Here is a 56610-nt window from a genome sequence, read left to right on the forward strand (position 1 = left end):
TGTCCATATGGAAAAAATTAAAGGATTTCTCTTTGCCGTACGACACAGAGAAATCCTAATGACCGATTTGGGTTTAATACATGTTTTCAAGACCGTTAAGTCAATGTTTCAACTTGAAAAGTTATCTATTTTGACAAAATCAGCCCATTTTTGTATACCGTTTGCCTATTGATTTTTTCTATTTTGAAGATTTTCGATGGTCGTTTTTTGGTAAAATGATAGGACAAAAACAACGAGTGCCTTTACCAAAAATGAGACGAAGTGAAAGCGCTGTGAAATGTTATCTACTTTCTATTTATTGCTGTCCGCTAAAACTTACTTGAGCATAAAAAAAGTTTTAGCAGACAGCAATCATTTTTATCATTTAGTACGTAATGATGCCCAACCAGCGTAATACGTCGTTAAGGTTGGCAACAATCATTAACAACAACAAGATGGCGATGCCAACATATTCTGCGCGCACCATGAAAGTTTCACTGGGTTTGCGACGAGTGATCATCTCATAGAGCAAAAAAAGCACGTGACCACCGTCCAAGGCTGGTATTGGCAAGATGTTCATGAATGCTAAAATGATGCTAAGGAAGGCCGTCATGAGCCAAAACATGTGCCAATCCCATACGGGAGGGAACAGACTTCCAATAGCTCCGAAGCCACCTAACGACTTAGCACCATCAGCGGTGAACACATACTTCATATCACCAACATAGCCTGCCAAGACATTCCAGCCATATTTTGCACCTGCAGGAAAGCTCTCGAAGAAACCATATTCCTTTTTGGTAGGCGTGTAATACGAATACAAATTGGTCATACCCACCCCTAACATCAGACTGGAGTCCAGCACTACCTGAGCCGTATCTACCTTAGAAGTTGCAGGATTCATAAAGGCAATGCTTGCTGTACGAATTTTCAAACTATCCGCATGGGTCTTTGCTGCCATGAGTTCATCACTCAACACGCCCACCTCTTCTTGGTAAGCATTCCAAGAATCAATAGGTTTGCCGTTGATACCCACCAAACGGTCACCTTTCCGAATGCCAGCCTTAGCTGCTGCACCAGAAGGCATAACACTGTCTACATCTGCCAATACAAACGGTGTTACAAAGCGTGGTGTGCTCTTCAACATTTCCAAAAGGTTCAGGTCACCAGGCAGGTTGATGCTCATCGGTTTGCCATTGCGAATGATGTCTACTCGTTTGGCGGTGGACAAGTCGCGATACACATCTGCATTAAAATCCCTGAATGCGCCTTGGTCTGTCCCCACAAGAATGTCATGGTCTTGAAATCCATACGACTTGGCTTCTTGATTGAAACGCATTCCCATGCTCATATCTTTGACCATGACATACGATTCGCCCCAATAAAACAGCACCATGGAATAGATAAAAAGCGCCAAAAGAAAGTTGACGGTCACTCCACCAATCATGATGAGCAGCCGTTGCCATGCTGGTTTGGAACGAAACTCCCAGTCTTGAGCAGGTTGCTTCATTTGCTCTGTGTCAAAGCTCTCGTCAATCATTCCTGAAATCTTGCAATAACCGCCCAACGGAAGCCACCCCATACCATAAGTAGTATCACTATTTTTGGGTTTGAAACTAAAGAGATTTCCTTTCCATTTACCAATGCTGACATCAAAAAATACGAAGAATTTTTCGACTCTTACCCCAAAGAGTTTCGCAAAAAACATATGTCCTCCTTCGTGTAAGAGAACCAATAAAGAGATAGCCAGTACAAACTGAAGCAATCTGATTAAAAATATTTCCATTTTATCTTAAGTTTTTTTTAGTTTTTTGGTTGTTAAGTTTTTAAGTTTTTCTGCCATAAGGCATATTACTCGGAAACAACTAAATCATCAACAGTCAGCTCATGAACTTATCATCTCATAAACTCACTAACGCCCTAACTCGTGAACCATCTCTTCCGCTACGCGACGCGTTTCTGCATCGGTATCCACATAAATTTGATATTGGGAAGATTTGTCATAAGAAACCCGTTGCATCGTCTTCTCTATGATATTGCCCATGTCCAAGAACGAGCATTTGCCATGGCGGAAAGCTTCGTTCACCACCTCGTTGGCAGCATTTAGTACACAAGGCATATTGCCCCCCTGGCGCATCGCCTCATATGCCAATGCCAAACACTTGAATTTCCCCATATCGGGTTCAAAGAACTCCAAGGGTTGCTTAAACATGTCTAAACGCTGCCCATGAAGTGGCAAACGCTCTGGAAACGAAAAAGCATACTGTATGGGCAAGCGCATATCAGGAACCCCTAACTGTGCCTTTATGCCGCCATCGGCAAACTGCACGGCACTATGGACAATGCTTTGAGGATGTACGAGTACTTGTATTTTCTCGACTGGAACACCAAAGAGCCACTTCGCTTCAATCACCTCAAAACCCTTGTTCATCATTGAAGCCGAATCTATGGTTATCTTCGCCCCCATTTCCCAAGTAGGATGTTTCAAGGCATCAGCAGCTGTTACGTGCTGCATCTGTTCCAAGGTGTAGGTTCGGAAAGGACCGCCACTGGCTGTGAGGAGTATCTTTTCTATTTCGTTATCGCTTTCTCCAACGAGTGATTGAAAGATAGCACTGTGCTCAGAATCGACAGGTAGAATAGGTACATGATGTTGTTGAGCCAACTTACAAATCAGCTTACCTGCAACAACAAGCGTCTCTTTATTGGCTAAGCAGATTTTTTTACGAGCTTGTATGGCATGAATCGTGGGCGAAAGACCTGCAAATCCGACCATAGCTGTTAATACCATATCAATAGGAGTGGCTGACACGATTTCATCAAGCGCAGCCTTACCAGCATACACCTTAATATCTGGACAATCATTTAACAGTTGACAGAGGGGTTCATAATGCGCCTCGTTGGCAATAACGATAGCAGCTGGGCGAAACTTGCGTGCCTGTTCAGCCAATTCCTTATAACGATTATTAGCCGTAAGGCAATAAACTTCATATAAGTCGGCATGCTGTTCAATCACATCCAACGCCTGTGTTCCGATGCTCCCCGTAGAGCCTAATATGCAGATTTGCTTTTTCATGAGTTACATTTCCTCCTACCCTTTTTGCCTTGTTAGCTTATAAATCTAATAAACCTTCTGGCAATGTGATGAATATTTGACGCTTCTCTCCGTCGATGTCCGTAATGAGTTCTTCATTAGCTGGTATCAATTTACCATCTTCCAGCTCGAACAAGACATTAAGCGTCGTATTATCAATTGATTGAATCACTCCTATTTGATGCCCTGTCGTAGCATCAATGAGTGAAAAACCCAAGAGCTGCGCCCACGACCTGCATGCGCCGTTTTGATGTGCAACAGAACGTGGGAAGAATACTTCACTCCCTGTCAGTTCACGAGCTTGCACTTCTGTATCGACATCGCAAAACTTTATGTAAGCTGTCACATCGGTACGGAAGCGATATTCTTCAAAGAAAAAAGGCACCAAAATGCCATCTACCTCTAATATAAGGTAGTCAGCATCCGTACGATCAAACACGTCGTCCTCAAAATGAAAAGACAATTCGCCCTTTACCCCATGGGGCTTTCCTATTTGTCCAATACGGTAAACATCCTCTTTCTTAATCATCTACTCGTTTTATATGTGCCCCTAAAGCATTCAGGCGCATTTCAATATTCTCATACCCGCGGTCTATCTGGGCTATATTTTCTATTCTACTTGTTCCGTTAGCACTCAATGCAGCAATCAGCAAGGCAATACCTGCACGAATATCAGGACTGCTCATGCGTCCTGCACGCAGTCTTATCTTCCTATCATGCCCTACGACAACTGCACGGTGTGGGTCGCAAAGGATGATTTGTGCCCTCATATCGATGAGTTTATCCACAAAGAAAAGTCTACTTTCAAACATTTTTTGATGAAAGAGTACGCTCCCTCGTGCTTGAGTGGCAACAACTAAAAGGACTGACAGCAAGTCAGGAGTAAGTCCCGGCCATGGAGCATCGCTCAATGTCATGATGGTGCCGTCTATAAACGAATCTATTTGATAATGGGGTTGGTGCGGAATCACGATGTCGTCACCTTCAACTTGTATTTTTATCCCCAGTCGACGGAAAGAGTCCAAGATGATGCCAAGGTTTTTTACAGAAGCATCTTTTATTCTTACTCCATCACCTACCATGGCTGCCATGCCAATAAACGAGCCTACCTCTATCATGTCAGGCAATACTGTGTGTTCTGCTCCGTGCAGAGATGAAACACCCTCAATCGTCAAAAGGTTTGAGGCAATGCCACTAATCTTTGCTCCCATGTCATTTAGCAAACGACACAACTGTTGAATGTAAGGCTCACAAGCTGCATTGTAAATAGTCGTAGTACCCTTAGCCAAAACAGCTGTCATGATAATATTGGCAGTACCCGTGACGGAAGCCTCGTCCAAAAGCATGTATGTTCCATGCAAATGCTCGGCTTCAATATGATAGATGTTACGAGACTCTTCGTGCTTAAAGCTTGCACCCAACTTCTTAAAACCCAAGAAGTGTGTATCCAAACGGCGACGTCCAATCTTGTCTCCCCCCGGTTTGGCGATAGTTGCCCTACCTAAACGGCCTAACAGAGGACCTATCATCAACACCGAACCTCGCAAGGAAGAGCACTTCTGAACAAACTCGTCGCTATCCAAATAAGCCAAATCAATGGCATCGGCTTGAAAGATATATTCATTTTTATGAACACGAGTTACTTTGACGCCTACTTGCTGCAACAGGCGAATAAGATTGTTCACATCAAGAATGTCAGGAATATTCTTTATTCTAACAGGTGCTGACGTAAGAAGCGTTGCACAAATCACTTGCAAAGCTTCATTTTTGGCACCTTGGGGTTGAATTGTACCACTCAGTCTATGACCGCCTTCAATGACAAATGCCTCCATAGACTTATCGCTTCTTTCGTTTTTTATCTATATCTCGCATGTCGATGCGATCGAATTTGAATTGATTAAGGTCGAGTACGATTTTCCCATCTGTAAACCTTTCCAAATCAAAAGCCACTTTCTCATCATCCGAAGAGCCATGCCCCCACTGTACCAAGTCACGCTTCATCTGGTTAGCAGTGATACGAGTCAGTTCGTCACGTTCCTCCCCAGGCTCCATGTTCTTCAGTTTTTCAAACATTTCAAACATCATGTTGCCATAATGTCGCACAGGGATACGGTTCATGGGATACTGCACAGGCTCTGCTTTCGTATAAATCTTAGCTGCTTGAGATACATCGAAAGGATAATCGATGTCCAATTCAAAATTGCTCATAATAGCCAAATGATCCCACAGCTTGCGTAGGTATTCCTCGCTCTCCTTGTTTTGCGGAAACATACGAGCCATTGTGGAGACAATGGTCTCGGCACAATGCTGCCGCTCTTGTCTGTCGGTAATGGTCAACGCATAATCAACCATGTTTTGTACCTCACGGCCATATTCTGGCAATATGAGTTTCTCACGTTGGGTATTATAATCTAATCCTTCAATATCCATAGCTTCTTTTTTTTCAATAGACCGTAACTTACCGAATCAACAAGGCAACGTTAAAGCAATTTCTTAGGGGTTTTGGCAACAAAATCCTTCAAATAAAACGGAACAAAGTAGGCTACATCCTCAAATTGTTCATTCATCATCCGCTTCTCTGCCAAAGGGAACATGTTTTTTGCCAAAGGCTCTACATTCTTGATGAGATGCGCGTTGGGGTGATTGATTACCTCGATACACTTTTCGGCACCATTCCCAAAGAAATAAACTGGACGTTCGTCGAGATACGACTTATATGTATCCGCATCGACCACATCGGCTTGAATGGGACGAACCTCATTCAATGCTCTGTCAAACAATTGTGCATATACTTCCATGCGACGAGCATCCAACATCGGACACAACAGCGCATTCTCTTCTTGAATCTGTTCGCGGAGCAAGACAGGCACACACAAGAGATGGAGCGTTGGTACTGATAACAGTTTTACGGAGCGTCCGTAACAAATTCCTTTTGCCATGGACACACCAATTCGAAGTCCAGTATAAGACCCCGGACCACAACTCACAGCTACAGCATCTAACGGAATTAAATGACTATCTATGAACGATAAGGCCTCATCTACAAATACACCAAGCTTGACAGCATGATTGGGACCGCTACTATCTTCTTTCTCAAAAATACATGTTCCATCCTGACTTACAGCCACAGAACATACATCTGTACTCGTCTCTATGCTTAAAATACACGACATACGTCTATCTATATAATCCTAAATTAAAATGCAAATTTACGCTTTTTTCCTGCAAAATGATTACTTTTGCATAAATTTAACGTGTTGAAGCTATGATACAATCGATGACGGGTTACGGAAAAGCAATCGTAACCTACAAAGAAAAAAAAATAAATGTTGAAATTAAATCCCTTAACAGTAAGTCGCTCGACCTCTCTACTCGCATCGCACCGCTGTATCGAGAAAAGGAGATGGAGATTAGACAGCAAGTATCGAGTGCGCTGGATCGTGGGAAAATAGACTTTTCTATTTGGATAGAGAAGGATATTGCTAACGAAGTAAATCCGATTAACTCGGATATTGTTGCGCATTATTACCAACAGATAAAACAAATAGCAAAGACAACAGGCATTCCAGAACCCTTGGATTGGTTTCAAACGATTGTCAGATTGCCCGACATCACATTGAAAACAGAAATCGAAGTGCTGAAGGACGAAGAGTGGAATATGGCAAGACAGGCAATAGAGGAAGCTCTTCAGAATTTAATTAGCTTCCGCCAACAGGAGGGTGCGGCTCTACAAAATAAGTTCAATGAGAAGATTGATAACATTGCGCGACTACTTCAGGAGATAGAACCTTATGAGAAGATGCGCGTAGAAAAGATTAGAACTCGAATTGTAGATGGCCTCGAACAGATTCCAAATGCCGAATACGACAAGAATCGCTTGGAGCAAGAACTTATTTATTACATCGAGAAACTCGACATCAGCGAGGAGAAACAACGCCTTGCCAATCACTTGAAATATTTTCGTGACACCATGAACGAAACTACTCCCAACGGCAAGAAGCTCGGATTCATCGCACAAGAGATGGGACGTGAAATCAACACTACTGGTTCAAAAAGTAATTTGGCTGAAATGCAGAACATTGTGGTGCAGATGAAAGATGAGCTGGAACAGATCAAGGAGCAGGTACTCAATGCACTGTAAGCCTAAGGAAGGAGCCTCCCCCAACCCCTCCAAAGGAGGGGAGGTATAAGCTGTGGAGGATGGAGCGATTGGGAATTATAAAAATGACTCACACACAGGGGAGCTATACCATTTGCATTTTGGGATTAAGGGAAAGGGTATCTTCCTGGTGTTGGCTGACACGCAAAACGTACTTCAGAAAATACGACATATCATGAATCATCTAAACGAACAAAACAAGCCACAAACCGTACAAAACACCACGTCCACGGATAAGGCTCCCCTCCTTAGGAGGGGCGGGGGGAGGCCCCAATCTCGCCTCATCATCTTCTCTGCTCCCTCTGGAAGTGGAAAGAGTACCATCGTGAACTGGCTCATGCAAGAACATCCAGAACTAAAGTTGGCATTCTCTATCTCGTGTACCAGTCGCCAGCCAAGAGGCACAGAACGAGATGGTGTGGAATACTTCTTTGTCAGTCCACAAGAGTTTCGCGAACGTATTGACAACGACGAATTCTTGGAATACGAAGAGGTGTATGAAGATCGCTTTTATGGAACGTTGAAAACGCAAGTGGACAACCAGCTGAAAGCGGGTCAGAACGTTGTCTTTGATGTAGATGTTAAAGGTGGCGTAAACATCAAACGATTTTATGGCGACAGGGCATTGAGCATTTTTATCCAACCCCCTTCTATCGACGAACTGCGGAGACGTTTAGAGAGCCGTGCCACCGATGCGCCACAAGTGATAGAAGACCGCTTAAACAAGGCGGCTTACGAACTGACCTTCGCATCGCAGTTTGACAAAGTGGTGGTGAATGACGACTTGGACAAAGCAAAGACTGAAACACTGCAAATCATTCAAGAATTTCTAAGACATTGAAATCTATCGGCATCTTTGGCGGTTCTTTCAACCCCATTCATAATGGACACATCCAGTTGGCGAAGCACATTCTTAGGCTTTCTGCCTTGGATGAGATATGGTTCATGGTGTCTCCTCAAAATCCCTTGAAGCCACAAGGCAGCTTGCTCGATGACCATTTGCGCTTGGAAATGGCACAAGTTGCATTGCAAGACGAACCAAGACTCATTGCTAAAGATGATGAATTCCGACTCTCTAAACCGTCATATACCTGGCATACACTACAATGTTTGTCGAATGAGCATCCTGACACTTCGTTTACACTCATTATCGGTGCTGACAACTGGCACGTGTTCAATCAGTGGGCACACTATCAAGAAATCGTGCAAAAATACGAAATTATTATCTACCCCCGCCAGCACATCGCCATTGACACAGCGTCATTGCCCTCAAATGTTCATTTGGTAGATACGCCCCTATACAACATCAGTAGTACCGAAGTGCGCCAACGCATCCAGCAAGGCAAGTCGGTAGACCTTTTGATACCCTCTGCCATCGTACCACTTGTCACTCGGTATTATCCACATCCGTGAGTGTATGTAGGGTTGGCAATGCTCTCCATAGAAGAATTATAAATGCTGAATTTTCTTTACAAAGAGCCTCTCATAACTCGCATAAAAACAACCAACGGCAAAGTTGGTCGCAAATACGCGAATTTTGAGAAAGTTTCATAACTCGTTGTGATTAAACTTATTACGCTTAAGTCTTCTTTTTTCTTTCCTATTTTTACCACCTTTTGGCGACTGAAGCATTGAGATAAGCCTGCTATTTGCATGCTTTAATGCTGTTGTTGCATGCGAATAACACCTCTAATACATGTTTCCAAGACCGTAAAGTCAATGTTTCAGCTTGAAAAGACGCTTATTTTGTTCAAATCAGCACATTTTTGCATGTCGTTTGCCTATTAATTTTTTCTATTTTGAAGATTTTAGATGGTCGTTTTTTGGTAAAATAATAAGACAGAAACAATAAATTCTTTTGCCAAAAATGAGATAAAAAAAACGACGCTGCACCTTCACAAAAGTGGCATTGTTGTGATAACAAATGACGCATAATGAAGCGAATGAAAACAAGCAGTGCGATTCATTTCATTCATTAGTATTGTTGTTGAAACAATAGAACAAAGATTGTTTTCATCATCAACAACCTTTCTCTTCTATGAAAGAGCCGCGACCTTATTCACATTCGCTTCATTGATCGACAAGTTTATTTCAACTTAAAAGTGATGGGAAGATTGTATATAACCCGCACAGGCTTGCCTTTTTCATATCCAGGCTTCCATTTCTTTTGCAACTTTACCACTCTGAGAGCTTCCGCATCTAATAATGGGTCAATAGATCTGACAATCTTATAGTCTGACAGCGATCCATCTTTTTCTACAACAAAACTCACGATGACGCGCCCTTCTATTTTCTTTTTCTGCGCTTCTACGGGATATTTCATGTTTGTTGCCAAAAAGTCCATTAAAGCTGGTATGCCCCCTTCGTACTTGGGCATCACTGATGGTACTGTATACACTTTATCGGCATTATCTTTTGCTGTACCAACTTTCTTCTGTTTTTTGACCGGTGTCCGTTTCTTTTTGGGTTGCTGTGGTAGCGTGTACCGCAAAACTTTCACGGCATCTTTCTTCACAATAGTGGGTTGTCCACTGATAGAGCGTGCAATACTCTCTATGTTGCTCGCTGCGAGGAGTGCGGCTACGAGCGGAAGGAAAAACAAGTATTTAACCTTTCCTACGGGTTTTGTTCTGCGTTTGTTCATCATCTTGATTCTTTTTTTTAATGGTAAAACATTGAAGTTATTTGAAATTGTAGCTACATTCTTTTGATACGACAATCCTAATAGGTGGTATTGGTAGGTTTTAGAGTTGATTCCATTTGCCACCACTCGATGATCTGCCAAATATTCTATGTTCATTCTCACCTCTCGTCTCAACAACCATGCAAAAGGATTCATCCAACATACGATGGTAAAGAGTTCGGAACAAATGACATCTATCGAATGCCATTGTCTGGCATGTGTCTGCTCGTGCACCAATATTTCGTGCAGTTGAACAGGCGTTTGTGCATCGGGATTTACAAATATCCATTTGAAAAAGGAGAATGGACTGCCTTTGCCCTTGATGATATGCACCTTGCAACCGTCTATCTCGCACGTCTTGGTGCGGATAATCATGGCCACAATCATGCCTACTTGCACCAACATCCGAAGCAAGAGTACCGCTACCCCACCTATATATATCCACTGCACTGCGTTCATCCAAGTCTGCTTGGCATTCTCTGCTCCGACAGTGAGCTCAGGAAGCACTACTTGCCGGTACGTTATTGCCATTCCTTGAGAGGTTTCAGCGGTCATGAGCCAATTGGTTGTTGGCATCAATGGAACCAAGAAGGCGATGGCATAAATACCTAACAAAAGACCTCTTCTCCAACCAAAGAACGTGTCTTTGGCACAAAACATCTGATAAAAACCATACAACAGTATGAGGGCTATGTTTACTTTGACAAGATAGATAAGCATAATCTGTATTTTTTAAGTGTGCGTGTTCAAATCTATTATTTTCTAACCAGCGATAAGGAAAGGTACTTATTCGTTACCCTTCTCAATTTGGTCAATGATGTCTTGCAAGTCTTCAGAAGACAGTTTCTCTTCTTTTGCAAAGAAAGACACCATGTCCTTGAACGAGTTACTAAAGTAATCACGAACAAAACGCGACATACAGTGCTGTTTGTACTTCTCTTCTGGAATAGCAGGAGAGTAAACATAGGTGTTTCCTCGCTGCTCTTGATTTACAAAATCTTTGCGCTTGAGGTTGTTCACCACCGATGCAACTGTGGTGTATGGCGGTGGAGGCGTGCCCAGTTCACCCAATATTTGCTTTACCGTACAACTTCCTAATTGCCATATCCGTTGCATGACCTCTTCTTCTTGTACTGTCAATTTTTCCATATTCATCTTCTTGCGTATTATCAACTTAAACAGTAAGCAATTGTCTGATGTCAGTTCATTGATTGCTTCACATTCGCAAATCTACGAACTTTTCGTAATAACTGCAAGCATTTATTGGTTAATAAATCATAAATATTTTGCAAAAGTAATTGTTTGTAATGTTATTACGAATATCTCGTAATATATATTTATATATAAAATAGTACTCGTTAGGGGTACTATTGGGCTGATTGAATACATCAAAAAAAGATTCTATAACGTTTCATATGGACAAGTATAAGAGAGTATAAAAAATACTTATCCATACGATTCGTTATAGAATCGTGAATGCTTACAAGTCTGTTAACGCCTCAACGTACCATTAATAATTGGCATTTTCTGGATCAAACTCTGTCCAACCGTCAGCCCAGTTATCGTTTGCAGCAAAGGCTCCAATGTAAGAAACTGTCTTAAAGCCTTTCAATCCGGTGAAAGAAGCAGCGTTCAGCAACGGGCTTGATGCCAAAGGTTTGAAGGTCTGGGTATCTATCAGGTCTTCCCAAGACTCCTTCACGGTGTTACCCTGTGATAAGAAGAAGGTGGTAGAGAATGATTTCTTGCTGCTATCTGCCTTCTTTGCCTTATAATCAGTGACCAACTCGTCCTCATATTTCTTGTTCATATCCGAACCAACGACATCCATACCTGCAAACCAGATGTTCTTCAAACTAAGTTTTCCAGCTGTGGCAGCACCCTGTGTGTCGCCCTTTTCGTTATCCAGCATCAAACCGATAGGATAACCAATGGCCAACGTATTGTAACAACTCAAACGAGAGTTACGACGAATTTGCATGGCAGATTGGAACTTACCGAGTGCCGAACCATTATTGGGATTCATGCTTCCACCTGTAATATAATCGGGCTTGTTTTGGAAGTTCTTATCCAATTTAGGTCCTATAAACGTGATATTCGAGAATTGTGCAGTGGTATAAGGCTCAACAGCCGACCCCGAACCATTGTTATCGCTTTCAAATCCATTGCTTTGAGAGGCATCAGCAAGCTTCGAGTCACGTACGACAAGACCAAATTGTACTGTACCGCAATAGCCATTGTCAGTGTCAAAATCATCATCCCAACCTTTGTAAGCGATGAGATACTTAGCGTTTACCGCACCTCCAAACCACTCGTAAGAGTCGTCATTGGAGTAAGAAACCTGGATATGGTCGAGCTGTGTGCCACTTCCTACGGAGCCCAAGGTCAAGCCGTTGATTTCCTTATCCTGTCTGAATGGATAACCAGCAAACTCAATGCGCACATAACTCAGTACACCTGAGTTGTCTGCATTGTCATTGCCTCCATGCTTCGTGCGTGGTCCTCCTTCTATTTCCATTTCCTGCTGATTGTTTACAGCCTTTCCACAGAGGATGACACCACCCCAATCTCCAGGCTTACGATTGCCTTTGGCTTGTGCCGATGTAAACACAATGGGTGCTGTAGGCGTGCCTTTAGCAATGAGTTTTCCACCTCTTTCGGCAATTAAGGCAGCCTTTGTCGCCTTATCACCCTTGATGATAGTACCTGGTTCAATGGTCAGTTCCGAACCTTCGGCAATATACACCCAGCCCTTCAGCAGATAAGTACCTTTCTTTAACGTTTGTTTCCCCTTGAAGACAAACTCCTGATTGCCATTACCAATCTCCTTACCATTAGGGTCTTCCTTACCATTCGTAAACAGTAAGTGGTCGCAACTCTTTAACCCACCATCTGTTCCCCAAACGTATTGGGTTGTTGACTCCTTTTTATCAACTGGCTCATCATCATCTCCACAAGCAGTAAAACCGAGAGAGAGCGTTAGGATTGTCATCAATCCCCATAAATTCAAACTTTTTTTCATCTTTGTTTTGTTTTAATCAATGAACGAAATATGATATTTATATTCAACTTAGTTTTCAAAATTGATAGATAACCGACAACGATAAATTGCGTCCGGGTTGATAACAACGACTGATTTCGGTTACCTCTTTCTTAGCTCCATCTGCGTAGGTTACGTCAGCAAACTGCTTATAATACACTTTCTGTGCTAACAAGTCGCGCACTCCTAACTTAATTTCCCAGTGATTACCAAACTTTTTAGAAGCCGTCAAATCAATAACATCTCGTGGCATCTCATAGCTATCGGGCACGCGAGCATTGATATTGTCGCCCGAAGTGGTGCCTTCACTACGTCCCACACCTATGATACGTTTGCCTATGCGATTGTATAACAAGGCGATGTGCATTTGGTGCGCCTCGTTCTTGTAGAATATTCCTGTGTTAATCAGATAAGGTGACTGCCCTTGCATGGGTCTATCTTTTTCCTTAGATCCCTTTTCAAACTGCACACTACTCTTAATCAAAGCCCCGTTGAGTGACCAACTGAAATGAGGAAGTCCGATGAAATCAAGCGTTTTCTTGATGTCCAATTCCAGTCCATAATTGTTGGCAGCCAAGGCATTGATGTACGAATAATTCAAATCTGTACCTCCTGTCACCGTATAGGTCCACTCAATAGGATGCTTAAAGTGTTTGTAAAATGCTGCTACAGATATCTGTTCGCCTCGGCTTGGATAGTATTCGTATCGCAAATCGATGTTATCCACATACGCATTTTTTAAGTTAGGATTGCCTTTTACATCGGAAGCTAAGTCGAAATCATAATATACTGACGACGACACCTCACGAAACTCTGGTCGGTTGATGCTTCTTCCATACGACAAACGCAGTTGATGTTGATCATTAAACTTATAAGTGGTGTTGAGTGAGGGAAACAAGTCGTTGGTTTTATAAAATGTACTGACATGACTAACTTCTGTGTCACGTGTATTTGATACCAACTCCATGTTGTTATGTTCAAATCGGACACCGGCGTAGATACCTAACTTGCCAAAGGGGAGAGACATTGCCAAGTATCCTGCGCCTAATGTGTTGTGTCCGATATAGTCGTTGCGCATGTGCATCTGCTCCAGCAAGTGCAACTTGTCCACACCAAAGTAAGAGGCATCACTCAGCAGGGTTGGCATCTCCATGTACCTGAATCCGTCTGGCATGTTGTTGTTAGACGTGTTCCAATTGTATATCAATTCGCGAGTGGTGTAATCGCGAGTACGATATTCGCCATACGCACCATACTTCAAAAATGGCTCCCATTGTCCCCAATTAAAGGTAAACTTATCGTTCACACTCCCCGACACAATGTGCTCATCCAACTGTGTCCACTCACGTGACACATCGTTTCCTGTCAACAACCCTAACCGATTGGTCTCAATGGCATCGTTAACCAAATAGCGTCGGCGGTCGGGAATGTGCCGATTGGCGTATGCGTAGCCCACATTCCAGTCCAACTCGTGCGCCTTGAGCGTATGCTTTCCGGTAAGCTGTGCATTATAGGTGGTACGACTACGATAATAATATTCTGCCGATTGCTCATTGTTCGACTGTGCGCTGATGCCGTTACGCTCGGTATAGCGATTGTTGCCTAGTTGGTTAAAAATATTCTTCAATTGGTATTTGTTTTTCCCATTTTTCGACATGAGCGTAAGATTGAACATGCTACCCAAGCGCACATTATTGTTAAACTGGTTGTCAACCGATTGGCGCAGATAGTTCTCACGGTCGTTCTGAGCGTCATAAATGCCAAACAAGTTGTTCTCCATGTCCCGATAGGTTCTGTATTCGTTACTGTAATTCAACACGACAATCATCCCCAGCCTGTACCGATTTACATCCCATTGGTGATTCCAATTGGCAGAAAGTTTCAAATCTCCCAAAGGTTTCTTCGTCTTCTCGTGCCAGTCATTGTTCAATCCGTTATCCAATAAGCTAATCGCTTGGTCTGATAGGGTTTTAAGTTGACTGTGAATACCACCGTTTAACGAGCGCAAACCGCCATCAAATCCAAGAAAATCGGTATTTGAACCTTTGGCATAAGTAAAGTCTTGAAATGCCGACTGTGTGTTCCAATTGCCTCCTAAGGATAGCGAGAACGAGTTTTCTGACGGTATCTCCTTTGTGTTCAACACGATAAATCCACCACTATAATCAGATGGATATTCGGGCGATTGGGTTTTTACAATCAATAAATTGTCTATTTGTGAGCTGGGTACAATATCAAACGAGAAAGCCCTTGAATCGGCTTCACTGCTGGGAACGGCACCACCATTCACCCATACATTATTATAACGCTGAGACAGTCCGCGCACCATGACGAATTTATCTTCTATCAAACTCACGCCTGGTACACGCCTGATCACTTCACCAGCATTTGAGTCTTGCGTGCGACGAATCTCTTGTGAAGAGATGTTACTCATCACATACGGACTCTCCTTCGCCAACTGCACCATGGCAGTCTCGGTGGTTTGCTTGACGGCAGCCGTTATCTGCACTTCTTTCAGCGTCTGCTCGTCAGCGTTCATCTCTACCATTAAATCGGTTGTTCCAACCTTTACATCTCGAACTGTTTTAGGTTGATAAGCTACATAGCGTATCACTAATGTATAAGACAGTTCCTGTAAACCTGATAACTTGAAATGCCCATCAAAGTCGGTCACACCCATTGGCTTCTTCCCTTCAATCTCTATGGTGGCTCCAATGAGAGGTTCCTTTGACTTGGCATCAACAACAGTTCCCATAATTTCTTGAGCCGTTAAGTGTAGACTCATCATCAGTAGTAGCAAAATGACTACGATTCCCCTTTTTTCCAATTTCATTTATTTTCGAACTTATCATTAACGCTGCAAAAGTATCACACAGATATTGCATTCGTATTTCGTCACTATGAGAATGGTGTGACAACTCTGTGACGACTTTTATTACACTTATTTCGATTGTATGACAGTACTGCTATCCCAAGTTGTTTGCCCGCTCTTCTTCAAGCCTTATTCCTTTCATCCTCTAGCGTGTGATGCGCTTGAGAAGAAATTGTGGAGCATGAATTTTTGAATATTCAAAAATTGGACTAAATAATACTAAAATACTTGGTTCGTAAAAGATATTTAAGTAACTTCGAAAACAAAACACAAAATATTGCGCATGAAAATGTCAGATAACAACTATTGCGTCATTCTTGCTGGAGGAAAGGGAAAACGCCTTTGGCCCTGCAGCAGAGAGAAAAAGCCTAAACAATTTATCGACTTTTTCGGTACGGGTCGCACTCTGCTTCAACAAACCTACGACCGCCAATTAAAGATTGTTCCCACAGATCATATCTTTGTTTGTACCAATCAGGCTTATTTACCATGGATACGAGAACAGCTACCAGACTTGACGGAAGAGCAAATCTTGGCGGAGCCTATTCATCGAAATACGGCACCCAGTGTAGCATGGGCTGCACATCGCATCATGCGATATAATGAAAATGCCAACTTATTAGTAGTGCCGTCTGACCAAGTGATACAAAACGAAGAGGCTTTTGTGGATGATGTTCTGAAAGGGTTTGACTTTGTAGAACAACAGGCAGGACTTCTCACCTTGGGCATCAAGCCCACTCGCCCCGAACCAGGATATGGCTATATACAATTAGGTGAATCTGCTGGAAACAATGTGCATAAAGTGCAGTCGTTCACAGAAAAGCCAGAAAGAGAATTTGCCAAAATGTTTGTAGAAAGTGGCGAGTTTTACTGGAATACGGGTATGTTCATGTCGAACATTAAATTTTTGTCGGCATGTTTAGACCGTTTGCTCCCCTTTGTCTTAGGAAGTCTTGATCAGATGAATCCACAATGGACCATTGAAGAAGAAAACAAGTTTATTCACAAGAACTATCCACTCTACTCCAACTTATCCGTAGATTATGGTGTTTTGGAGAAATCGGAAGATGTTTACGTGATGAAATGTTCATTTGGTTGGGCAGATATTGGCACGTGGCACAGCATCTACGAATCCATGCAGAAAAGCGAATCGGACAATGTCATTATTGATAGCAATGTGATGCTTGAAGCCTGTCAGAACAATGTCATCAAACTGTCGAAGGGTAAGTTAGGCATCATTAACGGTTTAGACGGCTACATCATTGCCGAACACGACAATGTACTGCTCATATGCAAGAAAGAAGATTCCTCGGCATTGCTGCGGAAGTACGTTAATGAGGTGCAAATCAAAAAAGGCAACGAGTATCTTTGATAACTTTGCGCAACAAGTAGGCGTTGTAAATCTGTCTGCTCACCATGTCAAAAGTGTGCATAAATGGAGGGACTGAGATGCTTTATTTTTTATGAAAAATATTAACATCGGCTCAAAATACGAGCGTATTTGCAACCAACTCATTAGTTGGTCGCAAATACGCTAAAAATATAAAACTCTTATTGTCAGTGCGTTATGCGATTGACGCACTATGTCCCTTTTATTAACTCATTACTTTAACCTCGCTAAAGCATGTACTTTGTCTCCTTAGATGCATGATATTGCACTGTTATCTCATGTTTCAAAGCACATTAACCCAATGAGTTATTGGAAAAAGGCGAAGAAACGACGCATTTGAAGGGTTGTTTACCGCTTTCAAACGCCATTATTTTTTCTATTTTGCAAATACAAAATTTTGAAAAAATAGGACATTTCCCTCCTTTTACTCGCTACAAAAATAGGCACCGCAGCAGTCGTTCAATAGACAAAAAAGTTTGGCTTCCCGAAACAAAATTGCCTTTTTGAAGTCCTACAATCTCCTACTTTAGATATTCTTCACACAAGGCGACCCACAGTGAGGCACCTATGGGAAGGATTTCCTGATCGAAGATGTACTTAGGATTGTGTACCATAGGCGTTTCACCATTACCTAACATGATGTAGCTTCCTGGTCGTTCTTGCAACATAAAGGCAAAGTCTTCACTGCTCATCAACGGCTTGCAAGGGTACACTACATTTTCCTCTCCAAAGTATTTGCGTGCCACTTCGGCAGCAAAAGCTGTTTCTTCGTGCGAATTGACAAGTACTGCTCCAGGTTGTCCCTCTTTAATTTCATACTTGCAACCAAAGCATTCTGCTTGGGCAGCAGTGATCTCACGAATACGTTGCAACACTAACTTTCGTCCATCAGGCTGCATGTTGCGCATAGACAACTTGAGTACAGCTTCGTCTGGAATAACGTTTCCTGCATTACCTGCTTGGAATGAGCCGATGGTGACCACGCCATTATTCCAAGGAGAGAGGTTGCGTGCTACAATCGTCTGTAGTGCCATCACCAAAGAAGCACCAGCGACGACGGGGTCAATGCTTAGCTCGGGCATAGAACCATGCCCACCACGCCCCATTAGACGTATCTCCCAATTATCTACCGCCGACATCGTTTCTCCATCATGGAAATGCAGTACCCCCTTGGGTAGCCCAGGTATGTTGTGTATGGCATATATTCTATCGGCATTAAACTTCTTGAAAAGTCCATCATCAATCATTGAAGGACCGCCCTGCATGGTTTCTTCGGCAGGTTGAAAATAGAAGTAAACGGTACCATTGAAGTGCTTTGTGTCTGCCAGATACTTAGCTGCCCCAAGTGCCATAGCACTATGACCGTCGTGTCCGCAGAGATGAGAAATACCGTCATGCCTACTTTTATAAGGTAGGTTGTTGACCTCTTGAATAGGGAGCGCATCCATGTCGGCTCTAATACCTATTTTCTTCTTTCCATCGCCATGACTTAATACGCCTACCACGCCCTCAATGCCATGTTTTCCTACATGCTCATGAACCTCGTAGCCCATATTCTTTAGCAGGTCGGCAACATACTTGCCTGTATTTACCTCTTGGGTAGATAGTTCAGGCTCTTGGTGCATGGCTTCCATCCACTGTTTCATCAGTGGCAACATAGCAGCCAATTCCTTCATTGGTTTTACGTTCATTTTACTCATATCTTTGGAAGACGATTACTCGCTACGATCAATTACGAACTTGAATGTTTCTTTCTTGCCGTTTTCGTACTGCTGACTGGCGATATAGAGTCCGTTTTTGGAAGGGGAAGTAATCTGCGTTCCATTTGGAAGATAATAATGCGTTGCTACGATGCGTTGCCCCTTTCCTCCACGTTTTGCTACAGTTTTATCAATACCTGTGGGGTCTGTCGTCGTCAGGCGATAGGTCGCACCCTTGGAGGTATTGAATGTAATTTCGTCATCGCTTACCTTGGTCGCGGTTACTTTGTTGCCCTGTCCATCAATCAGAGTGAAGCCAGTGGCAATCTTAGGATATTTCACGGTAGCTTTCTTGCCAGCCTTGGATACAATGTCGATGGACACCGCCTTGTTGTTCTTCCACTCAATGGATACTTCAAAGTTGTCTACGGCGCAAAGCCCCTTTACACTTCCGTTTTTCCACATCGATGGTAGTGCTGGTAGGATATCAAGTTTTCCGAGATGACTCTGCAAGAGCATCTCCGCCATGCCTGCACATGCGCCAAAGTTTCCGTCAATCTGATAAGGTGTGTGAGCATCCCATAGGTTTTCGTACACGCCTCCTCCTTCACTGTTGCCAGTGTTGTCTTGGAAATGCAGCGCTGTCTTCAAGAGGCTTTGGCACACGTTGCCGTTGCGCGCTCTGGCATGTAGGTTCACTTTCCAACCCATAGACCAACCCGTACCTGCATACCCTCTCGTTTTGAGTGAGTTGATCGCAGCTTGATATATTTTCGCATCAATTTCCTGACCTATTTGGTTGCCCGGATACAGTCCCATGAGATGCGACATGTGTCGATGCGAATTATAGGAAGGAACAGTAGCCTGCGACGTGTACTTCCATTCGCGCAAGAGCGGCTTCCCGTTCATATTTTCTATCGCCAAACCAGTATCCAGTTTTTTAAACTTATTGTTCAAGTCCTTGAGGAAGGTGGCATCCTCGTTAATACCCAACTCTGCTATCGCCTGTAAGGTGTTGTTGAACAAGTCCCAAACCAATTGTTGTGAGTGCGCAGTAGCATTCTCGCTTGCAGGACCATGCTCGGGTGAATACTCTTTAGGACACTCGTAAGTGCCGTCGGCAGCTTTCACCAATCGTTGCAACCAATATTCAGCGCATGAGCGCATGGCTGGATAAGCAATATTTTTCAGATAGCCTTTGTCCAACGTGAAACGGTAGTGCTGCCACAAGTGCATGCAATACCAAGCGTTAGCAATGGTATAATTTTGCATCCAATTGGAGCCTGACCCATAAATGTTGTTTTCGGTTGTCAGCGTCCAACCTACTGTTTGTCCTGCAATCTGTTGAGCGTTAGCTCGCCATTGCGGACGCTCGCAAGCCTCGCGGTGTATGTACTTCAAGAAAGGAAGATGCAACTCACTGAGATTGGTGATTTCAGCAGGCCAGTAATTCATCTGTACATTGATATTTGAGTGAATGTCACTATTCCACGCAGGATTGTTGACGTTGTTCCAGATACCTTGCAAATTGCTTGGCAAGTCAACGCCTCGGCTGCTGCTAATCATCAGATATCGACCGTAGCAGAAATAAATTTCCTCTAACAGCAAATTGTCTGCCGGACTTATGGCAAAGTCGTCAATGAGCTGTCGTGTCGTTACGCTTGGCATCGCGTTCGTGATGTTGAGTTGACAACGGTCATACAAAGCCTTATAGTCTTCTACATGCGCATCACATATCGCCGCATAGCCTTTGCTCAAGGCTGCATCTACAACGCCTGTGACATGCGAAGGCAGCAAAGCTGCATCAGAGATATATTCGTCATTGGAAGCGTCAAAATTGGTAGTGCCATAGAGATAGATAAACATCTCATCAGCATTTTTCACGTCAATGCCACCATCTTTGTCGACGGCAATCGTTCCACCCTTTGCTGTAACGTATGCCTTGCAATAGTAGGATTCGCCTTTGGGCGTGCCCGTGCGTGGCACTTCGCCTTGGAAGGTGATGACGCCAGTGGTGCCATTCATGTTATAGGTAGGCGTTTTTCCGTTTTGGTTGAACAGAATGATATTGTTACTAATCTTTCCCTTCTCGCTGGCTTTGTAATGTATGGCTATCACCTTGTCGGGGTACGAACAAATGTACTCTCTTTGGTAATCAACACCGTTGGCAGTGTATGCTACCCCTGCCTTTGATTGGTCGATATCCAACCAACGACGATAATTGGTCGCTGCGTTGAGACGGCTGTCTGTTGACGTGATATATAGATTTCCAAAGTTCAGGTATGAGCCATAGTTAGGATTGCCCACAACTGCTCCTACATGACCTTTCCACAATGTCTTGTCGTTGAATTGCACTTCATCTCTCTTCACACCTCCCATGACACAGCCGCCAAACTGTCCGTTACCAATCGGTAAAGTGGAAGTCATCCATACGGTGGCAGGCTTTGTGTACCACAGCGTGTGTTTGCTTGCGGGCTTCCATGTCGCAGACCCCGTTAGGGACACTTCGTTGATGGAAGTAGGCTTGGCATCATTGATAACCATGTCGTTGATAGCGACAAATTGCAGAGGGTTGTTCGGATCGCCTTGAACCCATAAACCCAACTCGCGACCAACACCAGCTCCTCTCCATTGATTCAGGAAAGTTTGTCCGCTTCCTGCGGTGGAAATCTCGAAGCCTTGATATTCTCTGTTGGTGGTTTTCAGTATTTTCAGATCCTTGACACCATTGGGCTGCGTGCCAGCACAAAAGAAATTGAGCGAAGTATTATAATACAGCGTTTGTCCTGCTGCATTAACAATGTTATAGTTATCGCCTTTCTTTATTACTTTCCACGTTTGCTGTTTCTTCATGTTTGCCACAGGAGTGGCGGTTTGCACCTTACTGCCATCGCCCATAGAGGTGATGACGGCTTGACCTCGTTGCATCTGAATGTAATAGTACACTTCGTTGCCACCGGTGCTAACGGTTGGCATGGAGGGTTGTGCAAAGGCAAGCATGCTAACAAGCAATGCTGTTAGCGTTGTAAAAATCTTTGTCATATAGGTTGTAGTATTTGTAAAGAATGATACAAAGTTATACAAAAAATAGGATTTTTACGCTCAATCGTGCAAACAAATACAAAATCCTTTCTTTTTGATAAGGCGGAACTTTAGCTATTTCTCCAAAAGGGGAAAGGTGAGCAGCCATGATTTCAGTAGCATGGTTTGAATGCTCCCTTCCCTTTATGTTAAGCAGTTTTGATATTAAGAATACACGTTTTACACAGTGGACGTTGTTTCACAGAATTCGCAGAACCTGCAAATATCCTCATCTCACGAATGGGATATGCGCAGTTGGCACGTTCATTCCCTCCAGTTGCAACTGCACATCAACTCCTCGCGCATCTTCCTCTTCCCATGCAATGACAACTGTTTTGCGTTCATGTGGCATCAAATGGAAATAGTTGTCGGTATAGTCGACTGGCAAAATCTGTTCGCCATCGCTACCTTTTAATTGCAAACGAATGAGCATGGCAGGCGTATCAGTGGGATTGTACAGTTCTACCTTCACCTTATTTTTATCCTTGACAAATGTCACAGCAGGCTTAACAGCGGGCAAAGAGTGCAAGGCTTGGAAGTTGCCCTCATCGGTAGAGCAAACATAAAAATTGTCAGATAACAACCTGTTTTGTGCATCTAATAGCGACATCTTCAAGTAATAGACCGTACCACGGATAGCAGGCACATCGATAGCCATGCACTCTACGGTTGTATCGGGCTTGGTTTCTATCCGCTGTTGATATTTCACGATGGATTTTCCCCACATGTCCAGCACCTCACATTGCGCTGTCAAGCTGTCCTTCAGCATTTTATGAAGATTGACAACCTCCATTTTTCGAGTACTTGCATTCCATTGTATATGCAATGGTTCACATGCCTTTTTCACGCCAAAGTAAGCAGCTGTCGGCTCGAGGTAATAATCGTAGGTCTGCCATGTCATGCTGGGCCAGCAAGGATGACTCATCCAAATGAGCAGTCCTAAGCGGTGCTTGCTGCCCGATTCGAACATGGCACGATAACCATTATAATTCACCCATTGCGCAAGTTTGGTAAACTGATGTACGTCTCCAATCACGCCAAAAGCCTTTTCAATAATTCTATTAAACGATGCCCCACGCTGCGCACCCTCCAATGTATAGTCGTGCTTGCCCCATGCATCGTTTTGAGGCCACAGATGATGAGGAGAAAGTGTGCGGCAAAGACTCTCATAGTTCATCACGTTGGGCATTCCGCGCTCCGTGTGCAACTTGCCTGTTTGCTTTTCAAAATACTCTTTTTCTGGCAAAGCCCAATAAGGACCGTGCCCACTGACGCCCTCATCCGCCGAACTGGAGATGTATAACATGTCAGGGTGCATGGTATTTACGATTTGGCGAAGAGCAGTATCGAGCGTCTTAGGTGGAAATCCCTCGTTTCGTCCACAGTACAAAGCAATGCAGGGGTGATTGCGAATGCGATAAACATCGTCCTTCGCATTGTTTAAGAACATCCGCTCATCCTGTGGATCGGGACCGTCAGAGGGGTTTGCCAACCAGAAATCTTTCCATACCATGATGCCGTAGCGGTCGCAAGCCTCGTAAAACTCATCATTGCCTGTTTGTCCTACCCAATTGCGTATCATATTGCAATTCATGTTGCGATGGTATTTTACAGCCGCGTCGTATTCGCGTGCCCTGTAGTTAAGGTTGCTCTCGCTGAAGCCCCAGTTGCCCCCAAGTGGAATAAATCGTTTCCCATTAATATATAAGGTAAGGCGTGTGTCTGCGTCTTTATAGCTCATCTGGCGAATACCTGCCTTATAATGTAATGGTTGAGAGCCACCATCGTGGGCTTCGAAGGTGTAGCCCGCATCGTAAAGATATGGCTCTCCGTAACCATTAGGCCACCACAAACGGAAGCGTTGCCGCTGCAGTTGCGCATAATCCGTTGGTAAGAAAGTGGCTTCTATGGTGGTTGAGGCAGGAATGGTGACTGGCTTTTCAAACTTGACCGCTCCTATCCACCCTTTTAATACTCCATGAATGGGGTGTTGCTGGTTGTTGGTAAGGCGGACAGAGGGCGTCACCGTTGCCAACGTATCAGGCAAATGAAGACGAGTGGTGACCACGGCATCACTTAATGTAACACACCCCTCTGCAGTTAAATACACATGATTCCATATCCCAATGTTACGTCCACGGACTGTAGAAATCCAATCCCACCCAATTGTGGCATGAAAAGTAGGGTTGTCCGCCCCCAAGATTCCTCCATTAAAGTCGGTGTTGAGTTGGTTTTTCTCCTTCACTGCGCCAGGATGTTGGGTCTTGATAATCTCTACAGCCAACACATTTTTGCCCTCTCTGAGCAGGTGCGTAATCTCTGTTTTACTGCGTATGAATGCGCCTTCTATGCGATTGATGCGCTTTCCATTTAGATAGATGTTAGCTTTCCAGTTAATGCCATCAAAATTAAGAAATACAGCTTGCCCTACCATCTCTTTCGGCAAGATGAAAGTTCGGCGATACCAAAAGTTGGAATTGAAGAACGATTCAGATACCATAAACAACTGGTTGTCTCTATTGGGATGAGGTACAGCCTCTATATTGACATAGCTTGACAGCACCGTAGCGGGTACTGTAGCGGTTATCCAGCCACTATCATCGAAGTTTAGACTTGCTATTTGTTCACCCACAGCATGTACTTCTGAAGCTCGTTGCAACCGCCAGTTTCCACCATTCAGGCTCCATCTATTGTCTTGGTAAGTGCTTTCGGGATAAGGTTTAGCTGTAAGTCCGCCCCTACCCATCACCTCTATTTCGCTCAACACAAACGGCTTGCCATTCTTCGATGCAGTCATTTTCACTTTTATATAGCGTGCCGTAGCTTTACAAGCAATGGTTTCTTGTCTTTGTACCCGTTGCTGAAGAGTGGCAATGTGCTCCCAATGCTCATCATCTTTTGACACCAGCACCTCGCCACGTATGGCTTTGTTGAGCCAGTGCAACTTTATTTTGTCGAAAGAGGCTTGCGCTCCTAAATCCACTTTTACCCATTCATCGCTCGGAGTAGCACTCATCCAAGCACTACGAAAAGCTGCAGAAGGCAATACATCTGTGACGGGTGTGCCATTTTGGGCGAAGTTAAGTTGATTAAGCGTCCAATGTGCAGCGCCTGCCATTTGGAGTTCCAAGCGCAAACCGTATAGACGGGGCACTTTGCTATTTAATCTGAATGCCATTTTCAAATTACGTGTAGGCAGCAGTTCGGTGTCAGTTACCTTGTTAGGGTCGCTATGCGCCTTGTATCTGGACGCCACCCCTGGCAACGAGTCGGCTGCTTGCTGCGCCACGACCTGCCATTTTCCCCTCTCATCACAAGCCAACAATCTAATCTTATAACCGCTGGTTGCTTGTTGCTCGTGGTAAGCCACTCGAGCAACGATGCTTATTTCGTTGGCAGTAACATGCATATTGTCCCACTGGTATTGAATGAAAGCCTTACTTCCCAGCAGGATATTTCGCGTATATTCGCCTCGGTCGATAGCCCATTCGCGTTCTCTAAGGGGCAAAATGCCTTGATTGGTTGTAACTGTGAGCCGAGAAGGCATCGCACGAGTGATAATACCATCGGTAATGAGTTGTGCCGTGAGATTGTAATCATAGCTCGAAGAATGGTACGCCTTGCGATGCAAAGCTATGTTGCGGTACGTGTTGTCCTGCACTAACGTAGGCACATAAGCCTCTTGCACACGCCCCGGATAAATGCCAATGCCACGAGTATAGGTTTGTGCAAAAGCAAATTGTACCCAAAAAGTCATCGTTACCAAAAAGCCATAAAAATACCTTGAATGCCGTATCATATTGTATGTCGTTGAAAATTGATTGTTGATTGTTTGACAAAAATAAGCATAATGTACAAGAACACAAAAGGTTAACTCAAGAAAATAAGTTAACCTTTTACACTATATCGTTTTATTGAAAGTCAAACAGTATCCTTTTTGCAAAGGTAGATAGATTTACAAATCTATTTGCTTCAAAATCTTATGGGTAGCACCCGTCTTAGATTCCACATAACTACCAGCCGCATCGCCACTCAATCGCAAATACTCTTGCTGAGTCATGAACTGTTGCATCATACGTGCAAACGAAGAACTGTCCGTGATTTCAAACCCTCCCTTCGCCTTGATTAGTTCTTGCGCTTCTTGAAAACGCTGATGGTTAGGTCCAAAAAGAACGGGCATTTTCCATACGGCGGCTTCTAACACGTTGTGTATTCCTACCCCAAAGCCACCACCAACATATGCCACTTCACCATAATGATAAACACTCGATAGCAGTCCGAAGCAGTCGATTAACAAGCATTGAGCTTGTGCAGCTTCTTCGGGGGTTGTTGCGGTGTAACGAACCGTCTTTCCCTTGCATTTTTCTTCGATACGTTTCAAATGCTCTTCACTGATAACATGGGGGGCAATGATCATTTTCCAGTCCTTACATTCATTCATGAAAGGAATAAAAATATCCTCGTCTGGCGCCCAACTTGAGCCTGCAACAAACACTTTTTTATCTGCTTTGAAAGCCTCAACTATCGGGAGTTGCTGAGCTTTGTCTTTGATTTGCAACACTCTATCAAAGCGAGTATCGCCTACGACATCGACCGTATCTATCCCTATCGTGTGAAGCAAGTGCTTGCTCTTTTCGTTTTGAACAAAGAAATGCGTAAAACATCTCAACACTCCTGCATAACTTTTGCCATACCAACGGAAGAAAATTTGATGCTCTCGGAAGATACTACTCACACTATACACAGGCACATTGCGGTGCTTGAGGATGTGAAGATAATTGTACCAAAATTCATATTTAATGAAGAAAGCCATGCAAGGATGCACCGCTCGCAAAAACCTACGGGCGTTGCGAATGGTGTCTATGGGTAGATAGCACACGATATCGGCATACTCGTAGTTCTTTCTTACCTCGTAACCCGAAGGCGAGAAAAAGGTAAGTAGTATTTTGTATTCGGGATATTCGCTCCGTATACGTTCTATCAAAGGGCGACCTTGTTCAAATTCTCCCAACGATGCGGCATGAAACCAAATGTACTGATGATTGGGATTAACATTCTTTTTCAGAATGCCAATCGCTTCGTGTTCACCTTTCCACATGGTACGCACTTTCTTGCTGAAAGCACTGGCTACAGCAACACCAAGTAAATAGATATAGATAGCTACTTGGTAAACAACGGAAATTGGTTTTCTACTATCCACCTTCCTTATTCAGAAGTTGATTGAAGTGTAGGAATGACTTCAATGGCTTTATGTAACCGTTTTAACGTCTCTTCCTTTCCGAGGAACGCAGAGATGTCAAACATGCCAGGACCTTTGCCTATTCCTACCAATGTTAAACGAAAGGCGTTCATGACATCTCCCAATTTATACCCTTTGTCTTCAACCCATTTCATGACTTTCTCTTCCTGATTCTCCAACGAGAAGTCGTCTAAACTTTCCAGCAAAGCAGCCAATTCCGTCATTTGCTGAACAGAATAGTCTTTCCAACGCTTGCGAACTGTCTTGGGGTCGTATTCTAACGGAGCCACAAAGAAGAACGAACATAAGGGCCACAATTCCTTCACAAAGTCGACCCGGTCTTTCATCATGTGTACTACCTGTGTGATGCGTTCCAACGATTCATCAACCCCATTGTTGGCAACAATAGGCGCAAAGAGCTCAGCAATCTCATCATCACTCTTCGACAAGATGTACTCGTGATTGAACCAGATACCTTTTTGATAATCAAACTTAGCACCTGCCTTGGAACATCGTGTGATGTCAAAGGCGTCTACCAACTCATCAAGACTAAAAAGTTCTTGATCTGTACCTGGATTCCAACCCAATAACGCCAAGAAGTTAATGACTGCTTCGGGGAAATAACCACTTTCACGATAGCCAGACGATACCTCTCCCGACTTTGGGTCGTGCCATTCTAAAGGGAAGACAGGGAAACCAAGCCGATCACCGTCACGTTTCGACAACTTTCCTTTGCCTTCTGGCTTTAAGAGTAACGGCAGATGAGCAAACAGGGGCATGGTATCCGCCCAACCAAACGCTTGATACAACAAAACGTGTAACGGTGCGCTGGGCAACCATTCTTCGCCTCTAATGACATGAGTAATCTCCATCAGGTGGTCGTCTACAATGTTTGCCAAATGGTAAGTTGGCAATTCATCGGCACTCTTGTAAAGCACCTTATCATCAAGGATGTCGCTTTTAACCATCACTTCGCCACGTATCATATCTTGCACGTGCACTTCTACTCCGGGTTCTATCTTAAAGCGAACCACAAATTGTTCACCATCAGCAATGCGTTGGTCGCACTCTTCCTTACTCATTGTCAAAGAGTTGCGCATCTGTGTCCTCGTATGAGCATCATATTGGAAATTGTCTATTTCCTTTCTCTTTGCATCCAATTCTTCTGGTGTGTCAAAGGCAATGTAAGCCTTGCCTTCCTCTAACAACTGTTTGACATACTTTTTATAGATGTCTCTCCGCTCACTCTGACGGTAAGGACCATGCTCACCCCCAAAACTGACGCCCTCATCAAACTGAATACCCAGCCATTTGAAGGATTCCAAGATATATGCTTCGGCTCCTGGCACAAACCGATTGGTGTCGGTGTCTTCGATTCTAAACACAAAATCGCCGCCATGTTGACGCGCGAAGAGATAATTATACAATGCCGTTCGCACTCCGCCAATATGCAGAGGGCCCGTAGGACTTGGTGCAAAGCGCACACGTACTTTTCTTTCTGCCATTCTTAATAAATGAAGATAAGATATATAAATATGTGTAAAAACAAGCCACGCTTTAACAAGTAAAGTCTACCTGCTTATTTTTTGATTCACGTTATTTTTTGCAAAAGTAATCTTTTTTTTGCATTATAGCGTATTTTTTTTGTATTTTCGCATAATGATTATAGTAATCACATTTTTTTCTTACTTCAATGAAAGATAGAAACTTAAAGGAAATAACAAGCCTATTCTTATCATGAAGAAGTGACTTTATCAACTCAACCAAAGAATTTGCATCAGCATGAGCAACTTTAATTTTAAGGAATCCATACAGTGGCGTAACCTATTTACACGTAGTGCTTTAATTCTCATCACCGTAGCACTCATCGTTTGGTTGTTGCCAAGAAATGCAAGTCAGCAATTTCATTATGACATCGACAAGCCATGGATGTACAACTCGTTTATAGCAAGTTTTGATTTTCCTGTTTACAAGACAGATGAAGCCATTCAAGAGGAGAAAGATTCTTTGCTACAATATTTCCAACCCTACTTTAATTATCGCACACAAGTTGAGAAACAACAGATTGATCGCTTCAAGAACGATTTTAAGGTAGGCATTCCAGGTCTGCCCACAGTGTACCTGAACATTCTATTGGATCGTCTCCACCGCCTATACCAGCAGGGTATTATCAACACACCTGAGTACAATCGCTTTGGAAAAGACTCCACAAGTATGGTGAGAGTGGTGAGCGGAAAACAGGTGCAAAGTCTCCAAATTAACTGTATCAACTCTACACTCTCGGCTTATGAGCAACTCTTTAACGACGCAAAGTTGATGCCCTACCGACAATTACTACAACGCTGTAACCTCAACGAATATATCCAACCCAATATGGATTATGACAAAGAGCGCAGTGAGACCGAACTTAACGACCTTCTCAGTGGGATTGCGATTGCCAGTGGAATGGTAATTAGCGGACAAAAGATTATTGACCGCGGTGATATTGTCAACGAATACACCTATCGAGTACTCAATTCTTTTGAGCGGGAGATGCAACGTAGAAACGTTTCGGCTGATGAAATGAAGACTACTTTTTACGGGCAATTGCTCTATGTCACCATACTTGTGCTGCTATTTACGATTTATCTTTCTCTTTTCCGCAAAGACTATTTTAACAAGCCAAGCAGCATCACCATGCTCTATGTACTTGTGACGATATTTCCTATCATCGTATCGTTAATGATTAGGCACAATCTTTTTAGCATATACATTCTACCATTAACCACTGCAGCCATTTTTGTGCGCATGTTCATGGATTCCAGAACTGCATTCGTTACACATTGTACTATCGTTCTTATCTGTGCTGCGGCTGTGAAATATCAATATGAATTTATCATTATGCAAATTGTTGCGGGTATGGTAGCCATCTATTCGCTGCGCGAACTCACACAACGCTCACAGGTATTCAAAACAGCTATCTTGGTTGGGCTGTCTTATATCGCTGTTTATTTTTCGCTACAACTCATGCAAAACAGTTCGCTCAACAAGCTCGATGCAGACATGTATTACCACTTTGTCGTGAATGCCGTACTGCTACTATTGGCTTATCCTTTGATGTTCATCATTGAAAAAATGTTCGGCTTCACATCTAATGTTACCTTGTTCGAGCTGTCCAACACCAATAGAGGTATTCTACGCAACCTTAGTGAAATAGCCCCAGGCACTTTCCAACACTCCATCACGGTAGCAAACTTGGCTGCAGAGATTGCTAACAAAATCGAAGCCAACAGTTTGATGGTTCGTACAGGAGCGCTCTATCATGACATTGGCAAAATGACCAATCCTGCATATTTCACTGAAAACCAAGTAGGAGCCAACCCACATATAGGGTTGTCGCCTAAAGAGAGTGCACGAATTATTATCAGTCATGTTACAGAAGGAGTAAAACTCGCTGAACAAAATAACCTGCCGTCGTTTATCAAAGATTTTATCTTGACACACCATGGCACCAGTACGGCAAGTTATTTCTATATACAATATAAGAATGACCACCCTGATGAGGAAGTAGACCCCGCTCCTTTCAGTTATCCGGGTCCTAATCCCTTTACGCGTGAGCAGGCTATCCTCATGATGGCAGACTCGGTAGAGGCTGCTTCACGGTCGTTGCCAGAATACACCGAAGAGAGTATTACCGAACTTACCAATCGAATTATTGACGGACAATTGTCACGTGGGGCATTTGTCGATTGTCCTATTACCTTTAGAGACGTTTTACAAGCCAAACAAGTGCTCATAGAAAGATTAAAAGCTATATATCATACTCGTATTTCCTATCCTCAAGAAAAAAAGTGAGAAAGAAAAGTTTCCTTTGTACAAATGGGTAGGCGCATATGTCAACGAGAAGTAAATTGATGTAGTTATCTCACTCCATCAATATTTATGAAACATCACCTAATAATCAAATTTGTTGCACAAACCAAATATTTTGTGCAACAAAACTCTTTATTTGTGTTAATATATTTTAAGGAATAGAGGACTTTTAAGGAAATCCTGAACAAGTTAAATACTTTTGCAATCAAATTTATAATAAAAAAAATGAAAAAAGTAATTTACGTAATTTCAGGATTATTATCCATTTGTACAGCAGTGAATGCTGGTGGTCTTCTTACCAACACCAACCAAAATATTGCTTTTAATAGAAATTTTGCGAGAGATGGTGCCATTGGTATAGACGGTGTTTACGCTAACCCAGCTGGCGTAGCCTTTTTAAGTAAGGGGTGGCACTTATCATTCAATGCTCAAAATGTATATCAGTCGAGAACTATAAAAAGTGGCATGACAATTCCTTCAATGGAAAAGACTCCTTTTTATCAACCTTTCAAACTCAATGGAGGTAACGAGAATGGAATTAAAGAATATACAGGAAATGCTGCCGTACCAATACTCCCTTCTTTACAAGCAGCACTAAATTACGACAAATGGGGCATACAGATGGCATTTGGGCTCTTTGGTGGTGGAGGCAAAGCCACCTTTAATGATGGACTTGGCTCTTTTGAACGTCAAGTATCTGTTATCCCTGCATTATTAGCTTCGGCAGGGCTGACCAGTAAAACACCTCACTACTCAATGGATAGTTATTTAAGTGGTCAGCAATACATCTTTGGCGTTCAGTTAGGAAGTACTTATAAGATGAACAAACACCTATCCGCATACGCTGGTATGCGTATCAATTATGTCCTAAATAAGTACGAAGGAAACATTACTAACATAACAGCCGACATAGGAGGAGCTAATGTCAATCTTAACAACTATTTTGCAGAACAAGCGACAAAATTAAGAATGCAAGCAACAATGTTGAGTTCGAAAGCAACCAATCTGCCTGCTGGAGCCGAGAAAACAAAACTGGAAGCTACTGCTGCAAAACTGAATGCAGGTGCATCAGCAATGGATAGTTATAAAGAAAAAGTGCAAGATAAATACTTGGATTGCACACAAACAGGCTGGGGCGTTACTCCCATCATTGGACTAAACTTTAATTACAAGAAATGGAATGTAGGTACTCGTATGGAGTTCAATACATATCTCAACATCCAAAATGATACAAAACGAGATGATACTGGCATGTTCAAACATGGAGTGAACACACCCAACGACATTCCTGCCCTTTGGACCATTGGCGTACAATATGCTGTTCTTCCAAATCTGCGTACGATGGTATCTTATCATCACTTTTTTGACAAGAGCGCACGCATGGCAAACAACAAACAAGAACAGCTAAGTGGCAACACACAAGAATATTTGGCAGGTGCAGAATGGGATATAACAAAAGATGTAATGATTAGTGCGGGTATGCAACGTACCAAATATGGCTTAGGCGACGGAAGCTACCTTTCAGATATGAGTTTTGTCACCAGTAGCTACTCTTTTGGTTTTGGTGGTTCTGTACGTATCATGAAACGTGCACGCCTCAATGTAGCTTATTTTTGGACTAACTATGAACAATTTGATAAATCTTCATCAGAACCTTTACCCTTATTACAATCAACAAACAAAAAGATTGTAGCAAATAACACCGATAATTTTACACGCACCAATAAAGTTCTGGGTGTCGGTTTAGATATAGACTTTTAATCAGTTATAAATACCGCTTTTTATGACAAGGGAAGTACTCATTTCGAATACTTCCCTTTTTTCATTAAACTATTAAGAAACCTTTGCAATCAGAGTGTCGTTAGGCAATCCTAAATGAAAGAATTTCAGCTAATTCCCTACGTAAAGGAACAAATAACATATCACACTGACAAACAATTAGTTAGAAATTTAGAGAATGTCCCTTCATAAAAGAGCGTTTGCAGAACTGATACCACGTGGCATTAAAGGAAAATAAATGCTGAATTTTCTTTACAAAGTGCCTCTCATAACTCGCGTATAAATCACCAACGGCAAAGTTGGTCGCAAATACACGAATTATGAGCAACTTTCATAACTCGTTGTTGTTGAGTGTGTTATGCTTACATTGTCTCTTTTCTTTCGTGTTTTTACCACTTTTTGGCGATTGAAGCATTGAGATAAGCTCGCTATTTGCATGCTTTAATGCTGCTGATGCATGTGAATAACACCTCTAAAGAGTGTTTCCAAGACCGTAAAGTCAATGTTTCAGCTTAAAAAGACGTTTATTTTGTGAAAATCAGCCCTTTTTTGCAGGGCGTTTGCCTATTGATTTTTTCTATTTTGAAGATTTTAGATGACCGTTTTTTGGTAAAATAATAGGACAAAAGCAACGTATGCCGTGACCAAAAATGATTAGGATGTAATGCCTTATCTACTTGACATAGCCGCATGACTCACATAGGAGAACTGCCTTCGTTGACAACTCGCTCTGTTACTTGCTTATGCGTTGTGCCACTATCTGAATCAAGTGGAGTTAGTGGATGTATCGACTCACGAAATTGCGAACTAATTCGGAATATTCTTTGCGATGATCTTGATAGCTCTCTGCGTGCTTTGACCCTTTCCCTATCCATAGCTGTTTGGGGGCTGGCTTTGCCTTGTAAAGCGGATAAACCATCTTCGTTTGAACATAAGAATCCTTGTCGCCGTGGATAAAAAGCATCGGTTTGTGACACTTTGCAACTTGCCGAAGTGGTGAAGCCTCTTGGAACGACCACCCGTCTCTAAGTTTGTTCAGGGCACTGGCGGTGTACAATAAGGGAAAAGCAGGTAGTCCAAATTGTACCTTCAGTTCGTTCTCGAACTCGTCCCACACACTGGTATAACCACAATCTTCTACGAAACACTTAACATAGTCGGGTGTACGCTCCCCCGAGACACACATGGTAAGAGCCGCTCCCATGGAGATACCATGCACTACTTGCTCGCTATGCTCGAGCGAATCGCTGAACAAAGAGTCGGCAATCGCCATCCATCGCAGCACATCCTTCCGTTCCTTCCAGCCCATTTGGATGCGTTTTCCTTCGCTTTGTCCGTGGGCATGATGATCTGGAAGCAACACGTTGTAGCCCATCTTTGCATAGATGTGGGCTATCATCATCATATTGGCATGCGTATCTGTATAGCCATGCAACAAAATTGCCGTCTTGCGACTGGGTTGAGGGGCATAGGCAAACACGCCAAAATGCTGTTCTCCGTTTTGCATAGTCACCACTGTGTCATGAAGCAGATGATGTGTTAACAGACTATCCAACCATGGTTTGATTTCTGGATGGGTGTTCATCACATGCGCATACCGTGTTTTTTCATCCATTTGAAAGTGAGTCGGGCGTCCCAACGAATACTCCAGCATGTAAAAACTGCCGCCAACAAGCGCCAAAGGCACTATGATAGCGATAATAAGGAGACTAATTTTCAACCATTTCTTCATGTCTTTCCGTCTTGAATTGTTCATTTGAGGTGTTGATAGTGGAAAATCAAAGATAAGCAAAATAAACAAGATACACAACGATACCACTAACAGGAGACTCCGTTTTTGCATTTATTAGCACATGATAAGATGGCAAATTAAGGGTTTTCGTTTTGCCATACACCTGATTTACTGTAACTTTGCAAAAATTATGAGTACTAAAGCAATAAGAAATTTAGAGTACAATCCAGCTGGATTGACTGATGTACAAATTGCAGAGAGCAGACAACGACATGGCGAGAACGTATTAACGCCACCTCCAAGTACATCTCTTTGGAAATTGTACTTGGATAAATACCGCGACCCTATCATTCAAATTCTTTTGGTAGCAGCAGCCATTTCCTTAGTGTTATCTCTTATTGAACAAGACATTATCGAGACCTTCGGTATTTTTGTTGCTATCTTTTTTGCCACGACCGTAGGCTTTTATTTTGAGCGAGATGCAGCTAAAAAGTTCAATATCCTTAATGCATTAAATGAAGAGTCACCTGTGAAGGTGCGCCGCCATGGGCATGTGATAGAGATTCCACGACGAGATGTTGTGGCGGGAGATATTATGATTATCGAAGTGGGTGATGAGATTCCTGCCGACGGGCTGCTTCTGAAGGCTGTCGATCTTCACATCGATGAGTCTTCTCTCACGGGTGAGCCTATTTGCTCAAAGGTAGTTTTGCCAGAGGGAACGCACGATGAGGGCAACAAGACCTATCCACGAAACATGATTCTGCGTAGTTCAATGGTCATGAATGGGCGCGGAACAGCCGTTGTAACAGCCGTAGGAGATGAGACAGAGATAGGAAAAGTGGCTCGTAACTCCACAGAAACCACTGATACCAAGACGCCACTCAACAAGCAATTGGATAAGTTGGCTAAACTAATATCAAAAGTGGGTTCGACTGTAGCGATAATGGCATTCATCATTTTCCTTGTTCACGATATCATGGTGAATGATGTCGTTTGGCAAGGGCACGATTATTTCAGAATGGCAGAAGTGGTATTGAAATACTTCATGATGGCTGTCACGCTCATTGTGATGGCTGTTCCCGAAGGTTTACCAATGGCAGTAACTTTGAGTTTAGCGCTCAATATGCGTAGAATGCTCAAGAGTAACAATCTTGTAAGAAAGCTTCATGCTTGTGAAACGATGGGAGCTGTAACGGTGATATGTACGGACAAGACAGGAACGCTGACCGAAAACAAAATGACAGTCATGGAGATGAAAGGATTAACGCCACAGACTGTATCTCTCCATGATGAATTATTATGCCAAGCAATAGCACTTAATACCACGGCAGAGCTTACTGACGACAGTGGAATAGGAAATCCAACGGAAGTCGCACTGTTGATGTGGTTGAGCAAACAGGGCGTTTCTTATCAGACAATACGCGAACAAATAGAGGTCATAGCGCAGTTGCCTTTCTCGACAGAAAATAAGTATATGGCAACGGTTGCCAAGCTTAAAGGGCAGCCTTATCTGTTTGTAAAGGGAGCACCCGAAATCGTGATGAGCTTTTGTGCATTGAGTGCTGAAGAACAAGCGCAGTTACAAAGCATGCTGTTGAACTATCAACAGAAAGCAATGCGAACTTTGGCGTTTGCTTACAAACCCCTGAAAGCACCTGTACTCTCGAAAGACGTGCTAAAAGAGGAATTACATGGTCTTCTGTTTCAGACGGTGGCAGCGATTAGTGACCCAATACGTGAGGATGTTCCTCTGGCAGTGAAGCAATGCCAGAATGCAGGAATAGAGGTTAAAATTGTAACCGGTGATACCGAAGCCACTACTGTAGAAATCGCCCGTCAGATTGGAATTTGGAAAGATGAGACATCGCAAAAGGATTCCATCTCTGGTCCACAATGGAGCGCTATGTCTGATAAAGAGGCTTATGAATATGCCCCAAGATTGAAAGTAATGTCGAGAGCTCGTCCCAGTGACAAGCAACGATTGGTAGAAATGTTGCAGAAAAGAGGCGAAGTGGTTGCTGTTACCGGAGATGGCACCAACGATGCGCCAGCTTTGCATTATGCCCATGTTGGTCTTTCGTTAGGTTCGGGAACCAGTGTAGCAAAAGAAGCCAGTGACATGACGTTGTTAGATGATTCGTTTGGTTCTATTGCGCATGCCGTGATGTGGGGACGCTCGCTGTATAAGAACATTCAGCGTTTCTTATTCTTCCAACTGGTGGTCAATGTCACTGCTTTGTTATTGGTGCTTGGTGGCTCCTTTGTAGGAGTAGAAATGCCGCTTACGGTCACTCAAATTTTATGGGTCAACCTTCTTATGGATACCTTTGCTGCCATGGCTCTCGCCTCTTTGCCACCTTCGAGAGATGTGATGAAGGACAAACCTCGCAAGAACTCTGACTTCATTATTAACAAAGAGATGAGGAAAGGAATCTTATTTTGCGGTATAGTCTTCTTCGCTATTATGTTTGCGATGTTGATTTATTGTGAGCGTAGAGGTTCTGAAGGGGTAGATATTCGCGAGTTAACTATCTTCTTTACCACCTTCGTGATGATTCAACTATGGAACTTATTTAATGCAAAGACATTAGGAACGAATCATACCGCTTTTCGTTATCTTTGGAAAGACAGAGGTTTGCTCTTGGTTTTGTTCATGGTTATCTTTGGACAATGGCTTATCGTTACGTTTGGCGGAAAGATGTTCCGCACCGTTCCGCTGTCCTTTCATGAGTGGATTCTCGTTATTGGAGCTACTTCCATGGTTCTGTGGACTGGAGAGTTGTGGCGATGGATGCGACGAATAAAGACAAAAAAGGCATGAAACAGCAAATAAAGAATATCATATTTGATTTGGGCGGTGTGCTTGTGGGCTTGGACAAACATCGCTGTATCAGTGCCTTTGAACAAATAGGTGCGAAGGCTGTCGCCGAATATGTGCGAGATCATCGTACAGCAGACTTGTTCTATGATATAGAAGTGGGACAAATGACCACCGCAGACTTTTGTAAAGAGGTGCGTATCATGGCAGACTGCAACGCCAGTGATGAAGAGATTGTGTGGGCATGGAACCAATTATTAACGGGCATTCCACAAATGAAGAAGGAACGTCTCTTGGCACTGAAACCGTCCTATCGTTTATTTTTGCTCAGCAATACGAACGAAATGCATTGGAAGAAATGCGTGACAGACGATTTTACAGACGCACACATGACCGAAAACAGTTATTTTGAGCAAATCTTCTTGTCGTACAAAATGAACATAGCCAAACCGAATCGACAGATTTTTGAACGTGTATTGAACGCTGCAGGTATTCAGGCGACTGAGACATTATTTATAGACGACTCTTTGACGAATTGCCAGTCGGCTGCCCAATTAGGTATTCAAGTGTTTCATGAGACTACAGGCAATGACTGGCTAAATAAACAAGAATGGGATGAAGACAATCTTTTTGGATGAACATACACACTTAGATGAACCATGTGTAGCTACCATTGGCTTCTTTGATGGGGTGCATCGAGGACATCAATACTTGATACACAAGGTGGTGGAGAAAGCAAAACAAGCTGGCATGCCATCTGTGGTGGTGACCTTTGATCAGCATCCACGTGCGGTGTTGCAAAAAGATTATGTCCCAGAATTGTTGACAACCAATGAACAAAAGTTTGACCTTTTAGCTCGTACGGCGGTAGACTGTGTTGTTGTTCTTCATTTCACACCTACTATGGCTGCATTGACAGCACAGGAGTTTATGACTCATATTTTGCATCATCAATTGAAAGTCCGTGCTTTATTCATCGGTTACGATCATCAATTTGGATATCATCGCAGAGAGGGATTTGCAGATTATGTGCGCTATGGACAACAATTAGGCATGGAAGTGATTAGGAATGACGCCTATGTAGACGACGAAGAAGGGAAACAGGTGAGCTCTTCCATTATCCGAAAGTTGATACGCGAAGGTGAACTTCCATTGGCAAATCGATGCTTGGGTTATCCCTACACCCTGACGTCTAACGTGATAGGGGGCTTTCAAGAAGGACGAAAGTTGGGCTTTCCCACCGCAAATTTGGACATAGAGCAAATCACTCAACTCCTTCCTGCACAAGGGGTGTATGCGGTTCAAGCACAGATAGATAAGACAGGTGCATGGTATCGTGGGATGACAAGCATTGGGACACGCCCTACCTTTCATGGGACCTCTTTATCCATCGAAACAAATTTGTTGGATAACTACCATGCCAACATTTATCAACACCAGCTTTCAATTGCTTTTTATAAGCGTTTGCGTGAAGAAAAGTGTTTCAGCGGGGTGGACGATTTACGGCAGCAACTGGTGCAAGATGCCGAAAATGTGAATATGTTTTTTAATCAGTTGAACGAATAAATGAAAACAATTTTTAGAACAGTCCTCGATATTGTTTGGTACTTAGTGCTGTTTGTCTTGATACAGCTCATTGCGATGAAAATGGTGAATTTAGGGACACTGCTCGTTCATGGTATGGACTTTCAAGAAGCCTTGCGATATGCAGCTAAACATACGATGCTGAGTACAACAACTGTTATCTTGTCTTCGGGACTTTCAAGTGCATTGACCATGCTTATCTTTGGTGGATTTAAGTGGGTTCCTTTGTCTCGTTCATACGTTCAGAGTCGGCCATGGGGGACGCTATTGTGGGTGGTTTTGCTGTCTCTTGGCACGTTAATTCCCTCCACATGGATGAAAGAACAATTGGAAATAGATGTCCCTTCGGGTGTTGAACGCATGTTGATGGCTTTGTTGGGTAGTCCTTGGGGCTATCTTGTCGTAGGAGTACTTACCCCCATTGCAGAGGAAATGGTGTTTCGAGGAGCCATTTTAAGGACTTTGAGAAAATCGTTTCAGCAAACCACTCCATGGATTCCAATTGTCCTTTCAGCATTGATATTTGGATTGGCACATGGCAATCTCGCTCAATTTCCTCATGCTTTCCTCATGGGATTGTTGTTGGGATGGATGTATGTTCGCACCAATAGCATCATCCCTGGAGTCGTATTCCACTGGATTAATAATTCTTCAGTATTTATTTTGTATAACGTGATGCCACAAACAGCGAATCTTCGGCTGGTTGAAATCGTTGGCGGAAGCCAACGGGCAGTATGGTTGAGTTTGCTCTTCTCGTTATGTATCTTCCTGCCATCATTGTTTCAATTGCAAAGAAGACTGCATCCAGCTGAAGAAAAGCTAAAATAGCGAAACGCCACCCACTGGTGGCGTTTCTTTTCTTACATTAGTATGTTATGAAAAATTTGAGAGAATGTTGAAACTTCACAGTTTCGTTTTTGTTTTACTAAACATTATTTATTCTTGAGAAAGCATAGAAATTATCTTATTTTATCATGGGCGTTGGCTGAATCTCCGAAGGCAGTATGCTACTCTGTTGCATGGTGTCTGTTTTCGAAGAATCACCAATAGCGACAGAAACTCCTTGCTGCACTTGTTCTACTCCAGCTGTATTTGTACCCGTAGAGCCATTGCTTGTCATGAAAGGCACTTGTAACGCATTGCTTAGCGTCAGGATAATAGCTACTACAGCCGCTGCCTTAAAGAGAGGCATAAGCCGTTCGCTCAGTCTTATGGTGCGTGCCTTTACGGTCACTGGCTCGTCTATCATGGAAATAATCTTTGCATCAAAGTCGCTTCCCAAAACGTCTTGAGTGGCTTCTTGATGTGCATACACAAACAAGTTTCTGTACTTTTCGAGTTCGGCAGGAACCTCCTTTTGGCTAAAGAACGTGCGAAGAATCTCTTCCTCTTCAAGGGAAGTCTCGCAAACCCAATAGCGTTCTAAAAGTTGTTTGATATATTTATAATCCATAATTGTCGTATCTTTTGAATCGTTCTTTTACCGTTTGTCTGGCTCTGAAGATGTTTATTTTCACTTGTTCTTCGCTAATGTCCAGTATCTCGGCAATTTCTTTGTAGGCTTTTCCTTCAAAATCTCTGAGCTGCATACAGCTTCTTTGCTTCTCGGGCAGCGCATTCACGATATTTCTCACTAATTCTACGCGGTCACGTTGCAGCGTCTTTTCGAAAGGATTGGATGAGTGGTCTGAAGTCTCTACAGGTCTTTCTTCCAACGATTCAGCGAGATGTCCATGCCTTTTCACACAGTCAAGTGCCAAGTTTCGGCATATCGTGAGACTAAAAGCTTCGATGGAATCTATCTCTTCCCAGCTATCTCGCCTGTTCCAAACCTTAATCAGCGTATCTTGAACAATGTCTTCTGCCTCTTCGTGACTAAGCGTAATGCGTAGTGCAAGCCGATAAAACACATTTTTGAGTGGTAAGACGTCGTTCCGAAAACTGATATTTTTCATCCTTGCCTCTATTTATATGACGATTGAGGTGTATGTAAGTTACAACGTAATCTTCTTTTAACTTTTATTAAAAGATAATTCTTCCAATTACAAGCAATTGTTGTAGGTGGCATGAGGTGTTGTGGATGTTCTCCAACTCTTGCCTCATTTCTGTTCCCTTTGCCTTCCTTATTCAAGATAGGTATAGCCGTAAAGACCAGAGCGATAATTATTTAAGAACTCTTTTCCTTCGTCTAATGAAATCTTTCCTTGCTTGACACTCTTTGTCACCCAAGTTTCTAATTGCCTTACCAATTTCTTTGGATTGTATTGCACATAGTCAAGTACTTCCTCAACAGTCTCACCATCAATGATTTGGTCTATTTTGTATTTGCCATCCTTCACGGAGATATGTACAGCGTTGGTATCTCCAAAGAGATTGTGTAAATCGCCTAAAATCTCTTGATAGGCTCCTACGAGGAACACACCTAAATAATAGGGTTCATGATTTTTCAGCGTATGGACAGGCAAGACGTGTGAGATGTTGCGATTGGTCACAAAGTTTGCAATCTTCCCATCACTATCACAGGTAATATCTTGCAAGGTTGCATTGCGTGTAGGTCGTTCGTTCAGTCGCTGAATAGGCAATATAGGGAAGAGCTGATCTATCGCCCAACTATCTGGGAGTGATTGAAATAAAGAAAAATTACAGAAGTATTTATCTGCCAAAGTCTTGTCTAAATTTCTCAATTCGTCAGGGACATGCTTGAGCGACTTAGCCATCATGTTTATTTCATGACAGATACTCCAATAAATACTCTCTATCTCCGCCCGTGTACGAAGGTCGACAATGCCGTGCGTGAACAGGTCAAGAGATTCTTCGCGGATTTGTTCTGCATCATGCCAATCTTCCATAATGTTGCGCGAATTCAAATTATCCCATATATCATAGAGATCTTTTACCAACTGATGATCATTCTCTTCGGGTTCAAACTCTTCAGGCATTTGAGGCAAACTGGCGGTTTCCAACACATCAATAATAAGCACGGAGTGGTGCGCAGAAAGTGATCTGCCACTCTCGGTGATAAGGTTCGGATGCGGAATCTCGTTTTTATCCGCTGCCTCTACAAAGGTGTAAATACAGTCATTGACATATTCTTGAATAGAATAATTGACCGAACTCTCACTATTCGAGGAACGTGTACCGTCATAGTCCACCCCTAATCCTCCACCACAGTCTACGAAATCGACGGGATAACCCATTTTATGCAGGTTGATGTAATATTGCGCCGCTTCACGTAGAGCCGTCTGAATACGGCGTATTTTGGTGATTTGCGACCCGATGTGGAAATGAATCAAGTGAAGACAGTCTTTGAGACCTTTCTCCTCAAGCATTTTTAATGCCAGTAAAAGTTCTGAAGAATTCAAACCAAACTTGGAGGCATCGCCACCACTTTCAGCCCATTTTCCCGAACCCGATGAAGCCAATTTGATGCGAATACCAATATTAGGGCGTACTCCTATCTTCTTAGCAGCTTTTGCAATGATGTCTAATTCGTTGAGCTTTTCAATGACAATGAAGATGCGTTTGCCCATTTTCTGTGCCAAGAGTGCCAGCTCAATGTAGTTTTGGTCTTTATAACCATTGCAGATAATCAGAGAGTCGCTTTGACATTGAACTGCTATGACGGCATGAAGTTCTGGCTTACTGCCTGCTTCCAGTCCTAAATTGAATTTCTGTCCGTGAGAGATAATCTCCTCAACAACAGGTTGCATTTGGTTTACCTTGATGGGGTAGATAATGAAATTCTGTCCTGTATAATTGTATTCCTTGGATGCTTGTTCAAAACAACTGGCAGTCTTTTCTATTCGGTTATCCAAGATGTCGGGAAAACGCAATAGTACGGGTGCGCTCACGTCACGTAATGCCAGCTCGTCCATCACGTCTCTAAGGTCTATCTCCGTGTTGTCTTTGCAAGGTGTTACATAGGCATTTCCCTTTTCGTTGATGCCAAAATAAGAAACGCCCCATCCATTGATGTTATATAGTTCTTTTGAATCTTCTATTGTCCACTTTTTCATTGTTTCCGAAATGTTCTGTTTTTAGAGGTTGAGAAGTGCTCTCAATTGAGTTACTGCTAATTTAATTTTTTCGTATTGATCTAGTAATGTCACGTCAAAGGTGTACTGTGCCTTTTGATAATAAATTTCTCGTTCACGGAGTTGGCTTTGGATATAGGCTTTCACCTCATCCGCTGTCTTATTGAGTAGTAAGGGTCTAACGTTCCTGCCCATGTTCAAATGTTTGTAGAGCACATCGGTGCAGGCTTTCAGATATACCGTTTTGCCCTGCCTGTTCATGTAGTCCATGTTGTCAAAGAAGCAGGGAGTGCCACCACCACAGCTGAAAATAACATTCTCGAACTCGGCAACTTCGTGCAGCATTTCATGCTCTATTTTCCGAAATCCCTCTTCTCCTCGCTCTTCAAAGATTTGTGGTATCGTCTTTCGCATCCTATTTTCTATGTACCAATCAAGGTCGTAAAAGGGCATTCCCGTGGCTTTAGACAGGGCTTTTCCTATCGTTGTCTTTCCTGCCCCCATGTAGCCAAGGATGATAATACGATTCATCATGTCTTGAGGCACTTTATTTTCTACTCCGAGTTGACTTCTTTACGGGCGTATTTTGGATAATCTCCATACACTGTTCGTAGGAAATATCCGCAGCTTTGTCGTGCCATATTTTTGGCAGTCGGTAGTTCTTTCCGTCATAGGCGATGTATGGACCGTACCTACCGTTGAGTACTTCCATCTTTTCGTCTTGTTCAAAGGATTTGATGTGACGTTCTTTCTCCTGCTGTCGTTTTTGCTCTATCAGCTCTATCGCTGTCTCTAAGCTTACTTTCAAGGGGTTTTCAGTCTTGGGAAGGGATACATATTTTTTGTTGTGAAGCACGTATGGACCAAATCTACCCGCCCCTATCACGACATCAGAGCCTTCAAACTGTCCTACTGTACGAGGCAGTTGAAAGAGTTTCAGCGCCTCTTCCAAGGTGATGGTTGCCATACTTTTATCCGCAGGAAGCTGTGAAAACTTCGGTTTCTCGTCATCTTCAGCCGTCCCGATTTGTACCACTGGACCAAATCTTCCTATCTTTACAAATACTGGTTTCCCACTCTCAGGGTCAATGCCTATTTCTCGTTCACCAGCTTTGTGTTCGCTTCGGGCATTCATTACTTTTTCTACAACGGGTTCAAAATCTTTGTAGAACACCTTCATCATTTTTAGCCATGAAGCCTTTCCTTCGGCAATTTCATCGAACTTCTCTTCTACATTTGCGGTGAAGTTATAGTCCATGATAGCTGGGAAATTGTTTATCAAGAAGTCGTTCACTACGGTTCCTATGTCAGTAGGTAGGAGTTTTCCCTTCTCATTGCCCACCACTTCGGTTTTCTCTTTTGACGTGATGTGGTCATTCTTCAAGGTGTCTATGGTGTAGGTCCGTTCATCGCCTTTCTTGTCTCCTTTTTGCACATATTCTCGTTGCTGGATAGTGCTAATAGTGGGCGCATAAGTAGAAGGACGTCCAATGCCCAATTCCTCTAATTTCTTCACCAAACTGGCTTCCGTGTATCGAATAGGACTTTGGGAGTAACGCTCGGTTGAGGTGATTTCGTGTCGCAGTAAGCGGTCGCCTTCGGTAAGAACGGGCAAGGTGTGTGAGGTGTCTTCTTGATTTGTCTCATCCTCATCGCTTGATTCGCGATAAGCTTTGATGAAACCATCAAACTTAATATTCTCCACGTTTGCAACAAACTGCTCTGTCACACCACTAACCTCAATGTTCACGGTCGTCTTTTCTATCTGGGCATCTGCCATTTGGCTGGCTGCCGTACGCTTCCAGATGAGGTCGTAGAGTCTACGCTCTTGCGAGGTTCCTTCTATCTCGTGCTGGCTCATGTAAGTGGGGCGAATGGCTTCGTGCGCTTCTTGTGCGCCTTTCGAGTGTGTCTGATATTTACGAGGCTTATTGTATTCCTTGCCATAAGCCTTTATGATTTCGTCTTTGCTGGTATTGATAGCGAGCGATGACAGGTTGACGCTGTCGGTACGCATGTAAGTAATCAATCCGCTTTCGTACAGATGTTGCGCTATCATCATGGTTTGTCCCACCGTAAATCCCAACTTTCGTGCTGCCTCTTGTTGCAGTGTGGAGGTGGTAAAGGGAGGCGCTGGTGTGCGTTTGAGGGGCTTGCGTGCAATGCTGCCCACTGTGAACTGTGCGTCTTTGCATTTTTCTAAGAAAGCAAGTGCTTCTTCGTGAGTAGGGAAACGCTTGTCTAATTCGGCTTTCACCTCCGCTGTTCCCTCTGCATTTGCAATATTGAAAGTTGCATTGATGCGGTAGTAAGGCTCGCTTTTGAAGGCTTGTATCTCTCGTTCACGCTCTACAATGAGTCGTACAGCCACGCTCTGCACACGTCCTGCCGAGAGGGCTGGCTTGACTTTTCGCCAAAGAACGGGCGACAGACGGAAGCCTACCAAGCGGTCGAGTACACGCCTTGCTTGTTGCGCATTGACCAAATCCATGTTGAGATGGCGTGGATTTTGAATGGCATCTAAAATAGCGGGCTTGGTGATTTCATGAAAAACAATGCGATTTGTTTTTTCTTCATCCAAACCAAGCACCTCGCACAGATGCCAAGATATGGCTTCTCCCTCACGGTCTTCATCGGATGCGAGCCATATATATTTGGCGTCCTTGGCGTTTTTCTTCAGTTCGCTAACTAATTTTTTCTTCTCCTCTGGGATTTCATATTTTGGCTCTAAAGTCTTTGGATCAATGCTCAACTCTTTCTTCTTCAAGTCACGAATATGACCATAGGAGGACATTACCTTATAGTCTTTGCCCAAAAACTTCTCAATCGTTTTTGCTTTTGCAGGGCTCTCTACAATTACTAAATTCTCTTGCATTGCTGTTGAATCGTCTTGTTATTTGGCGGCAAAAGTAAACAAAACTTTCTTTATACCTTTTATATATAGAATATTTTGGCAGGTTTTTAAGGTTTTTAAGATGCGTTTGCTTAAATTATAAATCAGAATGCCTTTTTATTTGCATAAAATTTTACCAAAATAACTGTCAAAAAACTTTACAGTTGCGACAACAATTTTGGGATATTTTCAGCCGAAGAAGACTGAAATAATTGTTTTCAATCGCATGCACACCAAATCTATAACATGCAGATTATCAATAAAATGAGCTCAGATTAAAGCTTCGCTCAATACACGATGTAAGCTGTCTCTATTTCCTAAGATTATTGAAGCATGGAGATAAGGGCCTTAACTCATGGAGATAAGGCGGTTATCTACATGGGTTAAGGGCATTAACTCATGTAGATAACAACGGCATGTAAAAATGTTTACAATTATCGGGGTAAGTGATGGTCTAAAAATCGACGGAGACCTTCACGTATGGAACGTAATCCAAACTCTTCGGTATGGATATCCTCTGGTGCCATCCAAAGTGTTTCGCCTGCATCATCACCTGCGGTCAGAGTTGAGGTGTCGGCTACCTCGCAAAGGAAAAACATGTCCAAGGTAGGGATGTCTAAACCGCTGTATCGGTATTTATTGGGTAAGCTGAAGAGGTATGTGGCTTTTGTAACGTCAAGGTTGGTCTCTTCTTTCACCTCTCTTATTACTCCTTCCTCGCCCGTTTCATTTGCATCGGTGAAACCACCAGGCAAGTCGTAAGTTCCTTTTGCAGGCTCTTTGAGGCGGCGCTCTATCAGGATTTCACCTTTTTGATTCATGATGAAAGCCACGTTTGCCGCACTTGGATTCAGATAATATTCAAAGTGACAATTCTCGCACTGCTTGCTTTTCTCGTTCTTAATCACAAAATGCTGACTTCCGCAGACGGGACAGAACTGAAATTTTTCTAATAAGTGTATCATTGTTGTTTGTGATGGATAATGTCTGTTTTATCGTTTCCTCTCTATGGTCTAAGGGGCTGGAACCCTCGCTTCATAGATTTGGACTCAAGTGTCTTGACACTTACAAAGATACTAAATTTTATTGATTCGACAAATCCTATTCACTTTCTTTCTTCTCATCGCCTAAATCACCCAAAAAACATGAATAAATGAGGTTTCATGAACAGTTGGAGGGCTGGAAAGCTATAAAATCAAGACACATGAGTTAATATTTGTTTCTTTTGTGTGAAATTCATTTAATTAATCGTATATTTGCAAACATAAAGAGTATAAAAAAATCAAAACTATTAAACCTTTAAAATTTATTCGTATTTATGGCAACATTTAGGACAATAATGCTAATGGCATTGGCATTATCCTCCGCCAGTCTTTCGCATGCTGATACGTCTGTTACCCCCATGGTGACAGTGGCTCAGCAGCAGGCTGCGTGTAAGGGTACTATTATGGATACGAATGGCGACCCTATTATTGGAGCGTCTATCGTAGTGAATGGACAAAAGAAAGCCACAATCAGCGATATGGAGGGCAACTTTACGCTGCCAGATGTGGCAACGGGAACCACGCTCACCATTTCGTATGTGGGCTACAAAACCCAAACGGTGGTATGGAATGGGAAAGACCTTTCTATCACACTGCACGAGGATGCCGAAAGTCTGGAGGACGTAGTGGTTGTGGGCTACGGTACTCAGAAGAAGGTAAACCTTACGGGTGCCGTGTCGGTAGTGAGCAAGAAGACATTAGAGTCGCGCGCCGTTACCAGTGTGGCACAGGCATTGCAAGGTGCTGTACCGGGACTGAACTTCACCGTGGGCAACGGTGGTGGCTCATTGGACCGCCGTATGTCTATGAACATCCGTGGTACGGGTACCATCGGTGAGGGTTCTAACGCTTCGCCACTGGTGCTGATTGATGGTACCGAAGGCGACTTGTACTCGCTGGCACCCAACGACATTGAGAGCATCTCTGTATTGAAAGATGCCTCAGCAAGTGCTATTTATGGTTCACGTGCAGCCTTTGGTGTTATTTTGGTGACAACCAAGAGCGGTAAGGACGGGCGCGCAAGTATTTCATACAACGGCAATATGCGTTTCTCAACGGCTACGCAAGTACCAGAGATGCCCAACTCGTACGACTTCGCACGCTATTGGAACGATGCTGCTGCCAACAATGGTGAGGGTGCACCGTTCAACGAGGAAATCATGAAGAAGATTCAAGACAACATCAACGGCACACTCAAGGAAGAAGACAAGGGTCTTACCAAGTGGCAAGGTTATGCCGCTAATGAGCCATGGGCGATGTACACGGGTTCGTGGGCAAACACCGACTGGTTCAAGGAAATGTACAAAAGCAATGTTCCCTCACAAGAGCATAACGTTTCTATCAGCGGTGGTGTGAAGAACATCAACTACTATGTAAGTGGTACATGGCTTAACCAGCACGGATTGATACGCCACGGCAAGGACGTACTCAACAAGTACAACTTTACAACGAAGGTGAACGCTGACGTCACCAAGTGGCTCTCCATCTCGTACAGCAACAAGTGGAACCGTGAGGCATTCAGTCGTCCATCTTATATGACGGGACTTTTCTTCCATAACATCGCACGCCGTTGGCCTACCAATCCTGTCTATGATCCACACGGACACTATGTGCATGGTAATGAGATTATCCAGATGGAAGATGGCGGATTGGACAAATCCACCACAGACAAGCTGTTCCAACAGCTGGTGTTTGAGTTCAAGCCTCTCGCTGGCTGGAAGATACGTTTGGAGGGTAACTACAACACCACCAACTATCACAACCACTGGGACGTGCTACCTATCTACTATCACGACCCACAGGAACTGCTCACCCCTGCTGCATGGAATGATGGCTACAAGGCGGGAAAGTCGGACGTGAGTGATGGCATGAGCCGTACCAATTACTTCAACGGTCGCTTCTACACCGAGTATGCGTTTACGCTCAACGAAAAGCATGACCTGAAGTTGTTAGGTGGTTTGGATATGGAGTCAAACTTGTACACCGTGCTGTCTGCATCGCGTGCTGATCTCATCACACCGTTGGTGCCTACGCTCAACAACGCCACTCACGAGAACACACGTCCAGGCTTCGGCAACACCCAATGGGCAACCATGGGTATGTTTGCTCGTGTGAACTATGCTTATGATTCTCGCTACTTGGCTGAGTTCTCTATCCGCCGAGACGGTTCTTCACGTTTCATCGGTGATAAGACATGGGCTACTTTCCCCTCATTCTCTTTGGGTTGGAACATGGCGCGCGAGGCGTTCTTCAAGCCACTTACCAATACGGTGCAGACCTTGAAGGTGCGTGGTTCTTGGGGAACATTGGGTAACACCAACATCAAAGAAATATATCCATGGTTCCTTAGTCAACCAGTATGGGCAACATCTTCAAATTGGCTTATCAATGGACAAAAGCAGACTATTGCAAGCGTGCCAGGATTGGTATCACCAAATCTGACATGGGAAACCGTACGCTCTTGGAACGTGGGATTAGACTTCGGCATGTTCAACAACAGATTGCAAGGTAACTTCGACTACTTTGTCCGCAACACAAGCGACATGGTAGGACCTGCTCCAGCCAAGCCTTCTATCTTGGGTGCAGACCCACCTAAAGAAAACAACAGTAACTTGCGCACCAACGGCTGGGAACTGGAAGTAAGATGGCGCGACCATATCGGCGATTTCAACTATGGAGTGAAGTTAGTAATGTCGGACGACATACAAACTATTACACGCTTCTACAATCCTAACCGCCTGCTGTCAGATTGGTGTGAAGGTCAGAAGATGGGTGACATTTGGGGATATCAAGTAGAAGGCATCGCACAGTCGGACAAAGAGATGAGCGACTGGCTTGCTAACAACAAACCATCATGGGGCTCAAACTGGGCTGCCGGTGATGTGATGTACAAAGACTTGAATGGCGATAAGAAAGTAAACAACGGTGAGAACACCTACGATAACACTGGCGACTTGTCCGTTATCGGTAATTCAATGCCACGCTATCGCTTTGGTATTACCATGGACGCAGCGTGGAAAGGATTTGACTTCCTGCTCTTCTTACAAGGTGTAGGCAAGCGCGACTTCTGGGACGCTTCTCCTTACAGCACTGGTGCTAACCACGGCATGTGGCAGGCAGCCGCCTTCAAAGAGCATTTGGACTACTGGCGTCCAGCAGATGATAAGAACTTCGGTCCTAATCCTGGTGCCTTCTATCCACGTCCACTCTTCGGCAATGGATGGAAGAACTTCTATACCAGCGACCGCTACTTGCAGAATGCAGCCTACATGCGCATTAAGAACATTCAGCTGGGTTATACCTTACCTGTTGGATTGACAAGCGCATGGGGACTTAACAGAGTTCGTTTCTATATCTCTGCAGAGAACCTGTACACATTCACTAAAATGAATAAAATCTTCGATCCAGAGGCAACAGGTGGTGACTGGGGACCAGGAAAGATTTACCCTCTGCAAAGGGTTTTGTCTTTTGGTTTGAATCTTAACTTTTAATAATTGGAAATTATGAAATACGATATAAAAAATATTTTAAGAGGAGGAATGGTCATCGCATGTACCAGCTTGATGCTGACAGCGTGCAACGACTTCTTAGACAGGGCACCTCTGGACCAAGTGTCTCCTGGCGATTATTATAAAAACGCTGACCAATTAGGTACATTCACATGGCTCTACTATGGCTCTATCTTCCCCAACAACATTGGTTGGTGGGCAGGTGTAGCCACTTACGACAATGGAACCGACAACCAAGCTACATCCAACGGCAATGCGGGTATGTTCCTACAAGACCAGTGGAAAGTGCCAACATCGGGTGGTATCGGCTTTAACGCCATTCGCGATGTTAACAAGTTCATCAACGAACAAGAAGCAAAGATAAAGGCAGGAGCCATTGAAGGCGACAAAAAGCAGATCAACCAATATATGGGCGAAGCTTACTTCATCAGAGCCATGCTTTATTTCAGTAAACTGAAAAGCTTTGGCGACTTCCCTATCGTTCTGAAAGAACTGAACATTGATGCCGACTTGGCAGAAGCAAGCAAGCGTATGCCTCGTAACTTGGTGGCACGCCAGATTTTGTCTGATATGGACAAAGCCATCTCACAATTGCAGGAAAAGCCTGTCAATGGTGGAAAGCTACGCATCAACAAGTATGCTGCATTGGCAGTGAAGTCAAGAATGGCTCTATACGAGGGAACATTTGAGAAGTATCACAGAGGTACTGGACGTGTGCCTGGTGATGCCAACTGGCCTGGAAAGAACATGTCTTGGAACAAAGACTTCAAGATTAATCAACAAGAAGAGGTAGATTTCTTCTTGACTCAAGCCATGGATGCTGCTAAACAGGTATCCGACGCTGTTGGACTTCCTACTGCAAACAGTCATCAGATGAATCCTACCAAGAAGAGTGAATATGGAGGCTGGAATCCTTATTACGACATGTTTGCTTCTTCTGACTTGAGCAAATATCCAGAAGTGTTGATGTGGAGACAGTTCAATTCGGACATTGGTGTGGCACACCTTACATCTAACAAATTGCGAACAGGCTCACAGACGGGATGGACAAGAGGTTTGGTAGAGTCGTTCTTGATGAAGAACGGTTTGCCTATCTATGCCACAGGCTCTGGATACCAGGGTGACAAGTCGATTGATTTGGCTAAGACCAATAGAGACGAGCGCTTGCAACTCTTTGTATTTGGCGAATCGGACGTACTGGCTACAGACCCAAACAGCATCGCAGTGTATAATGCAGAAGCGAAGAAGAAAAAACTTCCAGAAGTAGACCTTGTCAAGTTGGGCATTGCCAATATCGTTACAGATAATGCCGAGAGCAAAGATAACACTGGCTACAGACAGCGCAAATTCTACAACTACGACCCTGACATGCAGTTGGGACAGACTTTCTCGGATGTTTCAGGACAGATATTGGTACGCGTAGAAGAAGCAATGCTTAACTATATCGAGGCTTCTTACGAGAAGACTGGTGGTATTGATGCAACAGCACGCAAGTATTGGACACAATTGCGCGAACGTGCTGGCATTACAGCCTCTATCGAGACAACCATTGACGCTACTGACATGAGCCGCGAAGCAAACGTAAATACACCTTCGTATGACTGGGGTGCATTCTCTGCAGGTAAACCTATCAACGCCACACTGTATTCTATCAGACGTGAACGTAGAAGCGAGTTGGCTGGTGAGGGTTATCGCATGGACGACCTCATTCGTTGGTGTGCACTTGACCAGGTAAAGAACTACCAAATAGAAGGTGTGAACTTCTGGGACGAAATGTATAAGAATAAGGTATTTGAGTATAAAGTTAAAGACGACAAGGGCAATGAAGTGACGAAGAACTATATCGTTGCTGATGGTGGCGACAAGGCTACCATGTCCTCTAAGGACCTTACGAAATACTATCGTCCTTACCAGATGAACAAGAAATACAACCTGTACAATGGATACACATTCTATCAGGCTCACTACTTGTCACCATTCTCAGTTCAGGAAATGAAACTCTGCTCACCCGATGGTTCTGTGGCAAATACATATCTCTATCAGAATATTTATTGGCCAACAACAGCCAACGGTGAGGCTGAAAAGTAAAAATGGAAAATTAATAGATAACTCTTGAATATGGGAGACAGTTGACCAATATCGGTCACTGCCTCCCATTTTTTTGTATTGTTACGAGAAATAACCAACTATGTGCTCGTTGCATATTTTTGTATTGATAAAAGATACGCCACATTAATAATATGTAATTTTGTTAAATAGATATAATTAAACGGGTAGGTTTGTACCTTTTCTTTGCACATTACTATTAAATATGTATTTTTGCAGACCGATTATTTCGGGGATGAACTTAGAGTCCCCTGTGCGGTCGTGTTAATAGTGATGCTTTTGGCCGAGTGTTACGGTTAGTGAATCGCCCGTGCAAGTGAGAAAAAATAATGTTTTTTAGTAGTAAAATTTAAAAGTTTAATGGACACTTTAAGTTATAAGACTATTTCCGTTAATAAGGAAACAGCAAAGAAAGAGTGGGTCGTAGTAGATGCAAGCGATCAAATCGTTGGTCGTTTTTGCTCTAAAGTAGCAAAGTTGCTACGTGGAAAGTACAAGCCATCTTTCACCCCTCATGTAGATTGCGGTGACAATGTCATCATCATCAACGCAGAGAAGATTAAGTTCTCTGGTAAAAAAGAAACAGACAAGCTATACACACGTTATACTGGTTACCCAGGCGGACAGCGTTTCAACACCCCCGCAGAGCTTCGCACTCGCAAGAATGGTGTAGAGAAGATTGTTCGTCATGCTGTGAAAGGTATGTTACCAAAGGGTCCTTTGGGTCGCTCTTTGTTGAAGAACCTGTATGTTTTTGAAGGAGCTGAGCATGATAAAGCAGCTCAGCAGCCAAAGGCAATTGATATTAACCAGTATAAATAATAAGTAAAATGGAAATAATCAACGCAATAGGTCGCCGCAAGAGCGCAGTTGCTCGTGTTTACCTCACTGAAGGTACCGGCAAAATTACGATTAACAAAAAAGACATTGAGACATATTTCCCATCAGCTATTTTGCGTTATGTGGTTAAGCAGCCATTGACGACACTCGAAGTTGAAGGCAAATATGATATTAAGGTAAATCTTGATGGTGGCGGCTTTACAGGTCAGAGCCAAGCTCTCCGTTTGGCAATTGCTCGCGCCTTGGTAAAGATTAATGCTGATGATAAGGGCGCATTGAAAGCACAAGGCTTCTTGACTCGTGACAGTCGTTCTGTAGAACGTAAGAAACCAGGTCAGCCAAAAGCTCGTCGTCGCTTCCAGTTCAGTAAGCGTTAATTGAGGAGAGTAGTAGACAAGGTGACGAGTGGACAAGTGGACGAGGTGATACTTATACACTTGAAAACGATTAACTCGCAAGCTTGTAAACTTGTAAACTGTTAACTCGTACACTTACAAGCTATCAACTCGTAAACTTGTAAACTGATCACTCGTAAACTTGTAAACTATTCACTCGTCAACTGAGCATCCGTTTAGTATCTAAATCCTCGAGATTTCCCATGCGTGGCGAACTACTCGAAGATTGGTTCTAATCAACTAAAAAGAAAGTAAACAATTAAAAAAAGAAAAAATGTCAAGAACAAACTTTGACCAATTATTACAGGCTGGTAGTCATTTTGGACACCTTCGCCGCAAGTGGAATCCTGCAATGGCTCCTTATATCTTTATGGAGCGTAATGGTATTCATATCATCGACTTAAACAAAACCGTAGCAAAAATTGATGAGGCTGCAGAAGCTTTGAAACAAATTGCTAAGTCTGGAAAGAAGATTTTGTTTGTCGCTACTAAAAAACAAGCTAAGGACATTGTAGCTGAGAAGGCTGCATCTGTTAACATGCCATACGTTATTGAGCGCTGGGCTGGTGGTATGCTCACCAACTTCCCTACCATTCGTAAGGCTGTGAAGAAAATGGCAAACATTGATAAGTTGATGAACGACGGTACTTTCGCAAACATCTCTAAGCGCGAATTGCTGCAAGTAACACGCCAGCGTGCTAAGTTAGAAAAGAACTTAGGTTCTATTGCCGACCTGACACGTTTGCCATCAGCACTTTTCGTTGTTGACGTAATGAAAGAGCATATCGCTGTAAAGGAAGCAAACCGCTTGGGTATTCCTGTTTTTGCTATCGTAGATACCAATTCAGATCCTAAGAATATTGACTTTGTCATTCCTGCTAATGACGATGCGAAAGATTCCATTGACGTCATCCTAACAGCTTGCTGCCAAGCAATTGCTGAAGGATTGGAAGAGCGTAAGGCAGAAAAAGCAGACGAGAAGGCTGCAGCAGAGCAAAGCGAAGAAGTAGCTGAGGCTAAGCCAAAGCGAGCACGTAGAGCTCGTAAAGAAGCAGAAGAAACCGTAGAGACTTCTACCGAAGTTGCTGATGAAAAAGCAGAAACAGAAGAAAAAGAAGAAGTTGAAGTGAAAGCAGAAGAGGAAACTCCAGCTGCAGAATAATTGTATGAACAGAGGAGAATAGAGAATGATGGTATGTAACAAAAATATGCCAAAAATTTTCTTTATTCTTCTCTGCTCTTTTTTATATAACAATACATATTAACCCCTATAAATAAGAAATAAGATTATGGCTGTTAACATTGCTGATATACAGAAACTACGTAAGATGACAGGTGCTGGTCTGGCTGATTGTAAAAAGGCTTTGACCGAAGCAGAAGGAAATATGGACAGAGCTGTTGAGCTTGTTCGTGAGCGTGGATTAGCCATTGCTGCAAAACGTTCTGATCGCGAGACTTCCAACGGTTGCGTTCTCGTTAAGAAGTCGAATGACTTTGCCGCAATGATTGCACTGAAGTGCGAAACTGATTTCGTTGCTAACGGTAAGGAATTCATTGAGTGCACCGAGCAAATTCTTGATGCTGCGATTGCTGCCAAAGCAAAGAACATCGAAGAGATATTGGGCTTGACCTTTGCTGACGGTAAAGACGTAGCAACGACTGTTAAACTTCGCTCAGGTATCACTGGTGAGAAAATGGAACTCGACGGTTACCTCTTCATCGAAGGCGAAAACGTGGAGATCTATAACCACATGAACAAAAACATCCTTTGCACCATGGTTCAGACCAACAAACCAGCAGAAGAGCAGGGACACAACATCGCTATGCAGGTAGCTGCAATGAACCCCGTAGCACTGAACGAGGAAAGTGTTACACAAGAGGTGAAAGATGCAGAGTACAAAGTGGCTCTTGAAAAGACAAAAGAGGAACAGGTAGAAAAAGCTGTGACCAATGCGCTGAAGAAGGCTGGCTTCAATGTTTACATCTCAGAAAGCGAAGATCACATGGAAGAAGGCATTCGCAAGGGTGAAATCACAGAAGCACAAGCTGACGAAATCAGAAAGCTGAAGAAGGAAGTTGCTGAAGAGAAATTAGCAAATTTGAACGAGCAAATGATTCAAAATATTGCTAAAGGTCGCATGAACAAGTTCTTTAAGGAGAGCTGTCTCTTGAATCAAGAATATATTCAAGATAGCAAACTGACCGTTGCAGACTATCTGAAGCAGACCGACAAAGAGCTTACAGTTGTGAACTTTAAGCGTTTTAGTTTGCGTGCAGACTAAACATCGTATCGTATTGAACTATCAATCAACCGTATAGAGCCAGTGAAGAGATTTTCTTTACTGGCTTTTTTCTTGCCTATTTGGTACGTACCTGCCCAGCTGTTTGGGTTCCGCACAAAGTGTAGCCACTTGACAGATTGACATTTTCACCTAAAACAAACGAGCGTATCTCATGTAAATCCTTAAAAATGGGACTAACATTCCTCCTCCCTGTTCTTTGATTGAATAAAGCTTTTTATACAACGCGCGCCGTCTACCGAACAGCATTTGTAACATTGGTGACACGGTGTATTCAAAGATAATAAATGCTGAATTTTCTTTACAAAGCACCTCTCATAACTTGCGTGTAAATCACCAACAGCAAAGTTGGTCGCAAATACGCGAATTTTGAGCGATGTTCATAATTATTTGACGTTGAGCGTGTTATGCTTAAACCCAAATCGGTCATTAGGATTTCTCTGTGTCGTACGGCAAAGAGAAATCCTTTAATTTTTTCCATATGGACA

The 56610-nt window shown here is 43.2% G+C and carries 40 protein-coding genes; 17 read left to right on the plus strand and 23 right to left on the minus strand.

The features are described from left to right. Positions 1 to 364: 364 nt before the first annotated feature. From rseP to tsaB, 6 genes are all read right to left on the minus strand, one after another. Positions 365 to 1762: an RIP metalloprotease RseP gene (gene rseP, locus DEM91_RS04085; protein WP_103003585.1), complete on the minus strand. Its 1398-nt coding sequence runs from the start codon at positions 1760 to 1762 to the stop codon at positions 365 to 367. A 126-nt stretch (positions 1763 to 1888) separates the two neighbouring features. Then, positions 1889 to 3052, minus strand: coding sequence for a 1-deoxy-D-xylulose-5-phosphate reductoisomerase (locus tag DEM91_RS04090; RefSeq protein WP_195254085.1), 1164 nt, complete (start codon positions 3050 to 3052; stop codon positions 1889 to 1891). Between the two features lie 37 nt (positions 3053 to 3089). Then, on the minus strand, positions 3090 to 3599 hold the full coding sequence (gene rimM, locus DEM91_RS04095) for a ribosome maturation factor RimM (protein WP_195254086.1): 510 nt from the start codon (positions 3597 to 3599) through the stop codon (positions 3090 to 3092). Continuing rightward, positions 3592 to 4902 carry a UDP-N-acetylglucosamine 1-carboxyvinyltransferase gene (gene murA / locus DEM91_RS04100; RefSeq protein WP_195254087.1) on the minus strand — a complete coding sequence of 437 codons (1311 nt, stop codon included), beginning with the start codon at positions 4900 to 4902 and terminating at the stop codon, positions 3592 to 3594. The genes rimM and murA overlap by 8 nt, the downstream gene beginning before the upstream one ends. 4 nt (positions 4903 to 4906) lie before the next feature. Beyond that, the gene (locus DEM91_RS04105; protein WP_025072889.1) at positions 4907 to 5500 is read right to left on the minus strand and encodes a DUF4290 domain-containing protein; all 594 of its coding nucleotides are present in this window, start codon (positions 5498 to 5500) and stop codon (positions 4907 to 4909) included. 50 nt (positions 5501 to 5550) lie between these two features. Beyond that, entirely contained in the window at positions 5551 to 6243 is a 693-nt protein-coding gene (tsaB, locus tag DEM91_RS04110; RefSeq protein ID WP_025072890.1) for a tRNA (adenosine(37)-N6)-threonylcarbamoyltransferase complex dimerization subunit type 1 TsaB, read from the minus strand. A gap of 92 nt (positions 6244 to 6335) precedes the next feature. Here tsaB and DEM91_RS04115 point away from each other — a divergent pair, with 92 nt between their 5' ends. The 3 genes from DEM91_RS04115 to nadD are packed head-to-tail and all read left to right on the plus strand — an operon-like array spanning position 6336 to position 8642. Further along, a complete protein-coding gene (locus DEM91_RS04115) occupies positions 6336 to 7211 on the plus strand; it encodes a YicC/YloC family endoribonuclease (RefSeq protein WP_195254124.1) in 876 nt (291 codons plus the stop codon). Between the two features lie 52 nt (positions 7212 to 7263). Beyond that, positions 7264 to 8070 carry a guanylate kinase gene (gmk, locus tag DEM91_RS04120; protein ID WP_410525622.1) on the plus strand — a complete coding sequence of 269 codons (807 nt, stop codon included), beginning with the start codon at positions 7264 to 7266 and terminating at the stop codon, positions 8068 to 8070. Beyond that, complete coding sequence (gene nadD / locus DEM91_RS04125) at positions 8067 to 8642, plus strand: nicotinate (nicotinamide) nucleotide adenylyltransferase (RefSeq protein ID WP_195254125.1); 576 nt, start codon at positions 8067 to 8069, stop codon at positions 8640 to 8642. The genes gmk and nadD overlap by 4 nt, the downstream gene beginning before the upstream one ends. Before the next feature lie 673 nt (positions 8643 to 9315). Here nadD and DEM91_RS04130 read toward each other — a convergent pair. The 4 genes from DEM91_RS04130 to DEM91_RS04145 all read right to left on the minus strand — a co-directional run bounded on the left by DEM91_RS04130 (position 9316) and on the right by DEM91_RS04145 (position 15785). Then, positions 9316 to 10632: a M56 family metallopeptidase gene (locus DEM91_RS04130; protein ID WP_195252856.1), complete on the minus strand. Its 1317-nt coding sequence runs from the start codon at positions 10630 to 10632 to the stop codon at positions 9316 to 9318. Positions 10633 to 10698: 66 nt separating this feature from the next. Next, on the minus strand, positions 10699 to 11067 hold the full coding sequence (locus DEM91_RS04135; protein WP_025072043.1) for a BlaI/MecI/CopY family transcriptional regulator: 369 nt from the start codon (positions 11065 to 11067) through the stop codon (positions 10699 to 10701). A gap of 355 nt (positions 11068 to 11422) precedes the next feature. After that, entirely contained in the window at positions 11423 to 12934 is a 1512-nt protein-coding gene (locus DEM91_RS04140) for a hypothetical protein (protein WP_195252855.1), read from the minus strand. 55 nt (positions 12935 to 12989) lie between these two features. After that, positions 12990 to 15785 carry a TonB-dependent receptor gene (locus DEM91_RS04145; RefSeq protein WP_249858097.1) on the minus strand — a complete coding sequence of 932 codons (2796 nt, stop codon included), beginning with the start codon at positions 15783 to 15785 and terminating at the stop codon, positions 12990 to 12992. 322 nt (positions 15786 to 16107) lie between these two features. On the opposite strand from DEM91_RS04145, the gene DEM91_RS04150 reads away from it, so the two are divergent. Together DEM91_RS04150 and DEM91_RS04155 are read left to right on the plus strand one after the other, a co-directional pair. Further along, complete coding sequence (locus tag DEM91_RS04150; protein ID WP_249858098.1) at positions 16108 to 17196, plus strand: mannose-1-phosphate guanylyltransferase; 1089 nt, start codon at positions 16108 to 16110, stop codon at positions 17194 to 17196. Between the two features lie 327 nt (positions 17197 to 17523). After that, entirely contained in the window at positions 17524 to 17721 is a 198-nt protein-coding gene (locus tag DEM91_RS04155; RefSeq protein WP_249858099.1) for a hypothetical protein, read from the plus strand. 14 nt (positions 17722 to 17735) lie between these two features. Here DEM91_RS04155 and DEM91_RS04160 read toward each other — a convergent pair whose 3' ends face one another. From DEM91_RS04160 to gltX, 5 genes are all read right to left on the minus strand, one after another. After that, positions 17736 to 18905: a M20 aminoacylase family protein gene (locus tag DEM91_RS04160; protein ID WP_249858100.1), complete on the minus strand. Its 1170-nt coding sequence runs from the start codon at positions 18903 to 18905 to the stop codon at positions 17736 to 17738. Between the two features lie 24 nt (positions 18906 to 18929). Further along, positions 18930 to 21956, minus strand: a complete 3027-nt coding sequence (locus DEM91_RS04165) for a glycosyl hydrolase family 95 catalytic domain-containing protein (RefSeq protein ID WP_249858101.1) — start codon at positions 21954 to 21956, stop codon at positions 18930 to 18932. A 268-nt stretch (positions 21957 to 22224) separates the two neighbouring features. Then, positions 22225 to 25794 (minus strand): glycosyl hydrolase 2 galactose-binding domain-containing protein, encoded by a 3570-nt coding sequence (locus tag DEM91_RS04170; RefSeq protein WP_249858102.1) that lies wholly within the window; start codon positions 25792 to 25794, stop codon positions 22225 to 22227. Between the two features lie 156 nt (positions 25795 to 25950). Next, the gene (locus DEM91_RS04175; protein ID WP_249858103.1) at positions 25951 to 27195 is read right to left on the minus strand and encodes a 3-deoxy-D-manno-octulosonic acid transferase; all 1245 of its coding nucleotides are present in this window, start codon (positions 27193 to 27195) and stop codon (positions 25951 to 25953) included. Positions 27196 to 27200: 5 nt separating this feature from the next. Beyond that, on the minus strand, positions 27201 to 28739 hold the full coding sequence (gene gltX / locus DEM91_RS04180; protein ID WP_249858104.1) for a glutamate--tRNA ligase: 1539 nt from the start codon (positions 28737 to 28739) through the stop codon (positions 27201 to 27203). A gap of 277 nt (positions 28740 to 29016) precedes the next feature. On the opposite strand from gltX, the gene DEM91_RS04185 reads away from it, so the two are divergent. Together DEM91_RS04185 and DEM91_RS04190 are read left to right on the plus strand one after the other, a co-directional pair. Next, on the plus strand, positions 29017 to 31068 hold the full coding sequence (locus DEM91_RS04185) for an HD family phosphohydrolase (protein ID WP_249858105.1): 2052 nt from the start codon (positions 29017 to 29019) through the stop codon (positions 31066 to 31068). Between the two features lie 243 nt (positions 31069 to 31311). Next, positions 31312 to 32847 (plus strand): hypothetical protein, encoded by a 1536-nt coding sequence (locus DEM91_RS04190; protein ID WP_249858106.1) that lies wholly within the window; start codon positions 31312 to 31314, stop codon positions 32845 to 32847. Positions 32848 to 33640: 793 nt separating this feature from the next. Here the strand turns inward: DEM91_RS04190 and DEM91_RS04195 are convergent. Beyond that, positions 33641 to 34597 carry an alpha/beta hydrolase gene (locus tag DEM91_RS04195; protein WP_249858118.1) on the minus strand — a complete coding sequence of 319 codons (957 nt, stop codon included), beginning with the start codon at positions 34595 to 34597 and terminating at the stop codon, positions 33641 to 33643. Positions 34598 to 34787: 190 nt separating this feature from the next. Here DEM91_RS04195 and DEM91_RS04200 point away from each other — a divergent pair, with 190 nt between their 5' ends. From DEM91_RS04200 to DEM91_RS04215, 4 genes are read left to right on the plus strand one after another with little or no spacing between them, the layout of a single operon-like run. Continuing rightward, complete coding sequence (locus tag DEM91_RS04200) at positions 34788 to 37421, plus strand: calcium-translocating P-type ATPase, PMCA-type (protein ID WP_249858107.1); 2634 nt, start codon at positions 34788 to 34790, stop codon at positions 37419 to 37421. Next, complete coding sequence (locus DEM91_RS04205; protein ID WP_249858108.1) at positions 37418 to 38056, plus strand: HAD family hydrolase; 639 nt, start codon at positions 37418 to 37420, stop codon at positions 38054 to 38056. The genes DEM91_RS04200 and DEM91_RS04205 overlap by 4 nt, the downstream gene beginning before the upstream one ends. After that, complete coding sequence (locus DEM91_RS04210; RefSeq protein WP_249858109.1) at positions 38034 to 38984, plus strand: bifunctional riboflavin kinase/FAD synthetase; 951 nt, start codon at positions 38034 to 38036, stop codon at positions 38982 to 38984. The genes DEM91_RS04205 and DEM91_RS04210 overlap by 23 nt, the downstream gene beginning before the upstream one ends. Next, complete coding sequence (locus DEM91_RS04215) at positions 38985 to 39830, plus strand: CPBP family intramembrane glutamic endopeptidase (RefSeq protein WP_249858110.1); 846 nt, start codon at positions 38985 to 38987, stop codon at positions 39828 to 39830. It abuts the gene before it with no gap. 136 nt (positions 39831 to 39966) lie between these two features. Here DEM91_RS04215 and DEM91_RS04220 read toward each other — a convergent pair whose 3' ends face one another. The 6 genes from DEM91_RS04220 to DEM91_RS04245 form a co-directional block, all read right to left on the minus strand. Continuing rightward, complete coding sequence (locus DEM91_RS04220) at positions 39967 to 40455, minus strand: pyruvate ferredoxin oxidoreductase (RefSeq protein WP_249858111.1); 489 nt, start codon at positions 40453 to 40455, stop codon at positions 39967 to 39969. Then, entirely contained in the window at positions 40445 to 40957 is a 513-nt protein-coding gene (locus DEM91_RS04225; RefSeq protein WP_249858112.1) for an RNA polymerase sigma factor, read from the minus strand. The genes DEM91_RS04220 and DEM91_RS04225 overlap by 11 nt, the downstream gene beginning before the upstream one ends. A gap of 168 nt (positions 40958 to 41125) precedes the next feature. Further along, on the minus strand, positions 41126 to 43018 hold the full coding sequence (gene speA, locus DEM91_RS04230; RefSeq protein ID WP_025072027.1) for a biosynthetic arginine decarboxylase: 1893 nt from the start codon (positions 43016 to 43018) through the stop codon (positions 41126 to 41128). 21 nt (positions 43019 to 43039) lie between these two features. Beyond that, a complete protein-coding gene (locus DEM91_RS04235; RefSeq protein WP_249858119.1) occupies positions 43040 to 43567 on the minus strand; it encodes a shikimate kinase in 528 nt (175 codons plus the stop codon). A gap of 16 nt (positions 43568 to 43583) precedes the next feature. Next, positions 43584 to 45911 carry a type I DNA topoisomerase gene (topA, locus tag DEM91_RS04240; protein ID WP_249858113.1) on the minus strand — a complete coding sequence of 776 codons (2328 nt, stop codon included), beginning with the start codon at positions 45909 to 45911 and terminating at the stop codon, positions 43584 to 43586. Positions 45912 to 46363: 452 nt separating this feature from the next. Next, positions 46364 to 46891, minus strand: a complete 528-nt coding sequence (locus DEM91_RS04245; RefSeq protein WP_025072025.1) for an NUDIX domain-containing protein — start codon at positions 46889 to 46891, stop codon at positions 46364 to 46366. A 356-nt stretch (positions 46892 to 47247) separates the two neighbouring features. Here DEM91_RS04245 and DEM91_RS04250 point away from each other — a divergent pair, with 356 nt between their 5' ends. The 6 genes from DEM91_RS04250 to tsf all read left to right on the plus strand — a co-directional run bounded on the left by DEM91_RS04250 (position 47248) and on the right by tsf (position 56104). After that, the gene (locus tag DEM91_RS04250) at positions 47248 to 50463 is read left to right on the plus strand and encodes a SusC/RagA family TonB-linked outer membrane protein (RefSeq protein WP_249858114.1); all 3216 of its coding nucleotides are present in this window, start codon (positions 47248 to 47250) and stop codon (positions 50461 to 50463) included. 12 nt (positions 50464 to 50475) lie between these two features. Further along, positions 50476 to 52569 carry a RagB/SusD family nutrient uptake outer membrane protein gene (locus DEM91_RS04255; protein WP_249858115.1) on the plus strand — a complete coding sequence of 698 codons (2094 nt, stop codon included), beginning with the start codon at positions 50476 to 50478 and terminating at the stop codon, positions 52567 to 52569. Between the two features lie 378 nt (positions 52570 to 52947). Next, positions 52948 to 53409, plus strand: a complete 462-nt coding sequence (rplM, locus tag DEM91_RS04260; RefSeq protein WP_103003612.1) for a 50S ribosomal protein L13 — start codon at positions 52948 to 52950, stop codon at positions 53407 to 53409. An 8-nt stretch (positions 53410 to 53417) separates the two neighbouring features. Continuing rightward, positions 53418 to 53804 carry a 30S ribosomal protein S9 gene (rpsI, locus tag DEM91_RS04265; RefSeq protein WP_103003613.1) on the plus strand — a complete coding sequence of 129 codons (387 nt, stop codon included), beginning with the start codon at positions 53418 to 53420 and terminating at the stop codon, positions 53802 to 53804. A gap of 292 nt (positions 53805 to 54096) precedes the next feature. After that, a complete protein-coding gene (gene rpsB / locus DEM91_RS04270; RefSeq protein ID WP_008125044.1) occupies positions 54097 to 54984 on the plus strand; it encodes a 30S ribosomal protein S2 in 888 nt (295 codons plus the stop codon). Between the two features lie 127 nt (positions 54985 to 55111). Next, the gene (gene tsf, locus DEM91_RS04275) at positions 55112 to 56104 is read left to right on the plus strand and encodes a translation elongation factor Ts (protein WP_249858116.1); all 993 of its coding nucleotides are present in this window, start codon (positions 55112 to 55114) and stop codon (positions 56102 to 56104) included. A gap of 319 nt (positions 56105 to 56423) precedes the next feature. On the opposite strand, the gene DEM91_RS04280 is transcribed toward tsf, so the two are convergent. Continuing rightward, on the minus strand, positions 56424 to 56610 hold a 187-nt coding region (locus DEM91_RS04280; RefSeq protein ID WP_249858117.1), incomplete at its 5' end, for a hypothetical protein.

Origin of the sequence: Prevotella sp. TCVGH, assembly GCF_023522295.1 — a bacterium.
GTDB classification, from domain to species: domain Bacteria; phylum Bacteroidota; class Bacteroidia; order Bacteroidales; family Bacteroidaceae; genus Prevotella; species Prevotella timonensis.

What these genes read in the sequence shown, in the direction of transcription:
- rseP (WP_103003585.1), bottom strand. Translation starts at nt 1,762, where the DNA reads ATGGAAATATTTTTAATCAGATTGCTTCAGTTTGTACTGGCTATCTCT.
- DEM91_RS04090 (WP_195254085.1), bottom strand. Translation starts at nt 3,052, where the DNA reads ATGAAAAAGCAAATCTGCATATTAGGCTCTACGGGGAGCATCGGAACA.
- rimM (WP_195254086.1), bottom strand. Translation starts at nt 3,599, where the DNA reads ATGATTAAGAAAGAGGATGTTTACCGTATTGGACAAATAGGAAAGCCC.
- murA (WP_195254087.1), bottom strand. Translation starts at nt 4,902, where the DNA reads ATGGAGGCATTTGTCATTGAAGGCGGTCATAGACTGAGTGGTACAATT.
- DEM91_RS04105 (WP_025072889.1), bottom strand. Translation starts at nt 5,500, where the DNA reads ATGGATATTGAAGGATTAGATTATAATACCCAACGTGAGAAACTCATA.
- tsaB (WP_025072890.1), bottom strand. Translation starts at nt 6,243, where the DNA reads ATGTCGTGTATTTTAAGCATAGAGACGAGTACAGATGTATGTTCTGTG.
- DEM91_RS04115 (WP_195254124.1), top strand. Translation starts at nt 6,336, where the DNA reads ATGATACAATCGATGACGGGTTACGGAAAAGCAATCGTAACCTACAAA.
- DEM91_RS04130 (WP_195252856.1), bottom strand. Translation starts at nt 10,632, where the DNA reads ATGCTTATCTATCTTGTCAAAGTAAACATAGCCCTCATACTGTTGTAT.
- DEM91_RS04135 (WP_025072043.1), bottom strand. Translation starts at nt 11,067, where the DNA reads ATGAATATGGAAAAATTGACAGTACAAGAAGAAGAGGTCATGCAACGG.
- DEM91_RS04140 (WP_195252855.1), bottom strand. Translation starts at nt 12,934, where the DNA reads ATGAAAAAAAGTTTGAATTTATGGGGATTGATGACAATCCTAACGCTC.
- DEM91_RS04145 (WP_249858097.1), bottom strand. Translation starts at nt 15,785, where the DNA reads ATGAAATTGGAAAAAAGGGGAATCGTAGTCATTTTGCTACTACTGATG.
- DEM91_RS04150 (WP_249858098.1), top strand. Translation starts at nt 16,108, where the DNA reads ATGAAAATGTCAGATAACAACTATTGCGTCATTCTTGCTGGAGGAAAG.
- DEM91_RS04160 (WP_249858100.1), bottom strand. Translation starts at nt 18,905, where the DNA reads ATGAACGTAAAACCAATGAAGGAATTGGCTGCTATGTTGCCACTGATG.
- DEM91_RS04165 (WP_249858101.1), bottom strand. Translation starts at nt 21,956, where the DNA reads ATGACAAAGATTTTTACAACGCTAACAGCATTGCTTGTTAGCATGCTT.
- DEM91_RS04170 (WP_249858102.1), bottom strand. Translation starts at nt 25,794, where the DNA reads ATGATACGGCATTCAAGGTATTTTTATGGCTTTTTGGTAACGATGACT.
- gltX (WP_249858104.1), bottom strand. Translation starts at nt 28,739, where the DNA reads ATGGCAGAAAGAAAAGTACGTGTGCGCTTTGCACCAAGTCCTACGGGC.
- DEM91_RS04185 (WP_249858105.1), top strand. Translation starts at nt 29,017, where the DNA reads ATGAGCAACTTTAATTTTAAGGAATCCATACAGTGGCGTAACCTATTT.
- DEM91_RS04190 (WP_249858106.1), top strand. Translation starts at nt 31,312, where the DNA reads ATGAAAAAAGTAATTTACGTAATTTCAGGATTATTATCCATTTGTACA.
- DEM91_RS04195 (WP_249858118.1), bottom strand. Translation starts at nt 34,597, where the DNA reads ATGAAGAAATGGTTGAAAATTAGTCTCCTTATTATCGCTATCATAGTG.
- DEM91_RS04200 (WP_249858107.1), top strand. Translation starts at nt 34,788, where the DNA reads ATGAGTACTAAAGCAATAAGAAATTTAGAGTACAATCCAGCTGGATTG.
- DEM91_RS04205 (WP_249858108.1), top strand. Translation starts at nt 37,418, where the DNA reads ATGAAACAGCAAATAAAGAATATCATATTTGATTTGGGCGGTGTGCTT.
- DEM91_RS04210 (WP_249858109.1), top strand. Translation starts at nt 38,034, where the DNA reads ATGAAGACAATCTTTTTGGATGAACATACACACTTAGATGAACCATGT.
- DEM91_RS04215 (WP_249858110.1), top strand. Translation starts at nt 38,985, where the DNA reads ATGAAAACAATTTTTAGAACAGTCCTCGATATTGTTTGGTACTTAGTG.
- DEM91_RS04220 (WP_249858111.1), bottom strand. Translation starts at nt 40,455, where the DNA reads ATGGATTATAAATATATCAAACAACTTTTAGAACGCTATTGGGTTTGC.
- DEM91_RS04225 (WP_249858112.1), bottom strand. Translation starts at nt 40,957, where the DNA reads ATGAAAAATATCAGTTTTCGGAACGACGTCTTACCACTCAAAAATGTG.
- speA (WP_025072027.1), bottom strand. Translation starts at nt 43,018, where the DNA reads ATGAAAAAGTGGACAATAGAAGATTCAAAAGAACTATATAACATCAAT.
- DEM91_RS04235 (WP_249858119.1), bottom strand. Translation starts at nt 43,567, where the DNA reads ATGAATCGTATTATCATCCTTGGCTACATGGGGGCAGGAAAGACAACG.
- topA (WP_249858113.1), bottom strand. Translation starts at nt 45,911, where the DNA reads ATGCAAGAGAATTTAGTAATTGTAGAGAGCCCTGCAAAAGCAAAAACG.
- DEM91_RS04250 (WP_249858114.1), top strand. Translation starts at nt 47,248, where the DNA reads ATGGCAACATTTAGGACAATAATGCTAATGGCATTGGCATTATCCTCC.
- DEM91_RS04255 (WP_249858115.1), top strand. Translation starts at nt 50,476, where the DNA reads ATGAAATACGATATAAAAAATATTTTAAGAGGAGGAATGGTCATCGCA.
- rplM (WP_103003612.1), top strand. Translation starts at nt 52,948, where the DNA reads ATGGACACTTTAAGTTATAAGACTATTTCCGTTAATAAGGAAACAGCA.
- rpsI (WP_103003613.1), top strand. Translation starts at nt 53,418, where the DNA reads ATGGAAATAATCAACGCAATAGGTCGCCGCAAGAGCGCAGTTGCTCGT.
- rpsB (WP_008125044.1), top strand. Translation starts at nt 54,097, where the DNA reads ATGTCAAGAACAAACTTTGACCAATTATTACAGGCTGGTAGTCATTTT.
- tsf (WP_249858116.1), top strand. Translation starts at nt 55,112, where the DNA reads ATGGCTGTTAACATTGCTGATATACAGAAACTACGTAAGATGACAGGT.